Source organism: Salinibaculum sp. SYNS191, from assembly GCF_037338445.1.
Lineage (GTDB): Archaea > Halobacteriota > Halobacteria > Halobacteriales > Haloarculaceae > Salinibaculum > Salinibaculum marinum.
The window spans coordinates 381,950-435,586 of the sequence record NZ_CP147838.1 but is presented as its reverse complement, the minus strand read 5'-3'; the positions used below and the strand labels follow the sequence as shown (position 1 = coordinate 435,586).

Annotated in this window: 60 protein-coding genes (1 of these 60 running past the window's edge); 28 read left to right on the top strand and 32 right to left on the bottom strand. The window is 67.3% G+C overall.

Annotated elements, in window-relative coordinates; translation table 11 throughout:
- Positions 1–1,466, bottom strand: the 5' portion of a protein-coding gene (locus WDJ57_RS02385; RefSeq protein ID WP_338903568.1) for a rhomboid family intramembrane serine protease. It extends 175 nt beyond the left edge of the window; 1,466 of the gene's 1,641 nt are visible here — the first part of the coding sequence; its start codon is at positions 1,464–1,466; its stop codon lies beyond the left edge, outside the window.
- Between the two features lie 51 nt (positions 1,467–1,517).
- On the bottom strand, positions 1,518–2,267 hold the full coding sequence (locus WDJ57_RS02380; RefSeq protein WP_338903565.1) for a hypothetical protein: 750 nt from the start codon (positions 2,265–2,267) through the stop codon (positions 1,518–1,520).
- 144 nt (positions 2,268–2,411) lie between these two features.
- Between WDJ57_RS02380 and WDJ57_RS02375 the strand changes: the two genes are divergently transcribed.
- Complete coding sequence (locus WDJ57_RS02375; RefSeq protein ID WP_338903563.1) at positions 2,412–3,857, top strand: hypothetical protein; 1,446 nt, start codon at positions 2,412–2,414, stop codon at positions 3,855–3,857.
- 69 nt (positions 3,858–3,926) lie between these two features.
- Entirely contained in the window at positions 3,927–4,256 is a 330-nt protein-coding gene (locus WDJ57_RS02370; RefSeq protein ID WP_338903561.1) for a hypothetical protein, read from the top strand.
- On the opposite strand, the gene aglJ is transcribed toward WDJ57_RS02370, so the two are convergent.
- Positions 4,253–5,302, bottom strand: coding sequence for an S-layer glycoprotein N-glycosyltransferase AglJ (gene aglJ / locus WDJ57_RS02365; RefSeq protein ID WP_338903559.1), 1,050 nt, complete (start codon positions 5,300–5,302; stop codon positions 4,253–4,255). The genes WDJ57_RS02370 and aglJ overlap by 4 nt on opposite strands.
- A gap of 328 nt (positions 5,303–5,630) precedes the next feature.
- Here aglJ and WDJ57_RS02360 point away from each other — a divergent pair, with 328 nt between their 5' ends.
- Positions 5,631–6,356, top strand: a complete 726-nt coding sequence (locus WDJ57_RS02360; RefSeq protein WP_338903557.1) for a helix-turn-helix domain-containing protein — start codon at positions 5,631–5,633, stop codon at positions 6,354–6,356.
- 9 nt (positions 6,357–6,365) lie between these two features.
- Here the strand turns inward: WDJ57_RS02360 and WDJ57_RS02355 are convergent, their stop codons facing one another.
- The 5 genes from WDJ57_RS02355 to WDJ57_RS02335 are packed head-to-tail and all read right to left on the bottom strand — an operon-like array spanning position 6,366 to position 11,601.
- Positions 6,366–7,109 (bottom strand): ABC transporter ATP-binding protein, encoded by a 744-nt coding sequence (locus WDJ57_RS02355; RefSeq protein ID WP_338903554.1) that lies wholly within the window; start codon positions 7,107–7,109, stop codon positions 6,366–6,368.
- Positions 7,106–7,882 carry an ABC transporter ATP-binding protein gene (locus tag WDJ57_RS02350; protein WP_380630217.1) on the bottom strand — a complete coding sequence of 259 codons (777 nt, stop codon included), beginning with the start codon at positions 7,880–7,882 and terminating at the stop codon, positions 7,106–7,108. The genes WDJ57_RS02355 and WDJ57_RS02350 overlap by 4 nt, the downstream gene beginning before the upstream one ends.
- Entirely contained in the window at positions 7,882–9,090 is a 1,209-nt protein-coding gene (locus WDJ57_RS02345; RefSeq protein WP_338903549.1) for a branched-chain amino acid ABC transporter permease, read from the bottom strand. Before WDJ57_RS02345 ends, WDJ57_RS02350 begins: the two co-directional genes overlap by 1 nt.
- Positions 9,087–10,145, bottom strand: a complete 1,059-nt coding sequence (locus WDJ57_RS02340) for a branched-chain amino acid ABC transporter permease (protein ID WP_338903546.1) — start codon at positions 10,143–10,145, stop codon at positions 9,087–9,089. The genes WDJ57_RS02345 and WDJ57_RS02340 overlap by 4 nt, the downstream gene beginning before the upstream one ends.
- A 58-nt stretch (positions 10,146–10,203) precedes the next feature.
- Positions 10,204–11,601 carry an ABC transporter substrate-binding protein gene (locus WDJ57_RS02335; protein WP_380630216.1) on the bottom strand — a complete coding sequence of 466 codons (1,398 nt, stop codon included), beginning with the start codon at positions 11,599–11,601 and terminating at the stop codon, positions 10,204–10,206.
- 298 nt (positions 11,602–11,899) lie between these two features.
- Between WDJ57_RS02335 and WDJ57_RS02330 the strand changes: the two genes are divergently transcribed.
- Positions 11,900–13,765: a DEAD/DEAH box helicase gene (locus WDJ57_RS02330; RefSeq protein WP_380630180.1), complete on the top strand. Its 1,866-nt coding sequence runs from the start codon at positions 11,900–11,902 to the stop codon at positions 13,763–13,765.
- Positions 13,766–13,793: 28 nt separating this feature from the next.
- Here the strand turns inward: WDJ57_RS02330 and WDJ57_RS02325 are convergent, their stop codons facing one another.
- Both WDJ57_RS02325 and WDJ57_RS02320 read right to left on the bottom strand, forming a co-directional pair.
- Positions 13,794–14,261 (bottom strand): halocyanin domain-containing protein, encoded by a 468-nt coding sequence (locus WDJ57_RS02325; RefSeq protein WP_338903539.1) that lies wholly within the window; start codon positions 14,259–14,261, stop codon positions 13,794–13,796.
- Positions 14,262–14,384: 123 nt separating this feature from the next.
- A complete protein-coding gene (locus WDJ57_RS02320) occupies positions 14,385–15,527 on the bottom strand; it encodes a hypothetical protein (RefSeq protein WP_338903537.1) in 1,143 nt (380 codons plus the stop codon).
- A 167-nt stretch (positions 15,528–15,694) separates the two neighbouring features.
- On the opposite strand from WDJ57_RS02320, the gene WDJ57_RS02315 reads away from it, so the two are divergent.
- Together WDJ57_RS02315 and WDJ57_RS02310 are read left to right on the top strand one after the other, a co-directional pair.
- Positions 15,695–16,324, top strand: coding sequence for a helix-turn-helix domain-containing protein (locus WDJ57_RS02315; protein WP_338903534.1), 630 nt, complete (start codon positions 15,695–15,697; stop codon positions 16,322–16,324).
- Between the two features lie 85 nt (positions 16,325–16,409).
- Entirely contained in the window at positions 16,410–17,693 is a 1,284-nt protein-coding gene (locus WDJ57_RS02310; RefSeq protein WP_338903532.1) for an O-acetylhomoserine aminocarboxypropyltransferase/cysteine synthase family protein, read from the top strand.
- On the opposite strand, the gene WDJ57_RS02305 is transcribed toward WDJ57_RS02310, so the two are convergent.
- Both WDJ57_RS02305 and WDJ57_RS02300 read right to left on the bottom strand, forming a co-directional pair.
- On the bottom strand, positions 17,694–18,053 hold the full coding sequence (locus WDJ57_RS02305; protein ID WP_338903531.1) for a hypothetical protein: 360 nt from the start codon (positions 18,051–18,053) through the stop codon (positions 17,694–17,696).
- 59 nt (positions 18,054–18,112) lie between these two features.
- Entirely contained in the window at positions 18,113–19,870 is a 1,758-nt protein-coding gene (locus tag WDJ57_RS02300; RefSeq protein ID WP_338903530.1) for a MutS-related protein, read from the bottom strand.
- 81 nt (positions 19,871–19,951) lie between these two features.
- Between WDJ57_RS02300 and WDJ57_RS02295 the strand changes: the two genes are divergently transcribed.
- Positions 19,952–20,743: a zinc ribbon domain-containing protein gene (locus WDJ57_RS02295; RefSeq protein ID WP_338903529.1), complete on the top strand. Its 792-nt coding sequence runs from the start codon at positions 19,952–19,954 to the stop codon at positions 20,741–20,743.
- A gap of 1 nt (position 20,744) precedes the next feature.
- On the opposite strand, the gene WDJ57_RS02290 is transcribed toward WDJ57_RS02295, so the two are convergent.
- The 6 genes from WDJ57_RS02290 to WDJ57_RS02265 all read right to left on the bottom strand — a co-directional run bounded on the left by WDJ57_RS02290 (position 20,745) and on the right by WDJ57_RS02265 (position 28,735).
- Positions 20,745–21,302, bottom strand: coding sequence for a carboxymuconolactone decarboxylase family protein (locus WDJ57_RS02290; protein WP_338903528.1), 558 nt, complete (start codon positions 21,300–21,302; stop codon positions 20,745–20,747).
- A gap of 48 nt (positions 21,303–21,350) precedes the next feature.
- Positions 21,351–21,956 carry a hypothetical protein gene (locus tag WDJ57_RS02285; RefSeq protein WP_338903526.1) on the bottom strand — a complete coding sequence of 202 codons (606 nt, stop codon included), beginning with the start codon at positions 21,954–21,956 and terminating at the stop codon, positions 21,351–21,353.
- A gap of 41 nt (positions 21,957–21,997) precedes the next feature.
- Entirely contained in the window at positions 21,998–24,841 is a 2,844-nt protein-coding gene (locus tag WDJ57_RS02280; RefSeq protein ID WP_338903523.1) for a DEAD/DEAH box helicase, read from the bottom strand.
- A 170-nt stretch (positions 24,842–25,011) separates the two neighbouring features.
- Positions 25,012–25,764, bottom strand: coding sequence for a metallophosphoesterase (locus WDJ57_RS02275; RefSeq protein WP_338903521.1), 753 nt, complete (start codon positions 25,762–25,764; stop codon positions 25,012–25,014).
- On the bottom strand, positions 25,764–27,461 hold the full coding sequence (locus WDJ57_RS02270; protein ID WP_338903519.1) for a hypothetical protein: 1,698 nt from the start codon (positions 27,459–27,461) through the stop codon (positions 25,764–25,766). Before WDJ57_RS02270 ends, WDJ57_RS02275 begins: the two co-directional genes overlap by 1 nt.
- Positions 27,458–28,735 carry a Single-stranded DNA binding protein gene (locus WDJ57_RS02265; protein ID WP_338903517.1) on the bottom strand — a complete coding sequence of 426 codons (1,278 nt, stop codon included), beginning with the start codon at positions 28,733–28,735 and terminating at the stop codon, positions 27,458–27,460. Before WDJ57_RS02265 ends, WDJ57_RS02270 begins: the two co-directional genes overlap by 4 nt.
- A 101-nt stretch (positions 28,736–28,836) precedes the next feature.
- Here WDJ57_RS02265 and WDJ57_RS02260 point away from each other — a divergent pair, with 101 nt between their 5' ends.
- From WDJ57_RS02260 to WDJ57_RS02230, 7 genes are all read left to right on the top strand, one after another.
- Positions 28,837–29,310: a hypothetical protein gene (locus WDJ57_RS02260; RefSeq protein WP_338903514.1), complete on the top strand. Its 474-nt coding sequence runs from the start codon at positions 28,837–28,839 to the stop codon at positions 29,308–29,310.
- Between the two features lie 78 nt (positions 29,311–29,388).
- Complete coding sequence (locus WDJ57_RS02255) at positions 29,389–30,102, top strand: DsbA family protein (RefSeq protein ID WP_338903511.1); 714 nt, start codon at positions 29,389–29,391, stop codon at positions 30,100–30,102.
- 24 nt (positions 30,103–30,126) lie between these two features.
- On the top strand, positions 30,127–30,672 hold the full coding sequence (locus tag WDJ57_RS02250; protein WP_338903509.1) for a tRNA (cytidine(56)-2'-O)-methyltransferase: 546 nt from the start codon (positions 30,127–30,129) through the stop codon (positions 30,670–30,672).
- A 70-nt stretch (positions 30,673–30,742) separates the two neighbouring features.
- Positions 30,743–31,276, top strand: a complete 534-nt coding sequence (gene tfe, locus WDJ57_RS02245; protein WP_338903507.1) for a transcription factor E — start codon at positions 30,743–30,745, stop codon at positions 31,274–31,276.
- Positions 31,276–31,941, top strand: a complete 666-nt coding sequence (locus WDJ57_RS02240; protein WP_338903505.1) for a DUF2110 family protein — start codon at positions 31,276–31,278, stop codon at positions 31,939–31,941. The genes tfe and WDJ57_RS02240 overlap by 1 nt, the downstream gene beginning before the upstream one ends.
- Positions 31,938–32,705: a DUF5803 family protein gene (locus tag WDJ57_RS02235; protein ID WP_338903503.1), complete on the top strand. Its 768-nt coding sequence runs from the start codon at positions 31,938–31,940 to the stop codon at positions 32,703–32,705. Before WDJ57_RS02240 ends, WDJ57_RS02235 begins: the two co-directional genes overlap by 4 nt.
- A gap of 44 nt (positions 32,706–32,749) precedes the next feature.
- Complete coding sequence (locus WDJ57_RS02230; RefSeq protein ID WP_338903501.1) at positions 32,750–33,448, top strand: competence/damage-inducible protein A; 699 nt, start codon at positions 32,750–32,752, stop codon at positions 33,446–33,448.
- Position 33,449: 1 nt separating this feature from the next.
- Here WDJ57_RS02230 and WDJ57_RS02225 read toward each other — a convergent pair whose 3' ends face one another.
- Positions 33,450–33,578 carry a hypothetical protein gene (locus WDJ57_RS02225; protein ID WP_338903499.1) on the bottom strand — a complete coding sequence of 43 codons (129 nt, stop codon included), beginning with the start codon at positions 33,576–33,578 and terminating at the stop codon, positions 33,450–33,452.
- Positions 33,579–33,651: 73 nt separating this feature from the next.
- Between WDJ57_RS02225 and WDJ57_RS02220 the strand changes: the two genes are divergently transcribed.
- From WDJ57_RS02220 to WDJ57_RS02195, 6 genes are all read left to right on the top strand, one after another.
- Positions 33,652–34,722: an ATP-NAD kinase family protein gene (locus WDJ57_RS02220; protein ID WP_338903497.1), complete on the top strand. Its 1,071-nt coding sequence runs from the start codon at positions 33,652–33,654 to the stop codon at positions 34,720–34,722.
- A gap of 118 nt (positions 34,723–34,840) precedes the next feature.
- A complete protein-coding gene (locus WDJ57_RS02215; RefSeq protein ID WP_338903495.1) occupies positions 34,841–35,875 on the top strand; it encodes a phosphate uptake regulator PhoU in 1,035 nt (344 codons plus the stop codon).
- A 131-nt stretch (positions 35,876–36,006) separates the two neighbouring features.
- A complete protein-coding gene (locus WDJ57_RS02210) occupies positions 36,007–36,222 on the top strand; it encodes a DUF7525 family protein (protein WP_338903493.1) in 216 nt (71 codons plus the stop codon).
- Between the two features lie 47 nt (positions 36,223–36,269).
- A complete protein-coding gene (locus WDJ57_RS02205) occupies positions 36,270–36,494 on the top strand; it encodes a DUF7123 family protein (RefSeq protein WP_338903491.1) in 225 nt (74 codons plus the stop codon).
- Between the two features lie 37 nt (positions 36,495–36,531).
- Positions 36,532–36,960, top strand: a complete 429-nt coding sequence (locus WDJ57_RS02200) for an SRPBCC family protein (protein ID WP_338903489.1) — start codon at positions 36,532–36,534, stop codon at positions 36,958–36,960.
- On the top strand, positions 36,960–37,766 hold the full coding sequence (locus WDJ57_RS02195; RefSeq protein ID WP_338903488.1) for a carbon-nitrogen family hydrolase: 807 nt from the start codon (positions 36,960–36,962) through the stop codon (positions 37,764–37,766). Before WDJ57_RS02200 ends, WDJ57_RS02195 begins: the two co-directional genes overlap by 1 nt.
- A gap of 197 nt (positions 37,767–37,963) precedes the next feature.
- On the opposite strand, the gene WDJ57_RS02190 is transcribed toward WDJ57_RS02195, so the two are convergent.
- From WDJ57_RS02190 to WDJ57_RS02180, 3 genes are all read right to left on the bottom strand, one after another.
- Positions 37,964–39,508 carry an aldehyde dehydrogenase family protein gene (locus WDJ57_RS02190; protein ID WP_338903487.1) on the bottom strand — a complete coding sequence of 515 codons (1,545 nt, stop codon included), beginning with the start codon at positions 39,506–39,508 and terminating at the stop codon, positions 37,964–37,966.
- Positions 39,509–39,563: 55 nt separating this feature from the next.
- Complete coding sequence (locus WDJ57_RS02185) at positions 39,564–39,953, bottom strand: hypothetical protein (protein WP_338903485.1); 390 nt, start codon at positions 39,951–39,953, stop codon at positions 39,564–39,566.
- Positions 39,954–40,014: 61 nt separating this feature from the next.
- Positions 40,015–42,114, bottom strand: a complete 2,100-nt coding sequence (locus WDJ57_RS02180) for a CDC48 family AAA ATPase (protein WP_338903483.1) — start codon at positions 42,112–42,114, stop codon at positions 40,015–40,017.
- An 86-nt stretch (positions 42,115–42,200) separates the two neighbouring features.
- On the opposite strand from WDJ57_RS02180, the gene WDJ57_RS02175 reads away from it, so the two are divergent.
- Complete coding sequence (locus tag WDJ57_RS02175) at positions 42,201–42,335, top strand: DUF7128 family protein (protein ID WP_338903480.1); 135 nt, start codon at positions 42,201–42,203, stop codon at positions 42,333–42,335.
- 3 nt (positions 42,336–42,338) lie between these two features.
- Here WDJ57_RS02175 and WDJ57_RS02170 read toward each other — a convergent pair whose 3' ends face one another.
- Together WDJ57_RS02170 and WDJ57_RS02165 are read right to left on the bottom strand one after the other, a co-directional pair.
- Entirely contained in the window at positions 42,339–42,797 is a 459-nt protein-coding gene (locus WDJ57_RS02170; RefSeq protein WP_338903478.1) for a DUF5796 family protein, read from the bottom strand.
- 48 nt (positions 42,798–42,845) lie between these two features.
- The gene (locus WDJ57_RS02165; RefSeq protein WP_338903476.1) at positions 42,846–43,220 is read right to left on the bottom strand and encodes a hypothetical protein; all 375 of its coding nucleotides are present in this window, start codon (positions 43,218–43,220) and stop codon (positions 42,846–42,848) included.
- Positions 43,221–43,318: 98 nt separating this feature from the next.
- On the opposite strand from WDJ57_RS02165, the gene WDJ57_RS02160 reads away from it, so the two are divergent.
- The 5 genes from WDJ57_RS02160 (at position 43,319) to WDJ57_RS02140 (ending at position 45,744) form a co-directional block, all read left to right on the top strand.
- Positions 43,319–44,170: a shikimate kinase gene (locus WDJ57_RS02160; RefSeq protein WP_338903474.1), complete on the top strand. Its 852-nt coding sequence runs from the start codon at positions 43,319–43,321 to the stop codon at positions 44,168–44,170.
- Entirely contained in the window at positions 44,167–44,478 is a 312-nt protein-coding gene (locus tag WDJ57_RS02155; protein WP_380630164.1) for a chorismate mutase, read from the top strand. Before WDJ57_RS02160 ends, WDJ57_RS02155 begins: the two co-directional genes overlap by 4 nt.
- 74 nt (positions 44,479–44,552) lie before the next feature.
- A complete protein-coding gene (gene mntA / locus WDJ57_RS02150) occupies positions 44,553–44,987 on the top strand; it encodes a type VII toxin-antitoxin system MntA family adenylyltransferase antitoxin (protein WP_338903471.1) in 435 nt (144 codons plus the stop codon).
- A 209-nt stretch (positions 44,988–45,196) separates the two neighbouring features.
- Positions 45,197–45,355, top strand: coding sequence for a hypothetical protein (locus tag WDJ57_RS02145; RefSeq protein ID WP_338903469.1), 159 nt, complete (start codon positions 45,197–45,199; stop codon positions 45,353–45,355).
- The gene (locus WDJ57_RS02140; protein WP_338903467.1) at positions 45,352–45,744 is read left to right on the top strand and encodes a type II toxin-antitoxin system VapC family toxin; all 393 of its coding nucleotides are present in this window, start codon (positions 45,352–45,354) and stop codon (positions 45,742–45,744) included. The genes WDJ57_RS02145 and WDJ57_RS02140 overlap by 4 nt, the downstream gene beginning before the upstream one ends.
- A gap of 133 nt (positions 45,745–45,877) precedes the next feature.
- On the opposite strand, the gene WDJ57_RS02135 is transcribed toward WDJ57_RS02140, so the two are convergent.
- Both WDJ57_RS02135 and WDJ57_RS02130 read right to left on the bottom strand, forming a co-directional pair.
- Positions 45,878–46,471, bottom strand: a complete 594-nt coding sequence (locus tag WDJ57_RS02135; RefSeq protein ID WP_338903466.1) for an arsinothricin resistance N-acetyltransferase ArsN1 family B — start codon at positions 46,469–46,471, stop codon at positions 45,878–45,880.
- Between the two features lie 66 nt (positions 46,472–46,537).
- On the bottom strand, positions 46,538–47,218 hold the full coding sequence (locus WDJ57_RS02130; protein WP_338903465.1) for a carbonic anhydrase: 681 nt from the start codon (positions 47,216–47,218) through the stop codon (positions 46,538–46,540).
- Between the two features lie 115 nt (positions 47,219–47,333).
- Between WDJ57_RS02130 and WDJ57_RS02125 the strand changes: the two genes are divergently transcribed.
- The gene (locus WDJ57_RS02125) at positions 47,334–48,197 is read left to right on the top strand and encodes a hypothetical protein (protein WP_338903463.1); all 864 of its coding nucleotides are present in this window, start codon (positions 47,334–47,336) and stop codon (positions 48,195–48,197) included.
- On the opposite strand, the gene WDJ57_RS02120 is transcribed toward WDJ57_RS02125, so the two are convergent.
- From WDJ57_RS02120 to WDJ57_RS02100, 5 genes are read right to left on the bottom strand one after another with little or no spacing between them, the layout of a single operon-like run.
- Positions 48,198–49,139, bottom strand: a complete 942-nt coding sequence (locus WDJ57_RS02120) for a DMT family transporter (RefSeq protein ID WP_338903460.1) — start codon at positions 49,137–49,139, stop codon at positions 48,198–48,200.
- 35 nt (positions 49,140–49,174) lie between these two features.
- Entirely contained in the window at positions 49,175–49,966 is a 792-nt protein-coding gene (gene surE / locus WDJ57_RS02115) for a 5'/3'-nucleotidase SurE (RefSeq protein ID WP_338903458.1), read from the bottom strand.
- Positions 49,967–50,021: 55 nt separating this feature from the next.
- Positions 50,022–51,455, bottom strand: a complete 1,434-nt coding sequence (locus WDJ57_RS02110; RefSeq protein ID WP_338903455.1) for a small ribosomal subunit Rsm22 family protein — start codon at positions 51,453–51,455, stop codon at positions 50,022–50,024.
- Between the two features lie 2 nt (positions 51,456–51,457).
- The gene (locus WDJ57_RS02105) at positions 51,458–52,201 is read right to left on the bottom strand and encodes a prephenate dehydrogenase/arogenate dehydrogenase family protein (protein ID WP_338903452.1); all 744 of its coding nucleotides are present in this window, start codon (positions 52,199–52,201) and stop codon (positions 51,458–51,460) included.
- A 57-nt stretch (positions 52,202–52,258) separates the two neighbouring features.
- On the bottom strand, positions 52,259–52,570 hold the full coding sequence (locus tag WDJ57_RS02100) for an ASCH domain-containing protein (protein ID WP_338903450.1): 312 nt from the start codon (positions 52,568–52,570) through the stop codon (positions 52,259–52,261).
- An 82-nt stretch (positions 52,571–52,652) separates the two neighbouring features.
- On the opposite strand from WDJ57_RS02100, the gene WDJ57_RS02095 reads away from it, so the two are divergent.
- Positions 52,653–52,922: a hypothetical protein gene (locus WDJ57_RS02095; RefSeq protein ID WP_338903446.1), complete on the top strand. Its 270-nt coding sequence runs from the start codon at positions 52,653–52,655 to the stop codon at positions 52,920–52,922.
- On the opposite strand, the gene WDJ57_RS02090 is transcribed toward WDJ57_RS02095, so the two are convergent.
- Positions 52,923–53,606, bottom strand: coding sequence for a haloacid dehalogenase type II (locus tag WDJ57_RS02090; RefSeq protein ID WP_338903444.1), 684 nt, complete (start codon positions 53,604–53,606; stop codon positions 52,923–52,925).
- Positions 53,607–53,637 lie beyond the last annotated feature (31 nt).

The window sequence follows — 53,637 nt, the reverse complement described above, 5'->3', positions numbered from 1 at the left end:
GGGTCGACCGGCCGTATCTGGATTGTCCGGTTCGAGATGACCGCCGAGACGTTGGCCGGCTCCGACGTGAACACCTGTTTTGGCGGATCGCCCTCTTTGCGGACGAACACCTTGTAGGTGCTCCCGCCGCCCAGGACGTTCCAGCTAGAGCGGTTCACCACGACCGTCTCGCGCCAGCCGACGCCGCCCAGTGGGACGATGGCGTACCCCCGCACCGCCAGACGGCCGGCCGGGACGACGGCCTCCCACGCGTCCCGGTCCTCGCTCGTGACGACGACGCCGCTGGTGTTCACCTGCAACGAGTCCCGGAGCACCGGAATCTCGACGGCGGAGATGTACCTGTCGGGCACGTCCTCCACGTAGGTGACGGTGAAGTCGCGGACCTCGACCCCGGTGTCGGCCTCCGGCCCGGACGACACCGAGATGGCGTTGTAGGGGACCGAGACGAGCGCGAGCCCGAGCACGATACACAGCAACACCCCCGCGGCAGCCTCCCTGCGCTGGAGGTCGATGCGGGGGACGAGCGTGCGGTCCGACCGGGCGAGCGCGACGGCGACCACCGTCGCCAGGACGACGATTGCGGCCACACCGGCCGCCTGGAAGAGGACGTAGCGGGTGCTCGCGAGGTACCAGTACAGGGCATAGAGCGACTTCGTGGCGGTGAACACGAGCGCGGCGAACCAGACCCACCGGAGGCTGGGCCAGGCTTCGCGCCGGCGGACCACGTAGATGCCCAGCAGGATGCCGATGAGCAGCCCCATCGCGTGGCCCTGCACGGCGATGTCGGCCCAGAACGGCGTGACGAACTGCTGGCGTCCCTCCGTGACGACGACGGGGCTCTCCAGGGCCCGCCAGGCCAGTCTGACCACGCGCTCGCCGAGGAGCGCGAACACCGCGAGCACCGGCTTCGTCACCAGAGCGAACCCGCCGAAGGCGAAGACGACGCCGGAGAATCCGATGAGCGCCCCGGGAATGAACACGCTCGTGATGACGCCGACGACGAAGACGCCGACGACGAAGGCTGCGATGCGGGCGAACGGGTTCGTCCGCCAGGAGCCGAACGAGTGGCTACCTCGTTCGGTCGCGTAGTGACTCCAGGCGTACTCTGCGACGGGTGCGAACGCCAGCGTCGAGAGGAGGTTCCCGGTGATGTGTCCCTCGTTGGCGTGCGAGAAGGGGGCCAGGACCAGGCCGAACGGGTACGAGAAAGACCACGAGCGGAAGGCGACGACCACGGGGCCGCCGCGCTGGCCGCCGCCCTGGAGCAGGAAGTACACCCCGAGGACGCCCAGTACCACGATGAGCGTGCCCCACGGGACGCCGAGAACGAACCGGCGACGGAGTCTGTCGGTGAGCGGCCGGAGGCCGCCCGCTCGCACGAGGACGTACGCTGCGTAGGCGAGACCGGCGGCCAGAGCCCACAGACTCAGCGCCTCCAGCAGCGATTCATCCAGCGGAAGCTGCACAGCGCCCCCTTCTCACCGGAGTGGATTATGTTTACCGCTGCCGGCGACGGCTCACTCGACGTCGTCGGGGGACTCCCCGCTGCCAGCCGGGTCGGGTCCGGTCTCGGCCACGCCCGACGCGGTGTCGGCCTGCCCGGCCTTCGTGAACAGCCGCCGCCGTCGGTAGAGATACAGCACCGCAAAGAGCACGTTCGCGGGTATCAGCACCATCACCATGATGGGCCAGTGATAGCCGTCCATCACCCAGCCCGTCCCCGTTCCGTCCAGCCTGCTCGTCACGTACCGCAGGTCGAACACGTTGGCTGCGAGGCCGAAGCCGACGGTGCCCAGCGACACGACGGCCAGGAGGCTCGCGAGGAGGCCCTCGGGGCCGTCGAACAGGCCTTCGTACACCATCGTCGACACGGCGGCGACGCCGGCGGCGGAGACGGTTGCCAGCTTCCAGCGCGCCGTCGGTCCCGGCGTCGTCACGGATTCCTGCCGCCGGAGAATGTAGGCAGCGGCGACGCCGACGTTGACTCCGAGCAGGGCCACACCGAATACCCAGAACGGCCACCGCGGCTGCCACCAGCCGCCGGCCGAGCGGGCGTCTATCACGACGGCGAGTGCCGCAACCCCCGACAGCGCGAGCACCAGCGTCGGGAGGAACGACGGTGCCGCGACGGTGCTATTGTCGGCGGCCAGACTCCACACCATCAGGACCGTCTGGACCGCGAGCGTCCCGGCGAGAACGAGCAGCAACGGCGACGGGAGCCCTCCTTCCGCCGGGTCATCGGGCCAGTCGGACTCGGAACCGGTCACCGGCGGTCACCCCTCGAAGACGACACCGTGATGGCGACTGCAGTGTTTCCGCTCATTGTCGGTGATTCGCACCCGTTGTGTGATGAAGGTTCCCCACGACCATCGAACCCAATGATTAAGCAATCCTGTCTTCCTTAATGTTGTATGGGAGACACTTCCGACATCTCCGAGGAAGTCGAAGAGACTCTCCGGGACCACCAGCAGGTTTCGGATGCGCAAGGGGAGGTCGTCGTGAGCGAAACGGAGGGATACGTCGGCGACAGCGTGACGATCCGGGGACGAGGGCTCCCGACCGACGAGTTCTTCGAGGTCCGCTGGCACTCCCTTGAGGGATCCTGGGGCGTCGTGCAGGCAAACGAGATCGTCGGCCCGCAGTACGAGCCCCGGAGCGAAGCCATCGCCACCGTCCGGACAGACGACGACGGTACCTTCGTCGAGGAGTGGGCGGTGCCGGAGGACTTCGGCGGCAGCCACAGGATGGAGCTCCAGAACCGGGCCGGCGAACCTGTCGCGGTGACGGAGTACACCATCATACCCTGGTTCGAACTCGACAGAACGGAGGCACCGCTGGGCGAGACGTTCACCATCGTCGGGTACGGACTCGGGAGTAACGTCCTCCAGACGAACTATCAGGTCACCTGGGACAACGGGAACGTCGGATTCATGACGGGCGTGATGAACCGCGGCACTGCGACGGCCAGAATCAGGGCCGCCGGTCCCGTCGGCCCGCACAACATCCAGGTCTGGCGCAATCACCGGGGCGTGCCCTTTCTGCAGAACAACACCCAGTCGCCGTACGGCCCGGTCGCCGGGGGACGCCAGTCCGCCTGGACCGTCGAGGTGACCGAACCCGAGTCCGAGCCACCGGAGGCCTGGATGGACGAGTTGCTCCCGGAGAACCCTATCGACCTGCACTACCCGGATCTCGACGAGGACACGCCCGCTGAACTGGAGATTACCCCGAACTCGGGCCAGGCCGGAACGACCGCAATACTCGCTGGGTCGGGTTTCCCGGCACACACCGAGGTTGACCTGGTCTGGTACCGCCACAAGGGACACCGGGTCAAGGGTATCCCCATCACGCCGGAGCCGAGACCGGACGTGTTACCGACCGTCGTCACCGACGCGAACGGTTCTTTCGAGCGAGAGGTGGAGATTCCGAGGGATGTCGGGGCGACCCGACCCATCACGGCCGAGGTTGACGGCCGTTCGGTCGCCGTAACCGGGTTCATGATGCAGCCGTCCATCGGCAAGATAGAGCCCACGGAAGGACCGGTCGGCACCGACATCACTATCGAACTCTGTGGTGTCGGATGGACCGAGTACGAAAACGCGCAGTACTTCGTCTACGACAACGACCCGGTGGGGTACGTCTGTGGCGTCGACGACGATGACGAACCGGGCGTCACCCGGACGGTGCTCAAAGCCAGCGGGGAGCCCGGCTATCACTTCATCGACGTCTATCCCTCTCTCTTCCGGACGAAAGACGACGAACCCGAGTTCGAGGTCAGACCCCATCTCTCGTATCTCGAGAACCATCCCGTCCGTCCGCTACCGGCCTTGCACTTTACATTCGAAGTCACGGAGTAGGTTCCTTGGCTGGCCGCGCGCTCCCGGAACCCGATGGCTTTTCGGGTTAGGCATCCGTGAAGTCACACGATGGGAGTTCAGCCGCCGACAGACGACATCGACGACGGCCCGGAGGTCGTGGAGTTCGGCATCGCCGCACTCGACGCGCGCATCAGCGAACTGCCGGTCGAGTTCCCGGTCGAGAGCGGGACGCTGGCCTCGGAGTACGGCGACCTGTCGGTCCCTGTCGACGCCGCGGGGAACGAACTGCGGCTGGCCGACGCCCTCTCCGAGACGCCGCGCCAGCGCTTCGAGAACGAGCAGGAACTGCTGAACGCGTTGCACCCGGTCTTCGAGAAGCGACGCGAGAACGCATCCCGGAGCATCCTGGCACAGCTCCGGGCGCTGGTCCCCTTCTAGTCGCGGACGCTCGCGCCGTCGCCCTCGGCCGGCTCCCGTTCCTCGCCAGCGAGGCGACTCCGGCCGCCCTGTTCCTCTCCGGCGGCCGCGTCGGTCTCACGTCCGCTTTCCTTCGGCGGGGTGGCGTCGAGTTCGGCCGCGAGTCGCTCTATCTGGCGCGTCTGCTCGCGGTTGAGCGCCACAATCATGTCCGACAGGACGCCGAACATCAGCAACTGGATGCCGAAGAGGATGCCGACGCCGGCGATGAAGGCGAGCACCTCGTGGGAGATGCCCCGCGTGAACCACTCGACGCCGACGTAGGCGGCCAGCACGAGGCCGGCGAGCGTGCTGAGCGAGCCGACGCTGCCGAAGTAAAAGAGCGGGTTGTTGGTCTTTGCCATCTGGTACAGCGTCGTCAGGATGACCGCACCGTCGCGGAACGGGCGGAGGTTCGTCTCAGACTCGTCGGGGCGGGGTTCGTACGTGATCGGGACGACGGCCGTCTCGACGCCGTGTTTGACGCACTCGACGGACATCTCCGTCTCGATGCCGAACCCGTCGGCCGTCAGCGAGAGCCGACGGGCCGACCGGGTGGTGAACGCGCGGTACCCGCTGAGGATGTCCTGGAGGTCGCGCCCGTGGATGAACGCGAACGCCCGGTTGATGATGCGGTTGCCGACCTGGTTCAGCGACGACATCGCGCCGGGTTTCATGTTCGCGAAGCGGTCGCCGATGACGTGTTCGGCATCGCCGGCGAACAGGGGCGCGAGCATCTCCCGCGCCTCGTCCGGGCGGTAGGTGGCGTCGCCGTCCGCCATCAGCACGTACGGGCGCTCGATGAGCCCGATGGCCTCACGGACCGCCTGCCCCTTGCCGCTCCCGGACTGCTCGACGACGCGTGCCCCCGCCTCGCGCGCGATTCGGGGCGTCTCGTCGGTCGAGCCCCCGTCGATGACCAGCACGTGGTCGAACCCCTCGGCGACGAAGCCGCTCACCACGTCCCCGATAGTGGCCGCCTCGTTGTAGGTCGGAATGAGTATGCACACGTCGTCGGCGTCGACCATCGTCATCCACTAAGCCACTACCCGGGAAAAAGTTGGGTGGTCGGCGCCCGCCGGCTCTGGTGATAGCAAAGTGATAGAAACGGCGGGCCACGCAGTCCGTCCCGACCGAAGCGACGCCTCGTTTGGGGGTCGCAGATGGGCAGAGACACACGAATCAAACGCACGGTTGCTATGTGAACCCGCTACAGGAATCTACGGGAGAGCGGAGCTAACCGCCGAAATCGGTTAATTCCGTCGTAGGTACTATAATGGCCGATTATTCGGGTTCCGGAAGGCAAGTCTTAATTGAAGGGCTACCATGTTATGGTGCAACACGGGGACCTCGAACATGCTATCGATGGAAGTGGACATGGTACAGTACGACTGTCCGTATATTGATACGACAGACGACTACGACATCTCCTTCTTCACGAAGCAGTGGGACTTCAACGCCGCCAGGGACATCCTGGAGACGCGCATCATGGCGACGGGCACGACGCCGAAGGCGCTCGACCGCGGACTGGACGGCCTCCGGGACCACCAGAACATGCGCAACTTCGAGTTGCTCCACCGGAAGGGGGAGAAGGCACTCATCCGGTCCCAAATCGGCGAGACGAAGGCCATGGAGGCCATCAGAAACAACAACGGCTACATCACCGGCCCCTTCGAGATTCGCGACGGCAGCGAGATGTGGCGGGTCGGTTTCGACAGCAAGCGCGTCTCCGAGGACGCCCTCTCGGAACTGGACCGCCACAACGACTTCACCGTCGAGTCCCGCGAGACCGTCGACCTGGAGGACTACTACGACGTCCTCCAGAACGTCGACGTCGCCGGCGGGATGCTCGACAGGTGCCGCGACCTCTCGACGGTCGAGCGCGAGACGCTCGTCACGGCCGTCGAGGAGGGCTACTTCACCAGGCCGCGGGAGGCCGACCTCTCCACGCTGGCCGACGAGTTCGACATCTCGAAGACGGCCGTCTCGAAGAACCTCCGGCGGAGCCAGCGCAAGGTCCTCGGCGAGGTTGTCGAGGCGATCGAGGCCGTCGAAGAACGGAGTGTGGGCAGTCGTCGGTGACGCCGGGAACTATCCTTCCTGACCGCTTCCCTGCATCAGTTCCTGGACTGCCCGCCGCTGGGAGACTTCCTGGGGGTCGCCGCTGTCGAATATCTCGCCGCGCTCGATGACGTAGAGTTCGTCCACTATCTCGGGGATGTGCTGGACGTTCGACTCCGCGATGAGAACGGCGATGCCGCGGTCGTTTATCTCACGGATGTACTCCTTGAGCCGTTCGACGATGATGGGGGCCAGGCCCTCCAGCGGTTCGTCGAGGATGAGCAGGTCCGGCTTCAGCGCCAGCGCACGGCCGATGGAGACCATCTTCGCCTGTCCGCCGCTGAGGTTTTCGACTTTGGCCTCGCGGCGGTCGCCCAGTTCCTCGAAGATGTCGTAGACGTCCTCGACGGCCGCGTCCTCGTCCTCGATACCGCGCTTCTTGCCCAGCGTCCAGATCGGCATCCGGAAGTTCTCGTCGATGGTCATCCCGGTGAACAGTTTGCGGTCCTCCGGCTGGTAGCCGATACCGCGCTGGGGAATCTGCTCGGGACGCAGGTCGGTCAGTTCCTCGCCCCTGAACTGGATGGAACCAGAGAGGACTTCGGCCAGGCCCATCACGGAACGGAACGTGGTCGTCTTGCCCGCGCCGTTGCGGCCGACGTAGCCGACCGCGCTGCTCTCTTGCACCTCGAAGTCGACGTTCTGGGTGACCTGGAACCCCTCGACGGCGGCGTCGAGTCCGCTGACGCGCAGCAGGGTGTCGTCCGCGCTCATTCTTCCACCCCCAGCAGGAGGCGGCGGAGTTTCTGGTCGGTCTCCAGCATCGAGGGCGGCCCCTCGCCGTGGACCGACCCCTGGTGCAGCGCGATGACGCGGTCGGCGTACCCCTTCACGAGGTCCATGTCGTGTTCGATTGTCACGGTCGTCACATTCTGCTGCTCGCTCACTTCGACGATCGTCTCGATGACGTAGTCCGTCTCCTGCGATGAGACGCCGGAGGTCGGTTCGTCGAGCAGGAGGTAGTTCGGCTCCAGCGCGAACGACATCGCCACGTCGAGCAGTTTGCGGTCGCCATGTGGTAGTTCCTCCGCGATGGTGTGTTCGGCGTCCTCCAGACGGAACTGCGTGAGGAGGTCGTCGATTTTCGACTCGACTTCCTCGTGTTCGTCCGACAGCGAGAACAGCCCGCTCAACGCTCCGCGGGGGGTCCAGCCGCCGGTCATCTGCTCCTTGATGAGGATGGCCGTCCGGATGTTCTCGCGGACGGTCATCTCCTCGAAGACCTTCACGACCTGAAAGCTCCTGACGAGTCCCTTGTGGACGCGCTCGTCCGGGCGCATGGCCGTGATCTCCTCGCCGTCGAGAATCACCTCGCCCTCGTCGGGCTCCAGCAGTCCGGTCAGGAGGTTGATGAGCGTCGACTTGCCGGCTCCGTTGGGACCGACGATAAAGACGAGTTCCCCCTCCTCGCGTCCGAACTCGACGGAGACGTCGTCCGTCGCCGTGATGTTGCCGAAGGACTTCTGGAGTCCGTTCGCTTCCAGCATCATTTCACCCCCATGATGAGGATGCGCACGTTGTCCGCCGCGCGCTTGACCATGTTCATCAGTCCGTTCCCTGCCCGTCGACTCCAGGGCCCGATTACGCCTGGGTTCCGAAGCAGTTCCCGGACACCCTCGTAGACGCGTCCGCCGGGTTTCAGCGACCCGACGATGCCGCTCGGGAAGGCGAAGACGATTATCAGCAGGACGGCACCCGTGATGAGGCGGCCGACCTCCTTCTCGCCCGCGGGACCCGTCAGCACGACGTCGCTGGCGACGTTCGAGAGCGTCTCGAAGACGATACCGCCGACGAACGGGCCGGTCAGCGTCTTGAATCCGCCGAGGATGGCGATGTAGAGGATGTCGCCGGAGACGAACACCTGCAGGGTGCTGCCCGGGTCGATAGTCGTGCTGAAGAACAGGGCATAGAGCGCGCCGGCGATGCCGCCGTAGATGCCGGAGATGATGAACGCCGCCCAGACGTACCGTTTGACCGGCAGTCCGAGGAAGCGCGCGCGGGTCCGCTGCTGGCCGATGGCGTCCAGCGCGTTGCCGAAGGGCGACCGGACGATGCGGAACATCACGAGCAGCGAGAGGACCACCAGCACGATGGTAATCCAGAACAGTATCGTGTTGGGAACCTCCTGGCCGTTCAGGAAGATGCCCCCGAGGTGCGGATACTGTTCGTTGATGGAGACGCCGGCCTGACCCGTCAGCGCGTTCAGCCCGTCGGTCCCGCCGAGTTCCTGTATCCCGACGGGTATCGAGTAGATGAGTTGGCCGAAGGCAAGCGTCACCAGCGCGAAGTACAGCCCCTCGTGGGGGAGGGTGAAGTAGCCGATGAGCGTGGCCATCAGCGTCGCCGCGACGATGGCGACGACTATCAGCACCACCGCGGACTGGACGTTCAGTAGCTGGACCATGATAGCGGTGGTGTACGCGGCAGTCCCGAAGAAGGCCGCATGGCCGAACGAGACCAGGTCGGTGTGGCGCAACAGCAGGTTCAGTCCGACCGCCGCCAGGCCGAGCACCATCCCGCGGTAGATGGGGCGGATGCGAATCGGCAGGTCCCCGGTGTTGCGCGCGATGGCTGGCAGGACGAAGAGGAAGCCGATAGCGCCCAGCAGGAGCAGGAGGCGCAGCGGCGTGAGCTCCAGTCCCTTCATCACTCGAATCTTCAGCTGTCCGTCCTCGCGTGTGAGTCCTGGCGTCACGTGCGCTCACCCCAGCTACCAAAGAGTCCTTCCGGTTTGACGAGCAGAATCAGCACCATCACCGCGAAGGGTGCCGCGGTCTGGAAGTCGGGATTGATGACTATCATCCAGTTTTGCAGGATGCCGACGACGACGGCGCCGACGAGTGCACCGCGCAGACTGCCGAGGCCGCCGACGACGATGACGACAAAGGAGAGGACGAGCGCCTGCTCGCCCATCCCGGTCTGTGCGCGCGTGATGACGAACTGCATCGCGCCCGCGAAGCCGGCGAGGAACGCGCCGAGCGCGAAGACGAGCGTGAACGTCCGGTCGGTGCTGACGCCGAGCGCGGTCGCCATCTCGCGGTCGATGGCCGTCGCGCGCATGATGCGCCCGGTCTTCGTCCGTCCGAAGAACCAGAACAGCGCGAGGCCGAGGCCGAGGCTGACGAGAATCACCATCAACACCAGTGTCGGGATGTTCCCGAACCCGATGATATCGAACGACGGGATGTCGTTGATCGCCTGTATCGTCGCGAACGCGGGTTGCTGGGGGTCGCTCCCCCAGACGAGTTCGACGACGTCGGCGATGATGAGCAACAGTGCGAACGTCAGGACGAGCTGGTACACCTGCGCCCGGTCGTAAATCGGCCGGATGAGCGTCGTTTCGATGAGCGCGCCGATTGGAACCATTATCAGCGCGGCGATCAACGCGACCAGTATCAACACGAGGACGAACCCGAACGACGCTACTGGCGAGAACGACGTCGGTGGGGAGAAGATCGCGTTCGCTCCCGTGCCGACGAGGTACCCGCCGACCGAGGACGCGACGAACGCCCCCAGCGCGTATAGTTCCCCGTGTGCCAGGTTCAGCACGTCGAGAATGCCGAGAATCACTGTCAGCCCGGATGCGATCAGGAACAGGACGAATCCAGCCTGAATCCCGTTGATAGTCTGGGTGATGAACCGTTCGGGCTGCAACAGGTCGCCGATAGTCAACGGCGCATCGAGTACCGCGTTGAGCGTCTGTACTGCGACAGATGTCGGTTCAAGTAGTTCTGTACCAATTGGAGCCATGAGTTTTCATTTCGTATCAGTCTGTGTGAACCGTGACGAGAGGCCGAATGCAGGGGTGCTAGCCCCAGCTGTTCAGCCAGTCGAGCGACGAGATCTCGTAGGCCGAGCCCTGCGGTGGCGGCGAGATGGACTTCACGGGGTAGGTGTTGACGTCGGTGAGAATCGGCGCGTCCAGGTCGCTGTCCCACTCCATGACGCCGGCGTAGCCGGGGCCACGACCCTGGTGGTCCTGCCCCATCTGGTAGAAGCCGCCGGGCGTGTAGAAGGCGTGCTCTTCCAGCGTCCGCGATATCTCCTCCTGGGACGGGTAGCCGCCCAGCTGGTCGATGGCCTTCTCGACGGCCGTCGCCCAGGCGGTGACCGCGCCGTAGCCGCTCATGTAGTGGGCCGTCGGGACGCTGATACCCTCCTGCTGGCGCGCCTCCTCGAAGAAGGTTCGGCCGGCCTCCGTGCGGTTGAGCGGCGGCACGCCCCAGTAGTAGTTCCGCGACCCGCTGAGAATCGTCCCGGTCTCGACGCCGGTGACGACCTCCTCGTCGATGGCGTCGGCGGAGCCGTAGAAGACCGGGCCGACGATTGCCTCGATGCTGTCGAACATGTTGCGCTGGAACGCCTGCGACAGCAGCGTCGAGGCGTCGCCGCCCCAGCAACTGGAGAAGACGAGGTCCGGCTGTTCGCTGTTGACGCTGGAGATGTGCGTCGAGAAGTCGTCCGCGAGCAGGTCCGGGAAGCCGGAGTAGACGACTTCGGCACCGGTGACGCCCTGGACGGCCGTCCGGAAGATCTCCATCTCGTCCTGGCCGAACGCGTAGTTGGGGTTGATGCCCGCGACCGTGTCGATGTTGTCCGCGCCGATGCGCTCGATGGCCTCCAGCGTCGACGTCGTCGCCTCCATCACGTCGTAGTTCTGGAAGCGGAACGAGTACGTCGGGTCGGCGACCGTCTCCTCGTACAGCGTCGTGACCGTCCCGTCGGTCCCGACGTTGATGACCTGGGAGGACTCGATTTCGGGAGCCAGCGACTCGTGAGTCCCGCTGGAGATGGGGCCGAAGGTGACGTCCTTGCCCTCCTCGATGAACTGGTTGTACTTGTCGACCGCCTCGGAGCCCTCGTCGACGACGTCGAGGTTGACCTGCCGCCGGCCGGCGATGCCGCCGTTCTCGTTTATCTTCTCGACTGCCTTCTCGGCCCCGCGCACGGCCTGCTGGCCGAGGACCGCCGCCGCGCCCTGCGTGAACGAGAGGAGACCGGCCTCAAGCGGGTCCGAGGACACCGTGCCGCCGCCGGTCGAACCGCCGTCGCCGCCGTCACCCCCGTCGTCACCGTCGCCGCCGAGCAGTGCCGAACAGCCCGCGAGTGCCGCCGTCGCTGCCGACACGCCCGCTGCCTTCAGTACGGTCCGTCGCCGCACGCTGTCGCCCCCCGTCTGCCCGCCGGGGTCCTGGTTGCTGTCCATCCGTCCGTCCGCAGTTTCTGGTTCGTCTGTCATTGATGTCTCCTGTGGTCGTGTCCCGTCAACTGACTGCTCTCGATGTCCAACAGCGACCCGTGGCCGCTGTTGCTATACTATAACAGACCCCTCTCGTGGGTGTAGTGTCTGGTTTATATATCAATTGAGCTTGCGTTACGTTACCAAATAAATATTTCTCACATAGAAGTAAGTACACCTTAGAGACACTATCTGGCCGTTTCGTAACGGGCTGAACGACGGTGTCCGGGACGGTCAGGCGGCCGAGGCCGCGGACGCAACGCGTTTGTGCGCCGCGCGACTAGAACGGGTAGTGAGTGACGAGGACACCGAGACGGACGGTGCGAGCGAGCCGGCGGACGCGTTCTACAGTGCGCTCGAAGCGCTGGAGCAGCCGCTGGTGACGGCGACGCGGTACGGGCAACTGCGCGACCTGAGCCAGGCCGAGGCGGAGGACAGCCTCCAGGGGCTGGCAGACGCGGGCGTCGTCGAGCGGGTGGACGTCTCGACGGACCCCGTCGTCTGGTATCCCAGTGCCTGGCAGCGGCTGACCGACCGCGAGCGGGTCATCCTCTTCCCCGAGCGCCGCCAGCTCGTGGTCGACGAACCCGCACAGTTCACCCGCGCACAGCTGTCGCAGTTCGCCCACCTCGTCGACACGACGGGGTCGGGCGCGTACATGTACGAGATACGCCGCGAGGACGTCTGGCAGGCCCCCTACGACAGCTTCGAGGAACTGCTGGCGACGGTCCGGGACGTGCTCCCCGAGCGCTCGGAGCACCTCGAAGACTGGATAGAGGAGCAGTGGAAGCGTGCCAACCAGTTCACCTTGCGCACGCACGAGGACGGCTACGTCGTGCTGGAGGCCGCCTCGGCGGACCTGATGGGCAACGTCGCCCGGCAGGAACTGGACGAGGACCACCTGCGCGCACCCATCTCCGAGACGGAGAGCTGGGTCGCCGAGGACGCGGTGGCGTCGGTCAAGCGCATCCTCTACGAGGCGGGGTATCCCGTCCGCGACGAGCGCGACCTGGAGACCGGCGAGAACCTGCCGATGGACCTGGAACTGGACCTGCGCGAGTACCAGCACGAGTGGGTCTCGCAGTTCCTCGAAACCCGGTCCGGCGTCCTCGTCGGGCCGCCGGGCAGCGGCAAGACGGTGGCTGCGATGGGAATTCTCGCGGCTATCGAGGGCGAGACGCTGATTCTCGTGCCCGGCCGCGAACTCGCCGGGCAGTGGCGCGACGAACTGCTGGCACACACCACGCTGCGCGCGGACCAGGTCGGCGAGTACCACGGCGGCGAGAAGAACGTCCGGCCGGTCACCATCGCCACCTACCGCACCGCAGGGATGGACCGGCACCGACAGCTGTTCGACAGCCGGGAGTGGGGCCTCATCGTCTACGACGAGGTCCACCACATCCCCGCGGACGTCCACCGGCGCAGCGCGGACCTCCAGACCCGACATCGGCTGGGCCTGTCCTCGACGCCGGTCCGCGAGGACGACCGCGAGACCGAAATCTACACGCTCATCGGACCACCCATCGGCACGGACTGGGACTCGCTGTTCGACGCCGGGTTCGTCGCCGAGCCCGAAGTCGAAATCCGCTACGTGCCCTGGGCCAGCGAGGACGTGCAAAACGAGTACGTCAGCTCCGAGGGCCACGAACGGCGGCAACTGGCCGCGTCGAACCCGGCCAAACGCGAGGAGATACGCCACCTCCTCTCGCGACACCCCGAGGAGAAGGCGCTGGTCTTCGTGGAGTACTTAGACCAGGGCAGGGAGATTGCCGCCGACCTCGACGTCCCCTTCATCAACGGGGAGATGCCACACCACCGACGGCAGAAGCTCTTCGAGCGGTTCCGGACCGGCGACCTCCGGACGCTGGTCGTCTCGCGCGTCGGCGACGAGGGCATCGACCTGCCGGACGCGGAACTGGCAATCGTGGCGTCGGGACTGGGCGGGTCGCGCCGCCAGGGGGCACAGCGGGCCGGCCGGACGATGCGGCCGACCGGGCGCGCGCGCATGTTCGTCCTCGCGACCCGGGGGACCCGCGAGGAGGACTTCGCGCGCCGGCGGATGCGACACCTCTCGGAGAAGGGTGTGAAGGTGACCGACCGCGACGCCGAGACGGTCGACGGGGACGCGTAGGCGTCCGGGGCCGACCTGACGCCCGGCGCTACTCGACGATGACGGCGCCTTTCATGCCGCTCATCTTGTGCGGCTCACAGTAGTAGTTGTAGTTGCCGGCCTCATCGAAGGTGTGCTCGAAGGTCCCCGCGGCCTGGTACTCGCCGGAGTCGAAACTCCCGTCCTCCGCGACGACGTTGTGGGTGCCGCCCTGGCCGGTCCACTCCCAGGTCACCGTCGTCCCGGTCGAGATGCGGACTGCGGCCGGGCCGAAGGCCAGTCCGTTCCCCGCGCCCACTTCGACGGTCACCGACCCGGACCCGGTCTCGTCGGGGACCGAGCCGTAGTTGTTCGCACTGGAGAGGTAGTTCGACACCTCGTCGGGCACGTTCGGGTTCCCACCGCCGCCGTCACCGCCGCCGCTGCACCCGGCGAGTACCCCGGTGGCCGCGATGGTTCCGACGCCGCGGAGAACTGTCCGCCTGTCGATAGTAGCCGCCGCCAGTCTCTCGTTCATCTCTACACTCGAGGTTAGGACCACACTCATAAAAGGCTTTCAAACCCGCCCTGCGGACTGAAAACCGGCGTTAACGCTATCCGTCCTGGGGCCGAACCTGTTCGGTACTGGGTTTATTTATCGTTACGTTCTTGATGTCTGTGAATTGATTGTTCCGGTGGCGAGGTACCAGAACAGCACGGCTCCCAGGGTCCGTAGTCCGGCCCCGGCGGTGCCGACGGGCAGGGACGTCAGCGGAGCGGCGGCCCCGATTCCGAGGCCGCCGGCGATGGCCGCGATGCTCGCGACGGCCATCCTGTCACCGGCGGCCGGCCACCGCGCGACCGCTGGCGGGTAGAACTGGTAGACGACGCCGACGATGCTCAGCCCGAGGAGGCCGAAGACGTTCACCCGGAAGTGAACGGTCGTCAGCGATGCGTCCAGCCCTTCGAACGCGAACAAGGCACCGAGCGCGACGCCGAGACAGCCCAGCACCACGCCCGCCAGCGGCCCGTAGAAGCCCACCCGTCGGCGTTCGCTTCGGGCGAACAGCGCGAGGTACGAGGCTGCGAACCCGACGACGGCGGTGCTCTCCAGCACGGCACCGACCCGGAACAGCGTCCCGCCGGGATAGCCCCAGGCCAGCGCGGCCGGCCCCAGCGCACCGGCACAGAGGACGACGGCCGCCAGCCACCGGGGCGGGGACGCGGAGAGAAATCGCGGCAACACCCGATAGCCGACCGCGAAGAGCAGGAGCAGGGCCGCTCCCGGGCCGAGCAGGTGGGCGGTCCGGGCGGCGACGCCGCCAAAGGGCGACGGGAGTGCGAGCGCGCCCGCCAGGAGTTCGTAGGTCCCCACCGCGAGGTAGGCCAGCGCCACCGGCACGAACGCGTTGGCGAGTCTGTCCAGCGGTTCCCTCTCGGCGTTCGCCGCGCCCGTCCCCGTCTCGGCACCGGTCGGGTTGTCGCGGAGTGTCGCCGCCACGGTTCCGAGGAAGACGGCGACCCCGGCCGTCCAGCACACCGCACCCGCGATATCGAGGGCTGGCGCGTCTCGGACCCAGACACCGAGGGCGAGACAGCCGACGCCGGCGACCACGAGGGGCAACTGGACCATCGGCGCGCCGTCCCACGCCAGGTCCCGGTCGAAGTACGCCGGCACGAGCGAGTAAGCCTTCCCGAAGACCGTCGTCAGCGCGAACCCGTAGAGGCCGAACACGACCTCGACGCGACCCGAAGCACCCGCGAGCGGGGCAACCTGGGAGAGTACGAGAAAGCCAGCGCTCACAATCAAAAACCGCCCTGACCACCGCGAGCGCCGTGCTCTCGACATTTCCGTCCGGACACATGGCCCCCACCCGCTCGTACCCTTGCCCGAACATGTTCGTCCCACCCATTCCCAGCCGCTGGGAACGCGCACCCTCGTTATTGAGGGTGTCTACCATACTATGTGGTATGACAGGCGTCAGAACGGAACTCGTCTTCGAGCGGGCGGAGGGCTGTCCGGCCGCGCAGGCATCGACACAGGTCCCGTCGGCGATTTCGGACATCACCTGGACGGAGGGGAAAGACGGGACGGTGAAAGAGCAGGTCACGACAGACGGCTCCGAGGACCTCCCCTCCTTCGACCCGGTGTTCGACTACGGGTCCGAGCAGGTCTACGAGTTCGAGCGGCCGTCGAGCGACCCCTGCATCTGCGAACACATCCAGCAATCGCTGGGGCCGGTACGGGAAGTCTTTGCCGAGGACGGCGACCTGCACGTGCGCTTGCACACCACAGACGTGGACGCACTGCGCGAACTGCTCGTCGACCTCCGCGAGGACTTCGGCGGCGTCAGCGTCGAGTACCTCGTCCGCAGCGTCGACGCCGAGGACGGGAGCGAACTCGTCCCGGTCGACATGCGCCAGTTGACCGACCGGCAGCGCGAGGTTCTGGAGACGGCCCACGAGATGGGCTACTTCGAGTACCCCCGCGACGCAAACGCCACGGAGGTCTCGCGGGAACTCGGCATCGAGCCATCGACGTTCTCCGAACACCTCGCGGCCGCCCAGGGGAAACTGCTGGACGAACTGATGGGGTCGTAACGACACGGCCCCCGCGTCGTAGATTCCGGGGATATTCGTCGTCTACGGAGGGTTTCTTACGCGTCGGGTGTCTGGGGACGTACGCATGACGGACGACAGTATCTACACGGACAGTCTCCACGCAGGACAGGAACCCGACTCCGCAACAGGTTCGCGCGCACCGCCGCTCTACCAGACCACCTCGTACGTCTTCGAGGACGCCGACGACGCCGCGTCGCAGTTCGCCCTGGAGAAGCCCGGCTACATCTACTCCCGGCTGATGAACCCGACCGTAGAGACGCTCCAGGAGCGCCTCGCGAAACTGGAGGGCGGTGTCGGTGCCGTCGCGACCGCCTCCGGGATGGCCGCGCTGAATCTGACGACGTTCCTCCTCGCGGGGGCCGGCGACAACGTCGTCACCGCTTCCTCGCTGTACGGCGGGACCTACACCTACTACACCCACTCCGCGCCCCGCCAGGGCGTCGAGGCACGCTTCGTCGACACGCTCGACTACGAGGCCTACGAGGAGGCCATCGACGAGGACACGGCCTACGTCCACTACGAGACCATCGGCAACCCTGCACTCGTCACCCCGGACATGGAGCGCATCGCCGACATCGCACACGACCACGGTGTCCCCGTCTTCGTCGACAACACCTTCGCGACGCCCGCGCTGTGCAACCCGCTGGACCACGGCGCGGACCTGGTCTGGAACTCCACGACGAAGTGGATTCACGGTTCCGGGACGACCATCGGCGGCGTCGTCGTCGACGGCGGCTCGTTCCCGTGGGCGGACCACGCCGAGAAGTTCCCCGAAATCGCCGGCGAGAACCCGGCCTACCACGGCGTCAACTTCGCGGAGACGTTCGGCGACGCCGCCTTCACCTACGCCGGCATCGCCCGCGGTCTCCGCGACATGGGCAACCAGCAGTCGCCCTTCGACGCCTGGCAGACCATCCAGGGCGTCGAATCGCTGCCGATGCGGATGGAACGGCACAGCGAGAACGCGATGGCCGTCGCCGAGTACCTCCAGGACCACGACGACGTCTCCTGGGTCACCTACCCCGGTCTCGAATCCCACGAGACTCACGACGCCGCCAGCGAGTACCTCGACGGCGGCTACGGCGGCATGATCACCTTCGGTCTCGAAGGCGGCTACGAGGCCGCCCAGGCCACCGTCGAGAACACGGAACTCGCCAGCCTGCTCGCCAACGTCGGCGACGCGAAGACGCTCATCATCCACCCGGCGAGTACGACCCACCAGCAGCTCACCGAAGAAGAACAGGAAGCGTCGGGCGTCACGCCCGACCTGGTGCGCCTGTCGGTCGGTCTGGAGGGTACCGACGACATCGTCGCCGACCTCGACCAGGCAATCGACAGCGCGACCTGATTACTCGTCGTCCTCGATGTCGACCGTCACGGGGCCGTCGTCGTCGTCGTCATCGTCTTCGCTTGCCTCCTCCGCTTCGGACTCGCCCGCGGCCTCGAACTCGGCCTGTGCGCGGTCGGCACCTTCCTTCTCGGCGCGGGAGACGAGCAGTCCCGTCAGCCCCGCGGCGAGCATCCCGACGCCGAGAACCTTCGTCATCTCGACGTACCACTCGCGCGGTTCCAGTTCCTCGACGTTCTCGAAGCCGGCCCGCCAGCCGGTCGTCGCGAGCTTGATCGCCTTCCGCGGGAGGAACACGGAGAGCAGTCCCTGTACGACCATTCCGGCGTAGCCGAGCCGTAGTAGCGATTTGAATCCCATCACTCTCACTTCGGTCCCCACGTACGTGAAAGGTACCCTTCTGTCACCGCGCGGTCTGGCTACCCGGACCACCGCGCGTCGGCGAGCGTGCGCTGGACGGCGCTCTCGCCGACCGACTCGGCCAGCGTCTCGTAGCCCGCGCGCTCGCTGTGGTCGGCCGCGCCTGCGACCAGCCGGGAGACGATGAACTCCGGCGTCGAGCGCCCGACCGTCTCGAAACGCGGCTGGTAGTCCACCTCCAGTTCGAGGTCCGTCGTCAGCCCCTCCGCGAAGATGCCGTCGACGCGGGCCTCGTCGGGCAACGGCTCCAGGTCGTCGGCGAGATGGGTGACGAACACGCCAAGCGCCGCACGCTGGACGGTCAGTGTCACCAGCCCGTGCAGCAGGTCCGCGGCGCTGCCGGGTTCCGTGATGGCCTCGAACTCGTCGACGAGCATCAGCGTGCGGCCGCCGCTGGTGACCGGCGGGACGACCGACCGCAGCGTCGATTCCAGGACGCCCGCGTTGAAACTCGCGTGGCGGCGGTGGAAGACGATGGTGTCGACGACGCCCATCTCGGCGTCGCTGGCCGGGACCGGCAGCCCCATCTGCGCGAGCAACTGGACCTGACAGAGCGTCTCCAGCAGCGTCGTCTTCCCGCCGCTGTTCGCGCCCGTCAGGACCGCTACCCGGTCGCCGGTGGGCGGGGCCGCCGCGCCGGGGACCGCCAGGTCGTGGTCGCCGACGGCGTAGGTGACCGGCTGGACCGCCTCGCCCGCGTCCTCCAGAAAGAGGTTCCGGGCGCTGACGACGCCGGTCACCTCGCGGTCGACGAAGGAGGGTCGCACGAGGTCGAAGGCCTCGGCGAAGCGGGCCAGCGACAGCGCCAGCGCGATGTCGTCCACCGTGTTCACCGCCGCGTCGACGTCCTCGCTGGCCGCTTCCAGAACGCCCTCAAGTCGCTCGCGGACCTCCGATTCACGCTGTTCGACCGCGGTCCTGAGGTCGCCGGCGAGAGTCCGCAGCGTCTCCCCGACGAACCCCGCCGCGTCCGCCGCCTCCGTCGGCATCGCCTCCCGGACGCGTCCCACCTCGACGCCGCTCTCGTCGGCCACGTGGCGGGCGAAGGAGTCCCGGAGTTCGTCGGTCCCGCGCGCGCCGGACTGGACGGTTTCGAGCACGTCGCCCGGCGTGGCCGACATGTCCTCGACGCTGCCGAGCTGGTCACGGAGCGCGTCGAGCTGGCTGTCGGCCCCGTCGCCGATGCGGTCGCTCCCGCCCTCCAGTCCGGCGAGTGCCGACGTCGCGTCTTCGAGTGTCCCCGCGTCGAGGTCCACGAGCGGGGCGAAGACGCCCTCCTCGAACCCCTCCTCCAGCAGGCGAAGCGCTGTTCTGACGGCCGACCGGTCGCCCGACCCGACGCTGTCGTAGGCGTCGAAGGCCCCGAGGACCGCCTCCCGCTCGGACTCGTCCAGGCCGTCCCAGGTGTCCCGGGCGGCCTCCACCTCGTCGAGTCGCTCGTCCATCGCGTCCCGGTCGGGCAGCGGTGTGAGAATACGAATCCGGTCGCCAGCGGCCTCGGTGACGGCGAACTCGCCGATGATGTCGAGCGTCTGTTTGTAGACGTCGCGGGCGTCGCGGGTGGCCAGCAGGTCCATCGCCTCGCCGCCGTGGGCGTGCCGGAGGATGCGCGTGGCGCGCCCCCGCGGGATGCCGGCGTCGGTCAGCGTGCGAACGTCCCCGGATTCGACGGCCCCGATGGCGGCCTCCACTCCGAGTTCGTCGGCCAGCAGGTCCCGGGTCTTCGGCCCGATTCCCCAGTAGTCCTCCAGTCGCATCGCGTAGTGGCTCGGCTCCCCGGGTCTTAGGGGTTTCTCAGTCCCTCCGGAACTATATGGGCGTAGCGTGAACGTGCTGTCATGTCGTGGCGCGAGGCGGCGGACCCCCGGTGTCCGGAGTGCGGCGAGAAAATTTCGCCGACGGCCTACTACTGTATGCACTGCTACACGGACCTCCCGGGCGACGTCGACACGACGGACCCCGATTCGACGGCGGACGCGATTCTCGGGGACGACGAGTTCGGGAGCGACCGCCCTGCCGGGTCCGATACCGCCCGGTCCTACGAGTTCGACACCGGGTCGTCGGTCGGTGGGTCCGCGGACCGTTCAGCGGACCGCCACCGGGTGGAGGGCGTCGCCGGCCGCCTCGTCTCGATGCTGGGGACCGACGTGCCAGACCCGGAGGGCGTCCCCGACGGGACCTTCTCCGCTCCGCTGTGGATGCGCCTGCCCGTCGCCATCGGCGTCGGTCTCTTCGTCATCGTGGCCGTCGGGAGCGCGCTGTCGGTGCTGTTCGGGGGGTTCCTGTCGTCGCTGAGCGGTCTGCCCACGCTGGGGCTGTTCGTCCTCGTGGTCTGGTGGCTCGGGCGCAAGCCGCTCCCGAGCGACATCGTCGGCGACGGCCTGTACGCGATTGCGCTCGCGATGCTGGTGATGCCGTCGGCGCTCGTGACCAACGAACTCCTCTCGCTGTGGCTCGGCTCGGGAACTGATGGGACGGCGGCCGACGTGGTCGTCAGCGGTCTCGTCATGCAGTTTTTCGTCACTATCCCTGCCCTGCTGTTGCTCGGTATCGGCTACCTGGGGAACCGCTACGCGCGCTCGAAACTCGACACGCTCGCTGAATCCTCCGCAGACGGTAGCGACTACTGAGTCAGTCGAACGTCGCGGTCACCTCGTCCGGGTCCGGCACCCAGCCGATGAATTCCCCGCCCTCCAAGGGCAGGTCGGTGGCCGCGATGTAGTTGCACAGGCCGGTGTAGAAGCCGACGATGAGTCCGATGGCGACTATCTGGCCGTGGTCGTAGTGGCGGTGCAGGTGGTCGTACATCTCCTCGGTGACGCCGCCGTGGACCATCGCCTCGGCGTACCGCAGCAGCGAGGCCTCCTCGTGGTCGAAGTGGTCGTAGTCCTCCCTGCCGATGGCCTGCATGTCGGCGACGGCGACGCCCTTGTCGCGGGCGATGTCGACGTGCTGGTGCCACTCGTACTCGCTGTCCTTCGTGTGGGCGACTTTCAGGATGATGAGTTCCTTCTCCCGCGCGGTCACCTGGCTGTAGAGCGTGTTGAGGTACTCGAGCGTTGCCTCCAGCACCTCCGGGTTGTGCGCCCAGGCGCGGAAGATGTGGCGGTCGCCGAGGTAGTCGTCGGTGAACAGGTAGTGGTACTCCTCCGGAATCTCGTCCATCTCCAGCAGCGGGACGTGTGACATGCCTAGTCGGGCGGCGAGGCAGACAATAAAGATAGGACGAGCCAGAGGTTACCCGGCAGTCGACGCGGCGAAGGCTCCGCCGAGCGCCCCGAGGACCAGCGGATAGAGAATCCCGGCGGTGAGAATGCCCGTGACCAGCGGGGGGCCAATCGATATCGTGACGTCCGCTCCGAACCCGCTCGCTCCTGCGGTCCAGGTCGTCAGGAACGCGAACGCGACGGCGAGGACGACGTATCCGACGAGGACGACCGCGCCAGCCTGCGCCCCCGCGATGGTCTCCCGGACGTTCGCGCGACGGGCCACGGCGAATCCGGCGAGAAAGAGCAGGACGATTGGAATCAGGAGCATCCAGGTCTCGACGCTGCCGGTCGTCGTTCCCGTCTGGGACTGGCCGCCGGCCGATATCTGCGTCCGGGTCCCGACGTTGTGCATCTGGAAGAAGAACCAGCCGACGACCTGCCAGTCGCCGGGGAGCGAGAGGCCGCTCCCGCCGGTGTCACCGAGCGACCGGGTGAGCAACTCCGACACTTCGCCGGCTTTCAGGAGGAAGGTGAGCGCGTAGCCGAGCAGGAACGTGACTACGCCGGCGACTGCACCCGAGACGAGCGGGAGCCGGTCCGTCAGCGTCGACTGCGAGCGGGGTTGTGCTGCCATACACCATTCTGGGGGAGCAGCCCCAAGAGCCTGGGGGCCGTTCACTCCCAGAACGACCGCGTCCGGGCGTACTCGCGCTCGCGTGCGAGGATGTCCCGGTAGAAGTCCTCCTCGTCCTCACGGAGTTTGTTGATGATGCGTGCGGCGTTGTGCGGGCCGACGCCGCGGGCAGCCAGCGCCACGACCGCCCGCTTGCCGTGGCTCTGGACGAGACTCGCCGCGCGGTAGGCCCGCTGGGTCAGTTTCTCCTCCTCGTCGTCCTTCTCCGGTGCCCTGACCGCGGCGACGGTCTCCTCGTCCCAGGGGTTCAGCGCGGCTATCTGGGTCGACCCGCACTCGGGACACTCGGGCTGGTCGCGGACGCGGCCGACCTGCTGGGTGCGCTTCCAGTCCTGGCAGTGCAGGCACAGCAGGATGACCCGGTCGTTCTGGATGCGCTCCTTGACGGTCTGAATGACGCTCGCGTCGGCGTTTTCCGGCGTGAGCAGTTCCTGGCCCGAGCCACGACCGCCGGTACCGATAGGCGTGAGTTCGCCGACCGTCTCGACGCTGATGTCGCCGGACTGGACGCCGGCGAGGACCTCACCCGCGCGGTCGACGGCGAGTTCCTCGTGGCGAATTTCCCGGATTGCCTCGTCGTAGATTGGGGTGTCCTCCAGCGCCGCCAGCAGGCGGCTCTTGCCGAAGCGGGACTGACTGGACCCGCGCCAGCGCTTCAGCGCGCCGAACTTCGTCGCCACCTGTGCGACCTTGAACTTCAGCGCGTCGGCGTTCTTGAGGCTGAGTTCGATGAGGTGGCCCACGTGGGCGGGGTCGGTCTCCTCCAGCAGTCTGACCACGTCGCCCGCGGTCACGCCGCGGGGCACGTCCAGTTCGATGCGGTAGGGGTCGACCTCCATCCCGACCGAGGAGCCGCTCTGTTGGCCGAGTAGCGCCGAGAGGAGTCTGGCGAGCGTCTCGTTGACCTTGTGCCCGAAGCAGGCGTTGACCACGATTGTGCCGGACGTGAACTCGACGAGAATCGCGTCGTCGGATGGAATCGGTGCGTCCGTCTCCGCGTGGTCGGACAGCGGTTCGAGCCCGCCGGCTATGGTCCCCGCATCGGCATCGTAGCGCCGGCGGAGGTCACGGGCGACCGCGTCGGCGTCGGCACCCCCGCGGAGTTGCTGTGTCGCGACTGTCCGGAGTTCGCCGACCTCCTGTGCGACCTGTTCGGGCACCGGAATCTCCTGGCCGGTCCACGACGGCACCTCGCCCGCGGGGTCCTCGATGGGGGAGACTGTGACTGTCTCCTCCTCCTCGTCGACTTCGGTGATGCGCCACATCTCGCCGCGCTGGATGAATATCTCGCCCGGCTGGGCGAAGTTGACGACGAACCGTTCGTCCAGCGTCCCGACCTGTTTGCCGCTGGCGACGTCCTCGACATCGTAGGTGGCCTCGTCGGGAATCATCGAGAGGTTCTGGTAGAAGTACTGCCAGGTCCCGCGGCGCTTCTCCAGGCGGTCCTCCTCCTCGTTCAGCCAGACAACGCTGTTTCCGGCCAGTTCCCGCACGACCTGCTTGAAGTCGTGCTTCGAGAGGTCCGCGAACGGGTACGCGCGTGTGACGATGCTGTAGGCCTTCATCGCACCGATTTCCCCGAAGTCCATCACCAGTCCGGCAATCTGGTTGGCGACCGTGTCGAGACTCCCGTAGTGGATGTCGGCCGACTCCACGTCGCCGGCCTCTGCCTGGCGCATGATTGCCAGCGACTCCACCACGTCGTCGGGGTGGCTGGTGACGATGGTCCCCGACGAGACGGTGTCGCGGCGGTGGCCCGCTCGCCCGACGCGCTGGAGCAGTCGACAGACCTGCCGGGGGCTGTTGTACTGGACGACGTGGTCGACGTGCCCCACGTCGATGCCGAGTTCCATCGACGAGGTGCACAGCAGTCCGTCGAGGTCGCCCTGCTTGAACGCCGTCTCGACGTCGATGCGAGCGTCCCGCGAGAGGGAGCCGTGATGGATTCCGATGTCGGTGCCCAGTTCCTTCAGCCGTGAGCCCAGTGCCTCCGCCGTCTGGCGGGTGTTGACGAAGACGAGCGTCGACTCGTTCTCCGCGACGAGTTCGTCGATTGCACGGACGTGACTGGCGATCTCGGCGTCCGTGACCAGTTCCGTCCCCAGCGCCTCGTCGCTGTCCGTAATCTCCGGTGCCCTCACGTCGATGTCGATGGCACTGCCGGCGTCGACCTCCACGATGGTACAGCCACGGTCGCCAGTCAGGAAACGCCCGACCTCTTCCGGGTCCCCGACTGTCGCGGAGAGGCCGACGCGCTGGAAGGGGCCAGCGAGTTCGCGCACTCGCTCCAGGCCCACAGTGAGTTGCGCCCCGCGCTTGGACGTGGCGAGTTCGTGCACTTCGTCGACGACGACGTGGTCCACGTCCTCCAGCGCCCGGCGAAGCTTCTTGCCCGTGAGCATCGCCTGGAGCGTCTCCGGCGTCGTGACGAGCACGTCCGGAGGGTCGTTGGCCTGCTTCTGGCGCTGGTAGTCGGAGGTGTCGCCGTGGCGGACGTCCACGTCCAGCCCGAGCGTGTCGCTCCACCACTCCAGACGCTCGCGCATGTCCCGGTTGAGGGCACGGAGCGGCGTAACGTAGAGCGCGCCGATGCCGAAGCGATCTTCGTCGGCCAGCGCGTCGAAGATGGGGAGCATCGCCGTCTCGGTCTTGCCGCTCCCGGTCGGTGCGACGACGAGCGCGTCGTCGCCGTCGGCCAGCGGCGGAATGGCCGCACGCTGTGGCGCTGTCGGCGTCTCGAATCCGCGCTCGGAGAGGGCGTCCCGAACGCTGCTCCCGAGCGCGGCGAAGGCCGCTGGACCCTCGGCGGCCCCGGCGTCAGTCATCACCGGTCGTTAGTCGCTGAGCCGATTAAGCCCGTCGGACAGTGGGTGTCAGTGGCTAACAGGTGGACGCTGCGACGCGAAGCGGCTGTCCACACTCCCGCTGACCGCTCCGCGATAGCTCGTTATGACACGGGCCTCGCTGGCCTGGCTCTCGTACTTGAACGTTCGGGTTAAATGGCGTCGTACCGTCCGAGCCGTGTTCCGTCGAGCAGGTAGGCCTCCCCGTCGACCAGCGCGTCGGGCAGGAACGGCGAGAGGAAGTCCTGCCCCGCGACGTTCACCCAGGTCCCCCCCGAGAGGTCGTTGAACGCCGGGAAGACGACGAGTTCGTCGGGCGTCCGAAGGTCGACACTGTGGAACTCCCGGAACGGTTCGGCGGAGACGTCGCTGCGGAGCCAGACCCGCTCGATGCGACCGCCACCGACTTCGTCTTCCAGTTTGACGACTGGGTGCTCGTGCCCGATACAGAGGACGTCCGCCGAGAGTACGTCCGGACTCGGCCAGGTGTGGCCGTGTGCGAACCCGACCGTCCCGCGGCGAGTGCCGTGACCGGGGGTGAGCGAGACGCGCTCGAAAGCGTCGGCGACGTCCTCGATAGCGCCGTCGTGGTTGCCCTTGACGAGTGTGACGGGTACTCGCTCGGTGACTGCCGACAGGAACGCCTCGATTTCCTCGCGCTCGACCGACCAGGGGTCGCCGATGGCGTGTCCCAGGTCCCCCAGGACGAGCAAGCTCTCTGCGTCGGTCCGGTCGAGCAGCGAGAGCACGCTGTCGCGGCGCTGGTCGGCGCGGCTGTCGAGTTCGACGCCCTCGCGCTGGAGTCCGCTCTCGATTCCGGCGTGGTAGTCGGCGACGACCAGCACGCGCTCGCCGTCGCAGTCGGCCACCGCCGCCGGTTCGCCGGGGACCGGTTCGACGCCCATCAGATGGACTTCAGCGTCTCGTCGTCCGGCTCGTAGCACTGGCCGCTCATGAGCGCGTCCTGGATGGCGTCCTCGACTTCGTCCGGCGTCGCGGCGTAGCGCTCGACGACAGTGTCGACGACTGCGGCCCGCTCAGCCCCGGTGCCGTCGTCCAGTTCCTCCATCACCTCGACGACGGCGTCGTCGATGTCAACGTCCTCGGCCGGTTCGGCCTCTGCGGGCTCCGTTGACTCCGCCGGCTCGACAGCCTCGGACTCCGTCTCGCCGTCTTCGGCCTCCGTCTCGCCGTCTTCGGACTCCGTCTCGGAAACCTCGAGCTCCGACTCGGCTTCCGCGGTCTCAGCGCCGACCTCCGACGTTTCCGCGTCTTCTGTCTCCACCGCGGTTGTTCCGCCAGCGGGCGCTGCGTCGGTCTCTGCTCCGTCTCCGTCAGCGGCCTCCTGTTCGGCCAGTTCTTCCGGGTCGGGCGTCTCGATGTCGGCCTCGCCGGGTTCGGGGACGTCGGTCCCAGTCTGGAACTCGGTCCCGAACTCCTCCTCTATCTCCTCGCGTTCGTCCTCGTCGAGTTCGAACTCGCCGGGTTCGAAGTCCCCGAGGTCGTCGTCTTCGGATTCTCCAGCTGCGGGTTCTGTCGCTGTGGCATCTTCCTCCGACGTCGTCGCAGCTTCGGATGCTTCGCTCTCCTCGGGAGGAGCGGCTGTCTCTGCCGCCGCAGACTCCGTCTCGGGTTCCTCGGTCGACTCTGTATCCGTCCCGACTGGTTCTTCGGGCGCGCTCGCAGCCTCGCTCTGTTCGACCGGTTCTGTCGAGGGTTCTGTTTCGGATTCTGCCTCGTCCTCGCTGGCTTCGGCCGGCTCCGCCGTCTCGACGGTCGATTCGTCGGGGCTCGGCTCCTCGGCCGTCGCGGATTCGGTCGGTTCTGGCTCCGATGGCTCCGTCCCCAGCCCACCTGCCGACACTTCGACGGACGAGTCCGCCAGTGCGGTGAGGTCGGCGGGTCCCTCGTCGTCCGGGGCGACGCTGAACGACTCCACCTCGTCGATGTCGCCGCTGACGACGCGTGCGGCGTCGAGCGCGGTCTCCCGGAGCGCCGAGAGGTAGGCCGGCGTCGTTCCGTAGTGGTCGATAGCGAGCGGGATGCCGGCAGCCAGCCCCTCGTCGACGCCGTGGTCCAGCAGCGTCTCCGTCAGCACGTCGCCGGAGGCGTCGAGCGACAGGGCCGTCGCCACGTGCTCGATGCGGGTGAGCGTCTGCTCTGCGGTCTGGACGGTCCAGCGGTCCCGCGTGGCCGCGTCGACGGTGCTGATGCTCTCCGGCCGGATGGAGGTGTACACCGCGTCGGAGTCTTCCGGCTGGAACGTGCGCGCTTTCCCCGTCACCGCGACGAAGGAGGGAGTCTCCGCACGGTCGAGGAACGCCATCTCGTCGGGCTGGTACTGGCCGGCGTAGAGGACGAACGCGCCGGTCGGGTCCACGACGCGTGCGCGGAGCACCTCGTCGCCGACCTGCTCGACCTCCGTGAGGACGCCGACCACGAACAGCCGATTGACGCGCGCTCCGGTCGGCGTGACGACGTAGTTCGGCGCGCGCTCCTCGTCGCTCTCGGAGTAGGAGAAGTCGGCGTCGTCGAACTCGGCGGCGAACAGCCGGTAGGCGACCTCCCGCTGGCCCGCGCCGCCGTCCTCGCTTTCGCTCATTGGGACACCTCCGCGAGGAGGTCGGCGGCGCGTGCCGCCGGGTCGTCGTCGCTCTCGGCGAACGACTCGACCTCCAGGTTCGCGCCGTACTCGTCGACGCTGAGCGACCCGCGGACCGTGAACTCGCGTCCGACGACGTGCTCGCGAATCGCGTCGGCCACGACTTCCTTGTCCATCTCCTCGCGGGCGTGCTCCTTCGCGTCCTCGATGTCGCCGCCGTAGACCTGCTCGGTCAGCCCTTCGTCGAGGACAGCGGTCACTGTCCCGGTGCCGTCGTCGAGGATGATTTTCGTCCGCAGGTCGTCCTGGCCGTCGACGTCGCCGTGGCTGCGACACTGGCCGTTCTGGATGACCCGGCCACACTCCGGGCAGCGCTCGATGAGGCCGGAGCCGTCCCGCAGCGCGATGGCGTTGCCGACCAGTTCCACGTCGAACAGGCCGCCGGAGTCGACGGCCTCGCCGATGGACAGCCGTGGTGCGGTCTCCTGTGGCTCCACGTCGCGGTCCAGTGGCGTCACCTCCGAGAACTCGGAGACGTTGACGGAGGGGACGCCACGGAACTCCCGGATGAATACGTCCTCGATTCGCACGGAGGCTCCCTCGGTCAGTTCTGGCCGGGGCTCCCAGTCGGTGAAGGGCAGGCGGGCCGTCTCGTCCGCGAGGACGCCGCTGAGAATCTCCGTCTCGCCGTCGCGGCCGTCGATGGTCTTCTCCTCGCGTTCCAGGACCGTCACCTCGACGTTGACGCCGCGGTCGCCGGGTTCGAGGTCGGCGAGTGTCTCGTCGCCGCCGACCTCGTAGGCCACGTCGAGCGTGTCGTCGACGAGGGAGACGGTCGTGCTCCCGCCGATGTTGAGTTCGGGTTCGCCCTCCCACTCGCGGACGCCGGCGTTGCTCAGTCGGAGCGTCTGGCCGGCCTCCAGGCCGACGTCCTCCCAGGCGGTGTAGGAGAGTTTCCCGGTCTCGTCTGCCAGTTCACCCTCGAAGATGACCTGGTCCTCGCCCTGGTAGCGAATCGAGCGCTGCCCGCAGGTGAGGACGACGGCCGTCACCGAGACGTTGCTGTCGGCAGTCGAGATGTCGGCGATGGACTTGGTCGACGGTTCGGCACCCCCGCCGCCGTCGCTGCCGTCGCCGTACTTGCGCCGCAGGCTTTGCTTGGCCTCGTCCATCGGCACGCTGTAGGAGACGAGGTTCTCCAGGTCTTCTTTGACCTCCTCTTTGTCGACGCCGAGGTCGGAGGCGAGTTCCTCGGCATGGTCTTCGAGACTCATCGTTCCGGCCTTGGCTCCGGCCCCACTAAAAGAGTCGCGTCCGGCTCTCCTGTCACTGGCTCTCAATTATACTTAAGCGAGGGCGCAGCCCAGTTCCAGCGGTGACAGCCGGCTCGTTCAGAGGCAAGCCGTCGAACTCCCACATCATCTGGACCCGCGAGACGCGCGACGGGGCCGGACAGCGGCGGTTCGACCACGAGCACCTGGAGAAGTGGGCCGCCAACTGCGGGTTCGACTTCGAGACGACGACCCGCGTCGACCACGAGCGCGCGGACGAACCCCGGACCCAGTACCGGTGTGTGTTCCGCTGGGGGACGATGGCGGAGGAGACCATCGAGTTCGGCGGCGAGGAGTGGTCGCTGGGCGACCAGCAGACGCCCCGAACCTTCATAGAGATAGACGAGGACGGCCAGGCCAGAGTCAAGGGCTGGTCGTTCGAGACGATTCTCGACGTGGTGGAGATGCGACACAAGGGCCCGGAACTGCTCATCAGGACGGCCGACGGCGAGCGCAAGCGCCTGAACGGACGGACGTTCGTGGAACGGCCGCGCGAACGCCAGCGCGACGACACCTGACGCGGCCGAGACAGCGAGTTCTCGCCGGGATGTCCGCGAGACAGACAGATTATATAGCTGGCAGGCTGGCTAGAGGACATGGACGACAGTTCGATGAGCCGCCGGCGGCTCCTCCTCGGCGTCGGAACCGGGGCAGCCGCACTCGCCGGCTGTCTCGGCGGCAACGACGGACAGGGTGGCGACGGAACCGACGGCTCCGAACCCACGGTCACGTCCGGGCCGACGCCGACGATGACCGACGGCCGTCTCCCCGCACCGGTCCTTGGCGACCCCGAAGCGAGCGTCACGCTGGCGGTGTACGAGGACTACGCCTGCCCGCACTGTGCAGACTACAACGCCAGCGGGTTCGACGAACTGGCCTCGGAGTTCATCGACTCCGGCGACATCCGCTACGAGCACCGCGACGCGCCGATTCCCGTCGCCGACCCCGGCTCCTGGCAGGCGGCGTCCGCGGCCCGCGAGGTCCAGGCCCGCCACGGCAACGCCGCATTCTGGGCGTACGCGAAGAAACTCTTCGAAAATCACAGGGACCTCCGCGGGAACGTCCGGTCCCTGTTCGAACGGCTCGTGAACGACCTCGGCCTCGACGGGGCCGAGGCAGTCGCGACGGCGGGCGTCGACCGCGCCCACGACCCGACAGTCCGGGCGGACCGCCAGATGGCCGGCCAAGTCGGCATCCAGGGGACGCCCGCGTTCGTCATCAACGGGCAGATAGTCACCTCCGGGTTCGGTAGCAGTACCGTCGACACCGTCTCGTCGGCGCTGGACGACGCGCTCTCCGAAAGCGCCTAACGGGACCGTCTCGTCGGGGGAGTCATGAAGGACGAACCGGAGGTCGCCGTGCTCAGACTCGGCCACCGGCCGGGCCGGGACGAGCGGATGACGACCCACGTCGGCCTGACCGCGCGCGCACTCGGCGCCGACCGCGTGATTCTCGCCGGCGACGGCGCCAGCCGCAGCGACACCGTTGAGGACATTACGGACCGCTTCGGCGGGCCCTTCGACGTGGAGACCACGACCAGCCCGACGGCACTGCTGGACGACTGGGACGGGGCCATCGTCCACCTGACGATGTACGGCCTCCCGGTCCAGGACGTCGAGAGCGAGATTCATGAGACACACCGGACGGGAACGCCGTTGCTGGTCGTCGTCGGGGCCGAGAAGGTCCCGTGGGACGTCTACGACGCGGCGGACTGGAACGTCGGCGTGACGAACCAGCCACACTCCGAGGTGGCGTCGCTGGCCGTCTTCCTCGACAGACTGTTCGAGGGGCGGGAACTCGACCGGGAGTGGGCCGACGCCGAGAAGACGGTCGTGCCCCAGGCGACGGGCAAGCGCGTCGAGGACCGCACCGACGAGTGACGGCGCGGCGATTTCGCCGCGCGGACGCGTCCCGATGGTTTTAACCGCCTGACTCCCCCTGATTTGGGTAATGGCTTTTGAGGAACTCCTGGAGGACCCGGTCATACAGAAGTACCTCCACGAACTCGTCGGCCCGAAAGGAATGCCGGTGGCGGCGGCCCCACCGGACGGTGAAGTGACCGACGAGGAACTCGCCGAGGAGCTCGGACTCGAACTCAACGACGTCCGACGCGCCCTGTTCATCCTCTACGAGAACGACCTGGCGAGCTACCGGCGACTCCGCGACGAGGACTCGGGCTGGCTCACGTACCTCTGGACGTTCGAGTACGACAAGATACCCGAACAGCTCGAAGAGGAGATGCACCGCCTGCTCGCCGCGCTGGAGGACCGCCGCGAGTACGAACGCAACCACGAGTTCTACCTCTGCGAGAACTGCGGCATCCGCTTCGAGTTCGGCGAGGGCATGGAGTTCGGCTTCGAGTGCCCCCAGTGCGGGTCGGACCTGGAAGCGCTGGAGAACACCCGGCTCGTCGAGTCGATGGACCGGCGCATCGACGAACTGCGGGACGAACTCAACGTCGAGACGGCGAGCGTCGAGGTCTGATGGTCGTACTCGCAACCAAACTGTACGTCTCCGGCGACGCCCGCGAGCGCGCACTCGATTCCCTGGAGTCGATGCTCGCCAACGACCTCGCTGACCTCGACGTCGAGTACACCGTCGGTATCCGCGACGACGACTTCCCGTCCGTGACTGTCGACGGACCCGACGCAACCGTCGCGCGGAACCTCCTGCGCCAGGAGTGGGGCGAGATTACGCCCCACCTCGAAGACGGCGAGGTCTACTGGGGCACACTGGAGTCCTGGGACGGGGACGGGTTCGTCCTCGACGCCGGGCGCGAGGTCCGGATTCCGACGGCCGAACTGGGACTCGGTCAGGGCAGCGCCGACCAGATTCGCACGCGCTTCGCGCTCGTGCAGCACATGCCGCTGCGGTTCGTCGCGGGGGAGACGCCCCGCCTGGCGGACGAGGAGCGCGACAGGCTGTACGAGTGGACCCGCGGGACCGGCCGGCTGAACGTCAACAGCGCCACCCGCTCGGAAGTCCGTGCCACGGTCAACCGCGCCGGGCACGCGCAGGACATCGTCACGGTCGAACGGCTCGGACTGCTCGAACAGAGCGTCGTCTGCAAGGAGGGGACAGACCCGCCGGGGCTGCTCGCCAGCGTCGGCGAGTACCTCCCCGCGGAACTCCTCTGCGTCGTTCCATGAACCGTCGTCACTACCTCGCTGCCGGCGCGCTGCTCGCCGTCGTCCTCCTGGCGGGGTGTGGGCTCGGTCCCTCCGAAATCCCGGAGGAGGACCTCAGCGAGAACGCGACCTACGACTGGGACGTCAACGCGACGGCGACGTTCGACATCTCCCGCTCCTCGTACGCGGCCGTGGTCAACGTCACGAACAGCAGCGAACTGGCGGTCTGGCGGCGTGACCCGATAGAGGGAGACAACCCGGTGAACCTGCGCGCGCTGCAGTTCCGCTACAGGAACGGGACCGTCGTCAACGCGACCCACGCGAACCTGACCGCCACCCGCAACCAGGACCGGACCGTCATCGGCCTCCCCGCAAGGGACGGACTCGTCGGCTACACCGCCGCCCGGGCGGACAAGCAGTTCGGCACGCCCGTCTTCGTCGAGGGGTCCTACGAGATAGTGCTGCCGCCGGACGCCCGCGTCGGCATCCCGCTGCTCTCGCAGGCCGGGCCGGGTGGCTGGTCCTCCAGCGTCGAGGGCGACCGTATGACCGTGCGGTGGGACAACGTCTCCAGCGGGTCGGTCAGCGTGCGGTACTACCTCCAGCGGGACATCATCCTCTTCGGGTCGCTGGCGGCCATCATGGTCGTCGCGGGCGTGGCGGGCACGCTGTACTACCGCCGGAAGATTCGCGAACTGGAGGGCAAGCGCGAGGACCTCGGCCTGGACGTCGAGACTGAGGACGACGACTTCGGGGACGACGGGCCGCCGCCGGGCATGCGCTGACCCGAGGCGGGGATGCTTTTACGCGCTCGGCCCAATGAGGTGGTATGCGCGTCGCGCTGGTGACCGTCGGCGACGAGATACTGTCCGGAGACACTGTCAACTCCAACGCCGCCTGGTTGGGCCGAGAGCTCACCGACCGCGGCGTCGACGTCGAGCGCGTGACCGTCGTCCCCGACCGCGTGAGCGACATCGCCCGCGTGGTCAACGAGTACCACGCCGAGTACGACGCCGTCATCGTGACCGGCGGTCTCGGTCCGACCCACGACGACGTGACGATGGACGCCGTGGCGGCCGCCTTCGGGACCGATCTCTCCGAGCACGACGCCGCCGTCCAGTGGCTCGAAGAGGAGGCCGGCTACGCCCGGTCGGACCTGACGGAGGGAACGACCCACCTCCCGACCGGGAGCGAACTGCTCCCGAACCCCAACGGCGTCGCGCCGGGGTGTGCCATCGGTAACGTCTACGTTCTGCCGGGGGTACCAGACGAGATGAAGGGAATGTTCGAGGTCATCGCCGACGACTTCGCCGGCGTCGAGCGGTTCGTCGAGTCCGTCGTCGCCGCCGAACCCGAGAGCGCGCTCATCGACAGACTCGTCGAGGTACAGGACCGCTTCGACGTCCAGGTTGGGAGCTACCCGGGTGAGAACGTCCGGCTGAAGATTCAGGGGACAGACGCCGAGGCCGTCGAGGCGGCCCGGCAGTGGCTCGCAGCGAACGTTTCTCCGCCGGACGAGGACGCCTGACCTACCGGAAGAGACTGCGCAGCCAGAAGACCGTCAGGAGCAGGCCGCCGACCCCGACGACCCAGCCCGTGGCGTCGATTACTCCCGCCTGCACCGTGACCTCGCCCGCCTGCGACAGTGGAACGTTCATATCTCACCCTCGATGAGCGGAAAAGTAAGTCGTTCCGGTTTCCTTTTGCCCGTCACCGTCCTAGACCGCCACGATGCGTCGCATCGGCGTCGTGGTGAACCCCATTGCCGGCATGGGTGGGCGTGTCGGGCTGAAGGGAACCGACGGCAAAGTGGCCGAGGCGCGTGAACGCGGTGCGGAGCCGCGCGCACCGGACCGCGCACGGGAGGCACTGGACGAACTGGCACACCTCGACGCGGACGTCGAACTGGTCACCCCCGGCGGCGTCATGGGCGCGACGGAGGCCCGCGCTGCCGGGTTCGAGCCGACGGTGGTGGGGCCGACCCCCGACGACGCGGAGACGACTGCCGACGACACGCGCGCGGCGGTACGAGCCTTCGTCGACAGCGGCGTGGACCTCGTTCTGTTCGCCGGCGGCGACGGCACCGCCGTCGACGTGGCCGAGACGCTCGCCGAACTCGACGACCGGACGCCGATTCTCGGTATCCCCGCGGGCGTGAAAATATACTCCGCGGTCTTCGGCGTGACGCCGCGCGCGGCGGGCCACATCGCCGGGACGTTCCAGCGGACGGCGGAGGCCGAGGTCAACGACATCGACGAGGACGACTACCGTGAGGGGCAGGTGCGGACGGAACTCCGGGCAATCGCCACCGTCCCCGTCGCGGAGGAGCGCCAGTCGAGCAAGCAACTCGGCGGCGGCAGCGTCGAGGCCCTCGCCGAGGGCTTTCTCGACGACGTCGAACCCGGCGTCACCTACGTCCTCGGCCCCGGCTCCACCGTGGGCAGGATAAAGCGGGGGCTCGGGTTCGTCGGAACGCCGCTCGGCGTGGACGTCTATCGCGACGGCGACCTCCTCGCCCGGGACGCAGCCGAGTCGGATATCCTCGATGCGGTCGGCGAGCGCAACGTCGTGGTCGTCTCGCCCATCGGCGGGCAGGGCTTCGTCTTCGGCCGCGGCAATCAGCAACTCTCCCCCGCGGTAATTCGACAGTGCGACGTCGAAATCGTCGCCTCGCGGCGGAAACTGGACGACGTCGGCGTCCTGCGGGCAGACACTGGCGACCCCGACCTGGACGAGGAGTTGCGCGGCTGGCACCGGGTCCGAGTCGGCCGCGTCGAGCGCCGCCTCGTCGAACTGGTCTGAACGGTAGCCGGCAGAATCGGGTGTCCGTATAACATCACCCCTAGTATCCCCCACATACCGACTCATCTTCTAGGGACTTATGATAACATTAAGGTAGACCGGGTAATATGGGGTAGATATGGAAACGAGAAAGGTCCAGCGGCTGGGCCCGTCGACGCTCGCCATGACGCTGCCTGCCGAGTGGGCGCAGGCACACGACGTGAAGAAGGGAGACGAGGTCTCGCTCCGGGTCGGGAGCAAGGGAACCCTGACCGTCATGCCGGAGTCGGTCACCTCCGAGGAGTCCGAAGCCATCATCCGTGCCTCCGGTCTGGACGCCGACTCCGTGGAGCGGGCGATAGTGGCGCAGTACGTCCTCGGCCGGCGCATCATCCACGTGGAGGCCGGCGAGGGGGAGACCCTCGACAGCACGCACATCAACGCGGTCTACAACGCGGAGACCCAGTTGATGGGACTGGGCGTCATCGAGGAGACGCCGGAGAGCATCGCCATCCGGTGCTCGGTCGACCCCGAGGACTTCACGCTCGACAACCTGCTGGAACGGCTGGAATCGACCGGTTCCACGATGCGCAACGAGGCCATCAAGTCGCTGGCCCACAACAACCCGGACCTCGCCCAGCGGGCGCTCAACCGCGAGCGGCAGGCGAACAAGATATTCGTCCTCCTGCTCCGCCTCATCTTCACGGCATACCAGAACCCCAACCTCGCCCGCTCGGTGGGGCTGGAGGACGGCTTCCCGCTCATCGGCTACCGCTCCATCGCGAAGAACCTCGAACTCACCGCGGACAACGCCGAGGACATCGCCGAAATCGCGCTGGAGGCCGAGAACAACGCCATCAACGTCGAATCGGATACCATGCGGCGCATCCGCGAGTACACCGACGAGGTCAACGACATCACGGAACTCGCCGTCGAGGCCGCCGTCAACCGCGACTACGACATCGCCATCGACATCCGCGAGCGCTTCGCCGAGATGAGCGACCGCGAGAAGGACATCCTCGACGACCTGCCGGAGATGGACAATCAGCAACTCCTGCAGGTCCGTGAGGTCCTCGTCAGCCTCCGCGAGACGGCCCAGTACGCGGTCCGCAACGCGGAAATCGCGACGAACCTCGCGCTCGACGAGGAGTCGGACCACATCACCATCACGTAGCCGGGCCCGACGCGGACCGGGACGCTCCGCCGCCGCTCGCGGTCCGACGTTTCTTCCCGCGGACCGACCGTTCGGAGCCGCCAGAATGTGGAGTCGCATGAAATAAGTACAGAACGGCGGAAGGGGATGACATGGCAGACACAGCGCGGGCGACGGACAGGAGCCTCGGACTCGGCCTGACTTTCGGCATCATCGCGGTGCTGGCGACGGTTCTGATGGGCGTGACGGCGTATCTCTCCTTCCTCGGCGACGGCAACGGGATGCAACTGCTCTCCGGGCTGGCCTTTGCAGCGGCGATGGTCGCGGCCGGCATCGCGGTCGCGGCTCTCCACATGTTCGCGGAGTGAACCCGACAGACAAACCGTTAAGAGTCTCAAGACCCTATGCGGAGCCAATGACAGACCTCAGCGAAGAGGACCGCCGCATCCTGGAGTACCTTCGCAACAGCGTCTCGCGCGGCGAAGCCTATTTCCGCTCGAAGAACATCGCCGAGCAGCTGGGACTGTCCGCGAAACAGGTCGGGGCTCGCCTCCCGAAACTGGCCGAGAAGTCAGAGGACGTCGACATCGAGAAGTGGGGTCGCGCACGCTCGACAACCTGGCGCGTCACGACGAGCTAACGCGAGCTTTTTTATCGTCGCTACAAACAATAGCCCCATGACTGTCCGGGTGGAGCGAGTCGTCGACGTGCCGGCACCGCGCGAGGAGGTCTGGAAGTTCATCTCCGACCCCGAGAAGCGCGCCCGCCCCATCAGCGTGGTCTCGGACTTCGAACTCCTCGACGACGACACGGCGGTGTGGCACCTGCAACTTCCCATTCCCGTCATCGACCGGACCATCCGCGTCGAGACGGAGGACAAAGTGTTCACGCCGCCGGAGTACGTCGAGTTCGTCGGGAAGTCGAAGGTGATGCACGTCGTCGGCGAGCACGAACTGGAGGAACTGGACAACGGGACGCGGCTGACCAACCGCTTCACAGTCGACGGCAAGCTTCCCGGCGTCGAACGCTTCTTCAAGCGCAACATGGAGGCGGAGTTCGACAACCTCGAAGCCGCAATCTACGACGACCTCGGCATCCCGCACTGATGCGTCTCGCACTCGCGCAACTGGACGTCGAACCCGCGGCCGTGACAGCGAACGTCGATCGCGCGCTCGCCGCCATCGACCGCGCCGCCAGCCGGGGGGCCGACCTCGTCGTCCTTCCGGAGATGTTCACGGTCGGCTACTTCGCCTTCGAGAGCTACGCCCGAGAGGCCGAACCACTGGCCGGGGAGACGCTCACGGCGGTCTCCGAGGCCGCCGCCGATGCCGGCGTCGCGGTGCTCGCCGGCAGTCTCGTCGAGGACCTCGAAGCCTCGGACGCGGCGGGATTCGAGACGCCTGCCGCGGAGGGGTACGCCAACACCGCAGTCTTCTTCGACCGGGACGGCGAGCGCCGGGCCGTCTACCGCAAGCACCACCTGTTCGGGTACGACTCGGCCGAACAGGACCTGCTGACGCCCGGAGACCGACTCCAGACCGTCTCCTTCGACGGGTTCACCGTCGGCGTGACCACCTGCTACGACCTGCGCTTTCCCGAACTGTACCGGGACCTGGTCGACGCGGGCGTGACGCTGACGCTCGTCCCCAGCGCCTGGCCGTACCCCCGCGTCGAGCACTGGAAACTCCTCCCGCGGACCCGCGCCGTCGAGAACCTGATGTACGTCGCGGCGGCCAACGGCGTCGGCGAGTTCGAGGAGGCGTCGCTGCTGGGTCGGTCGACCGTCTACGACCCGTGGGGGACGACACTGGCGAGCGCGGACGACGACCCGGCGCTGGTCACCGCCGAGGTGTCTCCGGAGACCGTCGCGGAGCGACGCGCGGAGTTCCCGGCGCTCGCCGACCGCCGGTGAGCGCAGGCGGGAACATTTATCCGTCGTGGGTTCCCAGAATCACCTGCCGGCGAGACGCTTTTCACGTCGCAGCCGGCAAATCACCGGCGCTACTCGGCCTCGCGGGCTCCCGGCCGCACCCACCGGACGGCGTCTCGTGGCCCCGGCGGTCGTCCGGACGGCCGCCGCGGCCACCTCCTCGTCCACCTCTCGCCTCGTCACTCCTCTCGCGTCCTGATGTCCGCCGACAGCCCCTGTGCCATCTCGATGTCTTCCGAGTTGTTGAGCGTCCACGCCGTGCGCTCGGTCACCGTCTCGATGGCCTCGCGAGCGTGCGGTGCGCCGCTGCCCGACTTCTTGACGCCGCCGAATGGCAACTGCACCTCCGCGCCGATGCAGGGCAGGTTCGCGTAGGCAAGGCCGACCTCGGCACGGTCGCGGTAGTAGTTTATCTCGCGGTAGTCCTCGCTGACGACAGCACCCGCCAGGCCGTAGGCCACGTCGTTGTGTATCTCGACGGCCCGCTCGATGCCGCCCGAGTACTCCACGAGGGCGACGTGAGGTCCGAACACTTCCTCGCGCAGGCAACGCAGGTCGGGGTCGTAGTCGATTTCGTAGACGAAGGGGCCGACCCAGTGACCGTCCTCGTGACCCGCCGGGATTTCCGAGTCGTCCAGTTCCTCACGGTCGACCAGCACGTTCGCGCCCTCCGTGCGCGCGAGGTCGTTGTAGCGGCCGAACTTCTCTATCTGCTCCTCGTCGACGAGCGGCCCCATGAACGTCTCCTCGTCCAGCGGGTCCCCGACCGCGACGCGCTCGGCGAGGTCGACGAACTCCCGCTTGAACTCGTCGTAGACGTCCTCGTGGACGATGAGTCGTTCCGAGGAGACGCAGCGCTGCCCGGTCGTCTTGAACGAGGACATCACCGCCGAGTGCAGGGCGATGTCCAGGTCCGCCTCGCCGGTGACGACGATAGCATTCTTGCCGCCCATCTCGCAGGACGTGTTCTTCTGTGGCTGGCTGGCGACAGTCTTTGCGACCTGGTGCCCGACTTCGGCGGACCCGGTGAACATCACGGTGTCGACGTCGTCGCTCTCGACGATGGCTGCGCCGGCGTCGCCGAAGCCCTGGACGAGGTTGAACACGCCGTCTGGGATGCCGGCGTCGTCGAACATCTCCGCGACGATTTGCCCGCACCAGGGCGTCTGCTCGGCGGGCTTCCAGACGACGGTGTTGCCCTCGACCAGCGAGACGGCCATGTGCCAGAACGGGATGGCGACCGGGAAGTTCCAGGGCGTGATACAGCCGACGACGCCGCGTGGCTTCCGGCGCATGTAGGAGTCCTTCGCGGCGATTTCGGAGGGTACCACGTCGCCGTGGGGGTGGCGCGCGTTGCCGGCCGCCCACTCGACCATGTGCCAGGCCTCCGTGACGTCGGCTTTCCCCTCGCTTATCTCCTTGCCGCACTCCCTCGTGACGACCGCTCCGAGTTCCTGATGTCTGTCGCGGAGTTCGTGGAAGATGTCCCAGAGGTACTCGGCGCGGTCGACGTACGACAGCGCGCGCCACTCCTCGAAGGCGTCGGCCGCTGCCGCTGTCGCGGCTGCCACGTCGGCCTCCGTTCCGCGGACGAACTCCGCCAGCGTCTCGCCCGTCGCGGGGTTGTCGCTCTCGAACGTCTCCTCGCCGTGCCCGTCGCGCCACTCGCCGTCGATGTACTGGCCGTACCGTTCGCCGGACTCGCGGGTCGTGGAACTGTCCATAGGGCGACATACGACAGGGGGGAACAAGTGTGTGTCGCGGTACCGGCCGGCAAACTCACTTCGCTCGCTCGTTGGCTGCCAGGATGCCCCCGACGAGCAGTCCGTGGACGAAGCCGACGGGCGCGCCCACGGCCACGCCAGCGGTGAGCGCGACGTCCTGGCCCCACGCGACCAGCGCACCGAGGCTGGCACCGACGACGAGTCCCAGGACCGCGCCGCCACCGGCCACCCGCGTCGGCCAGTCGTCCTCGCCCCAGTTGGCCTGCCCGAGGCGGCCGGTCAGCGCTCCGACGACGAGGCCGCCGCCGGCCCCGTAGCCGCCGGCGATAGCGAGCGACGCGTCCACCAGCACCGAGACGACCGCTGCGAGGGCGGCACCGAGGACGATACCCACTGCGACGCCCGTCGCCGGGAGCGACTCGTCAGGTCCGTCAGCGTCAGCCATTTGCTCGGGCGTCACCCCGACCGGTCAAAACAGTTCTGGAGCGCCGGCGTCACTGCCGCGGTCACCGGTCGCGGCTGTCCAGGTCCTCGCGCGCGGCGTCGACGTGTTCCTGCCGGATGACGACGTCGCCGGCCCGTTCGGCTGCCTCCTCGGGGTCGAGTCCGTCCGCGACGTCGCGAATCGCCCGCAGCGAGGCCTCCCGGACCAGCGCCTCCAGGTCGGCCCCGGAGAACCCCTGCGTCTCCGCGGCCAGTTCGTCGAGGTCCACGTCACCGGCCAGCGGCTTGCCCTCAGTGTGGACCCGCAGGATGTCCCGCCGGGCCTTTTCGTCGGGGTTTGGGACCTCGATGTGGCGTTCGAGTCTGCCGGGACGGAGCAGTGCCGGGTCCAGCGCCTCCTTCCGGTTCGTCGCCGCGAGGACGACCAGCGAGGGGTGGTCGGCGGCGGCGTCGAGTTCCGTCAGGAGTTGCGAGACGACCCGTTCGGTCACCTCGTTGCCGTCGCCGCGGCGACCCGCGATGGCGTCTATCTCGTCCAGGAAGACGATGGCCGGCGCGGTCTGGCGGGCGCGCTCGAAGAGGTCGCGGACGGCCCGCTCGCTCTCCCCGACGTAGCGGTCCAGTATCTCCGGGCCGGCGACGCTCACGAAGTTGACGCCGCTCTCGCCGGCGATGGCCCGCGCCAGCAGCGTCTTGCCGGTGCCCGGGGGGCCGTAGAGCAGGACGCCCGAGGGCGGTTCGGTCTTCGCCGCCTCGAACAGCGGGCCGTAGGACAGCGGCCACTCGACGGCTTCCCGCAGGCGCTCTTTCGTGTCGTCGAGCCCACCCACATTTGCGAAGGTCTGCGTCGGGGACTCGGAGACGTACTCGCGCATTCCCGAGGGTTCGATGGCGGCCATCGCCGTCTCGAAGTCCTCGCGGGTCACGGAGAGTTCGTCGGGGTCCCGCCGGAGCGCGGACATCCCCGCTTCGCGGGCCAGCGAGGCCACGTCGGCACCGACGAACCCGTGCGTCCGGGCGGCGATGCGGTCCAGGTCGACGTCCGGGGCCAGCGGCATGTTCCGCGTGTGGACGTCCAGAATCTCGCGCCGGCCGGTCTCGTCGGGCACGCCTATTTCGATTTCGCGGTCGAACCGACCACCCCGGCGCAGCGCGGGGTCGACGGCGTCGACGCGGTTGGTCGCGCCGATGACGACCACCTGCTCGCGCTCCTCCAGGCCGTCCATGAGCGTGAGCAGTTGCGCGACGACGCGGTTCTCCATGTCGGCGTCCTCGTCGCGCGACCCCGCGATGGAGTCGATTTCGTCGATGAAGAGGATGGCCGGGGCGTTCGCGGCGGCGTCGTCGAAGGCCTCGCGCAGGCGCTCCTCGCTCTCGCCCTTGTACTTCGAGACGATTTCGGGGCCGGAGATAGTGTCGAAGTAGGCGTCGACTTCGCTGGCGACGGCGCGGGCGATTAGCGTCTTCCCGGTGCCGGGCGGGCCATACAGGAGGACGCCCTTCGGCGGGTCGATGCCCAGGCGACCGAACAGTTCCGGTTCCGACAGCGGGAGCTCTATCATCTCCCGGACCTGGTCGAGTTCGTCGTCCAGGCCGCCGATGTCCTCGTAGGTCGCGCCGGTGTCGTCCTCCGTCGACTTGCCGCTTCCCTCGTCGTCAGGGGCGGCGCTGTCGACGTCGGCCACGCCGGCTTCGAGCCGCACGTCGGTGGCCGACGTGATGCGGACCGACCCCGCTGGGTGGGTGTCGGTGACGACGTAGGCACCGTAGCCCTGGACGCGCAGGCGCTTGCCCTGGCGGACGAGCTGGTCGCGAAGGCCCTGGCGGATTCCCTCGATAGAGGCGGTCTCGTCGGCGTGCTCGTCGGCCGGGTGCAGCGTGACGCTGATGGCGTCGGCTACCGACCCCTTCCGGATTGTCACTTCGTCGCCGATGTTGACGCCGGCGCTGGCCCGCGTGTCGGCGTCGATGCGGACGACGTCGCCGTCGTCGTTACCCGGCCAGACCTTCGCCACGGTGAGTTTGTCGCCCTCGACGATGATTGGGTCGCCGCTGAGCACGCCCAGCGCGCTCTGGATGTGGCCCGGCAGGCGGGCGATGCCGCGGCCCGCGTCGCTCTTGCGCGCGCCCTCGACGCGAACCCGCGTCTCTCCGTCGGTCATGCGCCCGTGTAGGTGAGCGACCGGTATAAACGGACAGACTACCCGCCGGAGAAAACCCTATACCGATAGGTAGCACAGACACAGACATGGTGTCCGAGACCACGCGGGACGACATGACGTGGTACGAGTGCGAGTACTGTGGGCTCCTGTTCGACTCGCGCGAGGACGCACGGGCCCACGAGGAGAACTGCGACGCGGAAGGCCCCTCCTACATCCAGTAAGCGCTACTCGTCGCCGTCGTCGTCCAGTTCTCCCTCTCCCTCCGGGACGAGTTCGAACGAGCGTTCCCCCATCTCGTCCTCCTCGAAGACGAAGACGCGACCGTCGACTGCGTCGGCGTCCATCTCCACGTCGATGCGCATCTGCCGCTCCCGGACCGTCACGCCGGGGAACACCGTCGTCTCCTCGCCCTGGTCGAGCATGACGCGGCCGACGCCGCTGTCCTCAAGAATCTCGTCTTCCGTGTCCCGCTCGTTGACGTAGACCATCACGCCCTGCGTCTCGCTTTTGTCGCTGACGAGGACGTGGACGTTCTTGCCAGGCGCAGTCTTGACCGTGCCCTCGGCCTTCGTCGGGACGCCGCGGTAGAAGACCCTCCGGCCGTCCTTGTACTCGACCTCGATACCGTCGGGCGTCAGTTCGATGGGGAGCGTGTCCGGCGGAACGTCCGAGCGCGCGTGCATGGAGGTCGATTGTAGCCGGCGGGCTAAAACGGATTCCCTTCGCTCGGGTCAGTCGTCGCTTCCGCGGAAGATGCCCGCAAACAGCAGCGCGAACAACAGCGCCGACGTAATCAGCCCGCCCGCCAGCGCGGCCGTGAAGGGCACGTCCGGGAGTTGCTGCAGGGTCGCGACAGTGACCGCGATGCCGGCGATTGCGGCGACGCCGCTGCCGACGAACAGTTGCTGCCGACGGAGCGCCTCGGACTGGACCGTCGGGTCGGGCATCTCGTCCTCCGCGACAGCTTCCGCCTCGACATCCTCCGTCATCTCGTCGGCGACTGGGTCCGAGTTGGCCTCGGATTGCTCGCTCGGTTCCGTATCGGGGCCGGAGTCGGCGTCGCTGTTGGCATCGCTATCTGCGTCCGGTCCCTCGGTGTCGCTCATCGAGTCCTGATAGCCGGCGCGTCCGAAAGTGGATTCCGGTCGGGTCGTCGCCGACAACCACCACAGGTAAATAGCGGGCTGTGGGACAGTCAGACACGATGCAAGGGCAGGCAGCGGCACCGGCGGCCGGCACGGTGCTCAACGCGCTCGCGAACGGCACCGGGTCGGCCTTCGCCATCGACGAGTACACCACGGCGACCGTCGAGTTGCGCGAAAGCGGGCCGGTCGAGGGGACCGTCGCGGAGGACCCCGACGCCGACACCCGTCTCATCGAGGCCTGCGTCGAGCGGGTCGTCGAGGACTTTGGCGACGGTCAGGGTGGAACCGTCCGCACCGAGAGCGACGTGGCGATGGCTTCGGGGCTGAAATCCTCCAGCGCCGCCGCCAACGCGACGGTCCTGGCGACGCTGTCCGCACTCGGCGAGGCGGACGCGCTGTCCCGCGAGGATGCCTGCCGCCTCGGCGTCGACGTCGCGCGGGACGTCGGCGTCACCGTCACCGGCGCGTTCGACGACGCGAGCGCGAGCATGCTCGGCGGCGTCACGGTCACCGACAACACGACCGACGACCTGCTCGCCCGCGACGAACTGTCGTGGGATGTGCTCGTCTACACGCCGCCCGAGCGGGCCTACAGCGCGGACGCGGACGTCGGGCGGTGTCGTTCGGTGGCACCGATGGCGGACCTCGTGGCGGAACTCGCCCTCGACAGCGAGTACGCGCGGGCGATGACCGTCAACGGCCTGGCCTTCTGTGCCGCGCTCGGCTTCTCGCCGGACCCGATGGTCGAGGCGATGGACCGCGCCGCCGGCGTCTCGCTGTCGGGCACCGGACCGAGTTTCACGGCCGTCGGCGACCGCGATGCACTGGCCGCGGTCCGCGACGTCTGGAGCCAGCGGGAGGGCCGAACGTGGCTGACAACGACGCAGACGGAGGGAACACGAATCACATGACCGACGAGAGCTACGACGGGGGCGAAATCAACCCCGAGGACATGACACTGGACGAACTGCGCACGGAAATCCGCGACATCGACCGCGAAATCGTCGAACTCATCGCGCGACGTACCTACGTCGCCGACACCATCGCACAGGTGAAAGCGCGGCAGGGACTGCCGACGACCGACGAGAAACAGGAACAGGCCGTGATGGACCGCGCGGGCGAGAACGCGACGCGGTTCGACGTCGACGCCAACCTGGTGAAAGCCATCTTCCGGTTGCTCATCGAGTTGAACAAGGTGGAGCAGCGGGAAAACCGGTAGGCACCTAACAGAGCTGGCGACGGATTCTGGTGGGGGACACAAACGTCTTAGTGACGGCTCTCGAACAAACTCGCATGGTGAGTGCGGGCGAGCCGACCGTTGAGGGCGTCAACCTCGATGAGATGAGCGACTACCTCGCCCGGACGGAGGTTGTCTTCGCGGTGCTGTTCGGCTCGCACGCCCGGGGTACAGCCGGTGATTCATCGGATGTGGACGTCGCCCTTCGATTCCCCGAGGAGATGGATGCCCACGAACGGTTCCGCCTTCGCAACCGCATCGATGCCAATCTACAAGAGTACGCCGAGGGCTTCGTCGATGTGAGTGAAGTCGGCTCGCTCCCGACGCCAGTCGCCCACGCTGCACTCCGAGACGGAATCGTTCTCGCTGGCGACGAGCAGGCCGTCGAGTCGTACCGAGAACAAGTAACACGGGAGTACGAGGCCAACGCAGACGAACGGGAGCGGGAGCGCCGAGAGTTCATCGACCGACTGGCTCGCGGGGATACGTAGATGGTCGATGAGGATGTCATCGTTGATAAACTCCGATACATCAACCGGTACACTGACGACCTGAAGCAGATACGCGGGATGTCGAAGGAGGAGTACGTGGAGGACATGGTGACGCAACGAGCCGTCGAACGCACGTTGATGAACCCCCGAATCAGGAACAGAGCACGACCGGCCAAACTGATTTATTTCTACCTCTTGTACCGAGCCATATGGGGAGTTACGCGACACCGCCGGACTGGTCGGACCCGACCGACGAGGACGATGACGAGGAGTCGGCAGTCAAACTCGGTGAGCTACTGTCCGGACGACTGGCTGATGTCGACATAGACTCCGTCGAGGCAGTTCGCGAAACGCGAGAACGTCGATGAAGGTGTTCGTCGATACGAACGTTTTCATCGCCAGCATTACCGACGAACCGGGCCGCGGTGACGTTGCGACGGAACTGCTGAACGAGAGTCACGAGTTCTGCACGTCGATTCTCAACCTCATGGAGATTCGTTCGGTGTTGACGAAGAAGAAGCGCGTGGAACAAGAGCGAGTCGAGGAGGTACTGACGGATATCTACGGACGCGTCGATATCTACGCGCCGGAGATAAGCGACCAGATTTCGGCGTACAGCCTCCAGCAGGACACGTTACTGTACACGCTCGATTGCGTCCTCCTCGCCCTCGCCGAAGATATCGACGCCACGTTGGTCACATTCGATGGTGAGCTACTGGAAAACGGTGCCATCTCGCCAACAGTGCTGATGGAATAGGGAGGTACTCGAGAGGGCATGGAAATAGCGGCAACCTGTCCTGTCTCTGTTACACCAGTTGACTACCTGAACAAGATCTAACAGCGAGAGAACCGGTAGCTCGTTCCGGAACCAGAGAGTGCCGGCCCACCCGTCAGAGCGACAGTTCTGCCTCGCCAGTGGAGACGGCCGCCGCGAGTGCGTCGGTGGTCTCCAGGTCGCCGAGTGGTGTCGGCGGGGCCGGGTCGTCGTCGTGTGGTCGTAGCTGCCGATGCCACCACTCCACGTCGCGCCAGTCACCGAGCTTGTACCCGGCGTTCGGGTAGACGCCGACAGACTCGAAGCCCATCGAGCGGTGGAGGCTCACGCTCGGGTCGTTCGGCAGCGTCGTCCCCGCGTAGACGTCGTAGAACCCCTGGAGGTCGAGGACGGCGAACAGCGATTCGTAGAGGCCGCGCGCGATACCGTGCCGGTGGAACCCGTCGTCCACGTACACGGACGCCTCGACGGCCCACTGGTAGGCGTCCCGTTTTCGGTGTCGGCTCGCGTACGCGTAGCCCACCACGCGACCCTCGTGTTCGCAGACCAGCCAGGGATACGTTTCGAGGGTCGTCGCCACGCGCTCGCGAAACTCCCGCTCCGTCGGGGTCGAGGATTCGAAGGTTATCGTGGTCTCGGCAACGTACGGGGCGTATATCTCCCTGCACGCGGTCGCATCCGCGGGCGACGCCAGCCGGATTTCAGCCATGGCGGGCCGTAGCCCCCGTGAGAAAAATACCCGTCGGATAGCGCTCGCGAGGCCCCGGAATGTCAGTCAGTAGTGCCAGATGCGGTCGATACGGTCGGCGACGTTCGCGTGTGTGTCTCGCAACTGCTCGGTGTCGGTCTCACCGTCGACGTTGACGACGTGGACCTCACCGCGCCGGCCGCCGTAGACGTCCTGGAAGTCGTAGACGACGCCGACGACGTCGACCGTGTCGGGAATCTCGTTGCTCCCGACGAGGAGGTCGACCTGCCTGTCGACGTTGTACTCGACCAGGTGGTTGATTGCTTCGGCCCGATCCAGGTCGTCGGGGAGCCGTTCCACGCCGGATTCGAGATGGGGAGAAAGCAGCCCGATGCAGTGCTCGATGCCCGGCGGTTCGGAGACGGCACCGGTTATGGCGTCGTAGGTCGCCGTCACCGCGCCACAGCCCGTGTGACCGACGACCACGACGGTGTCCGTGCCGGTGTGTTCGACCGGATAGAGGACGTCGCCGGCGACGACTTGTCCGGGGTCGGTCCGCTGGCCGACGCGGTTGCCGATGTTGCTACAGGTGAAGATGTGGCCGGGTTCGTCGTTGCCCCACATGTGGTCCTGGAGGACGCGGGAGTCCGAGCAGCAGACGGTCACGACCGCCGGGTGCTGGCTGTCCTGAAGGTCGTCGAACAGGCCATCGAATTCCGCCGCGTGGTCGGCGTTGCGCGCCAACAGGTCGACGAGTGTCTGATTCACTGGATGGACGTGCGTGCACACCGCTTTTAGCGTCCCCGATTCTGACCGCCGTATGAGCGCCACCCCCGCCGGGTATTAACAACCCATATGCCGCCGCTCCGGAAAGTCGGAGCCAATGGCTGACGGGCTCTTCGGTCTGGTCTCCGGTGCGGTGTTGCTGGGAGCGGTCCACGGCATCGAACCGGGACACGGCTGGCCGGTCGCGGCGTCGTACGCCCTCGACCGGGCCAACAAGTGGCTGTACGGGTTCGCCGCCAGCTTCATCCTCGGGCTTGGCCACCTGGTCAGCAGCATCGCGATGGTCGCGGTGTTCTTCTACGCCAAGAGTTACTTCCAGTTGACGCAGGTCAACGAGCCCATCGCCATCGGCGGGGGCATCACCATCGGCGGGCCCGTCAGTCTCGTCGCGGGCGTGCTCCTCGTCGCGCTCGGAATCCGCGAGTACCGCCACGGTCACTCGCACAGCCACGCCGGGGACGGCGGTCACAGCCACGGTGACGGGGGCCACGACCACGACCACGGTCACTCACACGACCACGATAACGGCCACGACCACGACGACAGCCACCCACAGGGCCACGACCACCCGCACGAACATGGCGACGACCACGCTCACGGGAGGGACGAGGTGGCCCACAGCCACGACCACGAAGACGGCGGCGACGGCCACTCCCACGGCCTCGCGGCCGAGACGGACCGCGGTCTGCTCGGTATCGCCTGGTTCGCCTTCCTGCTCGGGTTCGCCCACGAGGAGGAGTTCGAGATAATCGCACTCTGTGCGGGGTCGAACTACTGTCTCGAACTCATGCTGGCGTACGCGCTGACGGTCATCGTCGGCATCGTCGGCCTGACGCTCCTGCTGATTGCCGGCTACCAGGAGTTCGAGGAGGAAGTCGAACGGTACACGCCCTATCTTCCGGTGTTCTCCGCCGCCGTCCTCGTGGTGATGGGGCTCGGGTTCATTACCGGGCTGCTGTAGCTACCGGTTGGCCTCGCTGTCAGACTGGACCGTGGCCCGCACACTCCGCAGTTCCTCGCTCAGTGCTCTCCGCTTGAGCAGCGCGAATCCGGCGAAGATGGTCACGAAGCCCGCGACGGCGAGGGCGTCGAGCGTCTCCTGCAGGACGAGCCAGCCCGACACCGCGGCGAACACCGGCGCGGCGTAGGAGACGAGGTTTATCTCGATGGCTCCGAGGCGGTCGAGCAGACGGAAGTAGACCACGTACCCGATGGCGCTCGCGAAGATTGCGAGGTACGCCAGCGCGACGAGCGCCCCGGTAGTGAGGTCGACGTCCGCGAACGACTCGGCGGGCATCCCGAGGCTGATGAGGTGGAGCAGGACGGCCCCGAGCGCCGTCGCCCAGGCGACCATCCCCTCCGGCGAGATGTCCCCGTCGAACCGCTGGACGAGGACGCTCCCCAGCGCGACGCTGGCGGCCGCCAGCAGGACGAACCCCGGCGAGACGAGGTCGTCGACGGCCAGGGACCCCTCAGCCGGGAAGACCACGAGCCCGACCCCGAGGAAGCCGAGGAGGAGGCCGACGACTCCCACCGCCGTCAGGCGCTCGTCGGGGAGGAACAGCCGCGAGAACCCGGTGGTGAGGATGGGACTCATGCCGACGAGTATCGCGGCGACGCCGCTGGAGACGCCGCGTTCGCCCACGAACAGGAAGGCGTTGTACAGCGCGATGATGAGGACGGTCTCGACCAGGACGGTCAGGTAGTCCGCCCGCGTCCGGGGGACCCAGTAGTCGACGGCCCAGAACGCGTACGCGAGCATCACGACGCCGGCGATGTCGTATCGCAGCGCCGCGAACAGGACCGGCGGCATGTAGTCGAGGCCGACCTTGATAGCCATGAAGGAGGTTCCCCAGAACGCAGAGAGGAGGACGAACAGCCCGGCGTCACGGTGACTACTCATTCCGGCGTGTCGTCGGGCGCGGAGACGTATTGGCGCTACGATTCGGGGCCGAACGCCTCGGAGAGTCCGTCCAGCGCCTCGTGGTGTTCGGTCGTGTGCGGCGCGGTCAGCGGTGAGACGCTCACGTGGCCGTCGACGACAGCGCGCCGGTCGGTGCCCTCCGGGTCCGGGACGTCCCCGCTGGCCATCATGCCCCATATCTCGTCGCGGAGTTCGACCGTCTCGTCCTCGCGGACGGCGTTCATGCGGTGGATACGCGACGGGCGCGTCACGACCATGTCCCCGCTCGCCCGTTCTGGAACCGTCGCGTTGACGTTGAGGTAGTCGGCCTGCTCGAAGACGCCGGCGTCGACGGCGTGGTCCGCCAGGTAGGTCGCGGCACGGCTCGCCTCGCTGTAGGCCTCCCGCGGCACGTCGACGCTCGCGTAGGTGGTGTCCTCGCCGACGGGGATGTACAGTGAGACCGCAAGCGCTGGGGTCTCGAAGAACGTCGCCTCCACGGCGGCGCTGACCGTCCCGGAGCGGCCCAGGTTGTACGCGCCGAGGTTCGCCCCGCGGTTGCAGCCAGCGACGACGAGGTCGGTCTCCGGGGCGAGCGCCTCCAGCCCCGCGATGACGCAGTCGGCCGGCGTCCCGTCGATTTCGTAGCCGAGGTCGTGCTCGCGGACGCTCACGGACCGCGACAGCGCCCGCCCGACGGCGCTCTGGTCGTCGGCGGGGGCGACAGCGGTGACGTTCCCCACAGCCGAGAGTGCGTCGTAGAGAACGCCGAAGCCGGTGGCCTCGATGCCGTCGTCGTTCGTCAACAGTATCTCCGGCTCGCTCATGGTCACTGTCCGGACGGCCAGCGCAAAAGCGTGCCGCTCGCTGGCAGGGTCGCGGTCAGACCGGGACCCGGTCGACGACCGTCTCACCGTCGACGACCACGTTGTAGGCGGCCTCGTCGTCGTTCCAGAGGACCAGCGCGTTCTCGAACAGGAGCGGGTCGCCGTAGGCCGCTTCGAGCAGGTCCCGGTTCAGCGCGGACTCCCGCGTGACGACGGCGAAGTGGTCGGTCTGCTGGCTGCCGTCGCCGAGCAGGAACAGCGGGTTGCCGCCCTCGGAGAGGTCGTTGCTCAACTTGACGGCCGCTAGGTTGACGCGTTCCGTGACGTGGCCGTCGGCGTCGACCATCTTCGCGGTGCGGTCCGGGCTCGGCCGGAAGTCGAACCGCGTCGCGCCGTCCGTCCGCCAGACGCCGTAAGCGTACTGGACGTCGACGTTGACGAACTCCCCGTCGCCCGGCGACCGGTCCGGGTCCGCCTCGGCGGTCTCGCGGGTCCCTTCGTCGAGCCGGCGCTGGAAGGCGGGCACGGCGAGGTCGGGCGCGACGTCGAACGACCAGCAGCCGCTCGATGGGGTCTCACCGGGCCAGAGCCTGACCGTGGGGGCGTAGACGGTCAGTCCCGCGCGTCGCTCGACGGTCCGCTCGATGCTGCGGAGGCCGGTCGCAGTCTCGCGGTCCGCGGGGGCGAGTGCCACGATAGAGCCCTCCTCCGCCAGAGCGTCGGCGTAGCGGTCGACAACCGTGGCCGGGTCGGCCAGTTCCGAGAGAACGTTCGCGAAGAGGACGACGTCGTACTCCCCCTCCGGTTCGAACGACTCCGCCGTCGTTCGGTGGACTGTCGGGTGGAAGTTGCGACCGGTCGCGTCGAGTAGCCGGTCGAGGACCTCTGCCGCCGCGCTCGGTTCGACGGCGTGGTACTCGACGAGCGAGTCCGCCGGCAAGAGGTCGTGGATGCCGAGCGCGGGGCCGCCGACGCCCGCGCCCACGTCCAGCACGCGCGGACTGGCCGGGAGTCGCCCGTCGTCGGCCACTTCGGCGAGGACGTACTGGACGGCGGCGTAGTACGCCGGCAGGTGATAGACGGCGTACCCGAGTGCCGTCTCGCGGTTGTACTCCACGTCCGCCCCCGTCAGGTACCGCTGTTTGAACGAGCGAATCCGCGAACGCAACCGGTCGCCGCTCTCGCCGTCCGGCCATCCGGGACCGTACTCCTCGACGAGCATATCCTCCAGCACTCTGGCGTACGCTTCGGGGAACGAGTCGATGCCGTGGAAGGCGAGCGAGACGGGGCCATCCGGTGCGGGGACGAAGGTTCCGTCCTCCGTCTCGACCATTCCGAGTGCGGTCGCTTCCTCGCGGAGTACCTGCCTGACGGCGGCGGGATGGGGCTGACCCTCGACGTATTCGTGTATCTCCTCGGGGTCGATAGGACGAACGTTCTGCAGGTACCGCGCGTTGTCGAGGATACCCTGGCGCTGTGACTCCTGCATCTTCACTCACCGGCGTCCGCGTAGAGTCGCTCGAAGGCCTCCATGTCGGCGTCCGCGATGCGACGCGCGGCCGCGGCGACGTCGTCGGCACCGTCGAAGGCCGCCTGGATGTCGCCGTAGACGCGCGCCTCGCCGTCGGTGACCTGCTCGGACAGGCTCTGGAGGTCGGCCGAAATCGGCGTGTGGAAGCGGTCGTCGACCTCCTCGGCAGCGAGTACGTACGCGAGGACCGCGGTGTGGGTCCGCGCCTGGACGGTCTCCATCGCCTCGTCGTGTTCCGCCGCGGTCGTCTCGAAGAGTTCGTTGCCCCGGTCGTGGAGCGCGTCGCGGACGGCGTCTGTGACCGGTCCCGACTCGTCGACGACGACCGGGAGATTTCCGGGTTCGTTCTCCGGGGCGAACAGCGGGTGCAGACTCAGCCGCTCGCACCCGGGGGCGTGTTCGCGCATCGCCTCGACAGGGTCCGTCATCGTCCCCGTCACGTCGAACATCGCCCGCTCGGCCCGGTCCGCGTACTCGGCTATCGTCGCCGTCGCTGCCGGAATGGGGACCGCGACGCAGACTCCGTCGAACGTCTCGTCGGTGTCTGTGGCGACGGCCCGGCCCGCGACGGCGTCCGCCGCGTCGAGAGCTGCGTCGGCGTCGGTGTCGACGAACGCCAGTTCGACCGACTCCGGGCCGTCATCGACCAGCGACTGGCCCATCCAGCGACCCATCGCACCGGCACCGACGACGAGGATGTCCATCGGCGAGTGCTTGACTGTCGCCCGGCAAAAGCAGTTCGGTCGTCGCCACCCGGCGTCTCACTGCCGCTCGAAGCGGTGGAGGACGATGTCGGAGTCGTCGTCCCACTCGAAGTTGTCGTGTGCGCGCTCCAGAATCTGTCTGTAGTGGTCGAGGTCCTTCGCTCCCTCCGCGCGGGCGTCCTCGTCGGTCATGTCGCCAAGCGTCCGCCCGCTGACCGTCACCACCTCGAAGGTCGTCCCGTCGATGCTGAAGGTGTCGCCCTCGTCGGCGTACTGCTGGCCGCGGTGAATCTGTGTCACGTCGCCGTCGAGCGCCTGCTGTTTCATCCGCTCGCTCGGTAACAGCGTCTCCGGGTCGAGTTCTGCCATACGCGCCGTTGGGCCTCCAGCGGCAAAACACTGTTTCCGGTCGTCGAAACGGGTATGACCTTCAGGCCCCGACGCTTCTCCGATGGCACCCGACGCGTGGACCGCGTTCGTCTTCTTCGGCATCCCGCTCGTGCTGGGGTTGCTGGGACTGCTCCACAGTGGCCGGCTGTTCTACCGGGTATCGCGCCGCCGAAGCGGCCGGCCGGTCGACCTCGGACAGGTGCCCGACGGCGGTAACTCGGAACCCGCCACCCGCCGCGAACTCCTCCAGTACGGCGCACTGTTCGTCGGGTCAGCACTGCTCGTCGCACACTCGGGCCGGTGGCTCCTGCAGATATACGGCGTCCTGTAGTCAGACACCGAGTTCGTCGGCAACGTCGTGAATCGTCTCCACGGTCAGGTCCGGCTTTCCGTCGAATCGCTCCCACGGCTGCCCCTTCCTGTCCATCCAGATACCCTGCATGCCGGCGTGCTGTGCGCCCTGCACGTCGAACCACAGCGCGGCGGCGTGGGCGATCTCGTCGATGGGCGTCCCGGTCCTGGCCGCCGCGTGCCGGTATATCTCCGGGTCGGGTTTGAACGTCCCCACCTCGTCGGCGCTGATCGTGTCCGCCACCAGCCCGCCGATGTCGGCGTGGGCGACCATCGAGTCGAGCATCTCGGGGTTGCCGTTGGAGACGACGTAGAGGTCGTAGCCCCCATCTGCGAGCCGTTGCATCCCCTCGCGGACGTCGTCGAAGACGTCCAGTTCGTGGTAGACGGCCAGAATCTCGTCGCGCTCGTCGTCGGGGAGGTCCACGTCGTGGGCGTCCAGCGCGTACGTGAGCGCGTCGCGGTTCATCTCGTAGAACGTCTGGTAGGCGTCGATGTGGTTGCTGACGAGCGTGTACTCGATGGACCGGGACCGCCAGAGCTTCGAGACCGGTTCCGGGTCCTCGACGCGGGCCGCGAGTGCTTGCGCTGCGGCGTCCACGTCGACGAGCGTACTGTAGGAGTCGAAGGTAAGCGTCGTAACGGCCTCGTCGTCGAATGACATAGGACGCGTTTCGCCCGCTGCGGTCAAAGAG

What these genes read in the sequence shown, in the direction of transcription:
- WDJ57_RS02285 (WP_338903526.1), bottom strand. Translation starts at nt 21,956, where the DNA reads ATGGCAGCACAACCCCGCTCGCAGTCGACGCTGACGGACCGGCTCCCG.
- WDJ57_RS02270 (WP_338903519.1), bottom strand. Translation starts at nt 27,461, where the DNA reads ATGAGCGAAAGCGAGGACGGCGGCGCGGGCCAGCGGGAGGTCGCCTAC.
- WDJ57_RS02250 (WP_338903509.1), top strand. Translation starts at nt 30,127, where the DNA reads ATGAAGGACGAACCGGAGGTCGCCGTGCTCAGACTCGGCCACCGGCCG.
- WDJ57_RS02370 (WP_338903561.1), top strand. Translation starts at nt 3,927, where the DNA reads ATGGGAGTTCAGCCGCCGACAGACGACATCGACGACGGCCCGGAGGTC.
- WDJ57_RS02340 (WP_338903546.1), bottom strand. Translation starts at nt 10,145, where the DNA reads ATGGCTCCAATTGGTACAGAACTACTTGAACCGACATCTGTCGCAGTA.
- tfe (WP_338903507.1), top strand. Translation starts at nt 30,743, where the DNA reads ATGGCTTTTGAGGAACTCCTGGAGGACCCGGTCATACAGAAGTACCTC.
- aglJ (WP_338903559.1), bottom strand. Translation starts at nt 5,302, where the DNA reads ATGGTCGACGCCGACGACGTGTGCATACTCATTCCGACCTACAACGAG.
- WDJ57_RS02360 (WP_338903557.1), top strand. Translation starts at nt 5,631, where the DNA reads ATGCTATCGATGGAAGTGGACATGGTACAGTACGACTGTCCGTATATT.
- WDJ57_RS02240 (WP_338903505.1), top strand. Translation starts at nt 31,276, where the DNA reads ATGGTCGTACTCGCAACCAAACTGTACGTCTCCGGCGACGCCCGCGAG.
- WDJ57_RS02185 (WP_338903485.1), bottom strand. Translation starts at nt 39,953, where the DNA reads ATGGCTGACGCTGACGGACCTGACGAGTCGCTCCCGGCGACGGGCGTC.
- WDJ57_RS02125 (WP_338903463.1), top strand. Translation starts at nt 47,334, where the DNA reads ATGGCTGACGGGCTCTTCGGTCTGGTCTCCGGTGCGGTGTTGCTGGGA.
- WDJ57_RS02200 (WP_338903489.1), top strand. Translation starts at nt 36,532, where the DNA reads ATGACTGTCCGGGTGGAGCGAGTCGTCGACGTGCCGGCACCGCGCGAG.
- WDJ57_RS02290 (WP_338903528.1), bottom strand. Translation starts at nt 21,302, where the DNA reads ATGTCACACGTCCCGCTGCTGGAGATGGACGAGATTCCGGAGGAGTAC.
- WDJ57_RS02165 (WP_338903476.1), bottom strand. Translation starts at nt 43,220, where the DNA reads ATGAGCGACACCGAGGGACCGGACGCAGATAGCGATGCCAACAGCGAC.
- mntA (WP_338903471.1), top strand. Translation starts at nt 44,553, where the DNA reads ATGGTGAGTGCGGGCGAGCCGACCGTTGAGGGCGTCAACCTCGATGAG.
- WDJ57_RS02225 (WP_338903499.1), bottom strand. Translation starts at nt 33,578, where the DNA reads ATGAACGTTCCACTGTCGCAGGCGGGCGAGGTCACGGTGCAGGCGGGA.
- WDJ57_RS02110 (WP_338903455.1), bottom strand. Translation starts at nt 51,455, where the DNA reads ATGCAGGAGTCACAGCGCCAGGGTATCCTCGACAACGCGCGGTACCTG.
- WDJ57_RS02325 (WP_338903539.1), bottom strand. Translation starts at nt 14,261, where the DNA reads ATGAACGAGAGACTGGCGGCGGCTACTATCGACAGGCGGACAGTTCTC.
- WDJ57_RS02135 (WP_338903466.1), bottom strand. Translation starts at nt 46,471, where the DNA reads ATGGCTGAAATCCGGCTGGCGTCGCCCGCGGATGCGACCGCGTGCAGG.
- WDJ57_RS02145 (WP_338903469.1), top strand. Translation starts at nt 45,197, where the DNA reads ATGGGGAGTTACGCGACACCGCCGGACTGGTCGGACCCGACCGACGAG.
- WDJ57_RS02175 (WP_338903480.1), top strand. Translation starts at nt 42,201, where the DNA reads ATGGTGTCCGAGACCACGCGGGACGACATGACGTGGTACGAGTGCGAG.
- WDJ57_RS02235 (WP_338903503.1), top strand. Translation starts at nt 31,938, where the DNA reads ATGAACCGTCGTCACTACCTCGCTGCCGGCGCGCTGCTCGCCGTCGTC.
- WDJ57_RS02140 (WP_338903467.1), top strand. Translation starts at nt 45,352, where the DNA reads ATGAAGGTGTTCGTCGATACGAACGTTTTCATCGCCAGCATTACCGAC.
- WDJ57_RS02160 (WP_338903474.1), top strand. Translation starts at nt 43,319, where the DNA reads ATGCAAGGGCAGGCAGCGGCACCGGCGGCCGGCACGGTGCTCAACGCG.
- WDJ57_RS02350 (WP_380630217.1), bottom strand. Translation starts at nt 7,882, where the DNA reads ATGCTGGAAGCGAACGGACTCCAGAAGTCCTTCGGCAACATCACGGCG.
- WDJ57_RS02155 (WP_380630164.1), top strand. Translation starts at nt 44,167, where the DNA reads ATGACCGACGAGAGCTACGACGGGGGCGAAATCAACCCCGAGGACATG.
- WDJ57_RS02170 (WP_338903478.1), bottom strand. Translation starts at nt 42,797, where the DNA reads ATGCACGCGCGCTCGGACGTTCCGCCGGACACGCTCCCCATCGAACTG.
- WDJ57_RS02255 (WP_338903511.1), top strand. Translation starts at nt 29,389, where the DNA reads ATGGACGACAGTTCGATGAGCCGCCGGCGGCTCCTCCTCGGCGTCGGA.
- WDJ57_RS02105 (WP_338903452.1), bottom strand. Translation starts at nt 52,201, where the DNA reads ATGGACATCCTCGTCGTCGGTGCCGGTGCGATGGGTCGCTGGATGGGC.
- WDJ57_RS02295 (WP_338903529.1), top strand. Translation starts at nt 19,952, where the DNA reads ATGTCGTGGCGCGAGGCGGCGGACCCCCGGTGTCCGGAGTGCGGCGAG.
- WDJ57_RS02195 (WP_338903488.1), top strand. Translation starts at nt 36,960, where the DNA reads ATGCGTCTCGCACTCGCGCAACTGGACGTCGAACCCGCGGCCGTGACA.
- WDJ57_RS02210 (WP_338903493.1), top strand. Translation starts at nt 36,007, where the DNA reads ATGGCAGACACAGCGCGGGCGACGGACAGGAGCCTCGGACTCGGCCTG.
- WDJ57_RS02230 (WP_338903501.1), top strand. Translation starts at nt 32,750, where the DNA reads ATGCGCGTCGCGCTGGTGACCGTCGGCGACGAGATACTGTCCGGAGAC.
- WDJ57_RS02190 (WP_338903487.1), bottom strand. Translation starts at nt 39,508, where the DNA reads ATGGACAGTTCCACGACCCGCGAGTCCGGCGAACGGTACGGCCAGTAC.
- WDJ57_RS02305 (WP_338903531.1), bottom strand. Translation starts at nt 18,053, where the DNA reads ATGGGATTCAAATCGCTACTACGGCTCGGCTACGCCGGAATGGTCGTA.
- WDJ57_RS02355 (WP_338903554.1), bottom strand. Translation starts at nt 7,109, where the DNA reads ATGAGCGCGGACGACACCCTGCTGCGCGTCAGCGGACTCGACGCCGCC.
- WDJ57_RS02120 (WP_338903460.1), bottom strand. Translation starts at nt 49,139, where the DNA reads ATGAGTAGTCACCGTGACGCCGGGCTGTTCGTCCTCCTCTCTGCGTTC.
- surE (WP_338903458.1), bottom strand. Translation starts at nt 49,966, where the DNA reads ATGAGCGAGCCGGAGATACTGTTGACGAACGACGACGGCATCGAGGCC.
- WDJ57_RS02265 (WP_338903517.1), bottom strand. Translation starts at nt 28,735, where the DNA reads ATGAGTCTCGAAGACCATGCCGAGGAACTCGCCTCCGACCTCGGCGTC.
- WDJ57_RS02090 (WP_338903444.1), bottom strand. Translation starts at nt 53,606, where the DNA reads ATGTCATTCGACGACGAGGCCGTTACGACGCTTACCTTCGACTCCTAC.
- WDJ57_RS02215 (WP_338903495.1), top strand. Translation starts at nt 34,841, where the DNA reads ATGGAAACGAGAAAGGTCCAGCGGCTGGGCCCGTCGACGCTCGCCATG.
- WDJ57_RS02275 (WP_338903521.1), bottom strand. Translation starts at nt 25,764, where the DNA reads ATGGGCGTCGAACCGGTCCCCGGCGAACCGGCGGCGGTGGCCGACTGC.
- WDJ57_RS02335 (WP_380630216.1), bottom strand. Translation starts at nt 11,601, where the DNA reads ATGGACAGCAACCAGGACCCCGGCGGGCAGACGGGGGGCGACAGCGTG.
- WDJ57_RS02310 (WP_338903532.1), top strand. Translation starts at nt 16,410, where the DNA reads ATGACGGACGACAGTATCTACACGGACAGTCTCCACGCAGGACAGGAA.
- WDJ57_RS02095 (WP_338903446.1), top strand. Translation starts at nt 52,653, where the DNA reads ATGGCACCCGACGCGTGGACCGCGTTCGTCTTCTTCGGCATCCCGCTC.
- WDJ57_RS02220 (WP_338903497.1), top strand. Translation starts at nt 33,652, where the DNA reads ATGCGTCGCATCGGCGTCGTGGTGAACCCCATTGCCGGCATGGGTGGG.
- WDJ57_RS02205 (WP_338903491.1), top strand. Translation starts at nt 36,270, where the DNA reads ATGACAGACCTCAGCGAAGAGGACCGCCGCATCCTGGAGTACCTTCGC.
- WDJ57_RS02375 (WP_338903563.1), top strand. Translation starts at nt 2,412, where the DNA reads ATGGGAGACACTTCCGACATCTCCGAGGAAGTCGAAGAGACTCTCCGG.
- WDJ57_RS02280 (WP_338903523.1), bottom strand. Translation starts at nt 24,841, where the DNA reads ATGACTGACGCCGGGGCCGCCGAGGGTCCAGCGGCCTTCGCCGCGCTC.
- WDJ57_RS02315 (WP_338903534.1), top strand. Translation starts at nt 15,695, where the DNA reads ATGACAGGCGTCAGAACGGAACTCGTCTTCGAGCGGGCGGAGGGCTGT.
- WDJ57_RS02100 (WP_338903450.1), bottom strand. Translation starts at nt 52,570, where the DNA reads ATGGCAGAACTCGACCCGGAGACGCTGTTACCGAGCGAGCGGATGAAA.
- WDJ57_RS02300 (WP_338903530.1), bottom strand. Translation starts at nt 19,870, where the DNA reads ATGCGACTGGAGGACTACTGGGGAATCGGGCCGAAGACCCGGGACCTG.
- WDJ57_RS02180 (WP_338903483.1), bottom strand. Translation starts at nt 42,114, where the DNA reads ATGACCGACGGAGAGACGCGGGTTCGCGTCGAGGGCGCGCGCAAGAGC.